Source organism: Veillonella parvula (assembly GCF_945949885.1).
GTDB lineage: Bacteria > Bacillota > Negativicutes > Veillonellales > Veillonellaceae > Veillonella > Veillonella parvula_B.
The window spans coordinates 1-57,671 of the sequence record NZ_CAMFFZ010000007.1 but is presented as its reverse complement, the minus strand read 5'-3'; the positions used below and the strand labels follow the sequence as shown (position 1 = coordinate 57,671).

Genomic DNA, 57,671 nt, shown 5'->3' with positions numbered 1-57,671 from the left:
GGGACCTAGCTGCGCAGTCACCTATATTACTAACATTAATTGCCGTATTTTCATGTACACCGTTTTATCTAGAGCAAGATTGGTTTGCCGATATAGACCTTTGGTTCTATGGGCTGTATTTCTTCATCGTCATACTACAATCATATATAACACGAGATCGAAAGTACTCCATAGTATATACATTATTAAGCATAGGCATCAGCGTTGGTCTATATACGATTCATGAAACGTACCATCACATACGAGGCATCGAGCTAGCCACAGAAAACATATCATACCTATGGCTGTACTCTATGATTGCGCTGTACTTTACGTCACCTGGTGAACACTACATCGGCGAAATCATCAACCGCATAAAACGGATTGGTATCACCATTGTTACATCAACACTGTACAATGTAGTCATAGTCATGACCTTATGGTTCTTCTTCATCATTTTGGACAAACCATTCACCTTTGAAGATCTAATCTTTAAAATTCTGGCGTCTATTAACATTTTTATCTGTATGTCTATGCTATGTACTTACAAAGAGGAGCCAGAGGGACCGCCAGAACCAAATACATTCTATAATGTTGTTTTTGGAATCATACTACCAAAGGCTTCCATCATTACAGGTATTCTAGCTAATATCTACTTGGTATTGATTCTCTTAGGCCTCCGCGAAGATGCGCGGTTCCTTTATACATATTATCCGTATGTAGCCACTTTCTATCTATTTTACTTGGCTAGTTTCAGATCTAGTGAAAGCAGCAAGACACAAAGGATCCTATGTTTCTTATTTATTACGATTACAATATTGTGCCTAATCCTGATTGGCAAACGCGTAATAAATGAGCCTGTACTCTGGCTCAATACGATTTACGTAGCCGCATTCAATCTAATCTTCTTAGCACATAACGTATATTCCTTTGTAAAACGTTTGACTCCATCGATCCATACAACGATTATGGCACTCGCCCTAGGTGCAGTCCTTTTAATGCCTTTTATCGGTTACACATCCCATCGAGAGTTTACAAACTATACAAAAATTGACGGTCAATGGCACGTATACTTGCCTATTACAGAAACATTTAACCCTGATTTTACAGACTATGGCAGGACGATTATACAGGGGGATTCTTCAAAACTAGGAGCAACGGAAATATATAAGGAACGAAATATTCAGTTTATCAGCTTTACGGCCGTTGAAGAACCTCATGTTATTTCGCTTGTAGGATATAATAAATTCATTTCTAACATCGAATTAGAAGTACGTGAGCCTGCTGATAGTACAGCTGACATACCAACAGCATCCTATGAATCTATCAACTTTAGATTCATCAATGAAGGTCTTGATTTAGAGGTATCTCTACCCAATGGCGTGACCGAGGTTCATCATATATATGAAAAATTTCTCACTGTTCCAAAAACGGCTTCAGATTCAGTCATTATAGAAGGCACGGGATACAAACTCTTAATCCACTCTTACTATGCATATCAAGACAGCGCACGAAGAATTATTTTTAGCGTATTATATAATTAATTATAAAATCCAGTAATTTCACGCATCTTTAACCATATCAACATTTTTTGCGAAACTATATTAAAAATTTTACAAATGTCAATATTGAATATATAGAATTTTTTCGCTATAATCGTAACATAATGTATAAGCTAGATAAGAAAACTACCATATATAGTAGTTTTCTTATTTTTCTGATTAGACTCAACTTAAAGATAATTTATATAATTCATTCTAATCTTATATATGCTTATACGACTAAATAACAGTTTTATGACTTTTAACTCTCAAGGGGAACAGTAATGGAGATTATGATCAAGAAACGGGATGGCCATTTCGAGCCGTTGTCCGTTGAAAAAACGAAACGAATGATAGCCTTCGCATGTTTGGGGTTAGATTCTTGTGATCCACTAGAATTGGAAATGGATGCGAAGTTGCAATTCGTTGATGGCATGACCACTAAAGAAATTCAAAAAACTTTAGTCCAAACAGCCATCGAAAAAGTTATATCTAAAAAAGACGACGGCTTCGGCAACCAAGTTAATAAAATGAACCAAGATTGGCAGTTCGTAGCAGCCCGCCTATTCTTGTTCGATCTCTATAAAGAAGCCGCTATTACTCGTCGTTACAAAGCATTTGGCTACGGCAACTTCCCAAATCTTGTAAACATGCTTGTAGAAGAGAAAAAATACGCAGACTTCTTCGTTACAGAATACACTGCTGACGAATTGCAAGAGTTAGGCGATTACATCAAACCTAAGCGCGACTATCTCTTCAACTATGAAGGTCTCAAATTATTGGCTGACCGTTACTTGGTAAAAGGTTTTAACAAAGAAATCTTTGAATTACCGCAAGAACGTTTCATGGCTATCGCAATGCATTTGGCTCTTGTAGAAGGGGAAAATAAAGTAAAATACGCTAAGAAATTCTACGATTTGATGAGCCAATTAAAAATGACGACAGCTACACCTACTTTGGCAAATGCTGGTACACCATTCCACCAATTATCCTCTTGCTTTATCTCTGGTGTAGACGACAACTTATGGTCTATCTACGACGTAAACAGCAAATTCTCTCGCGTATCTAAACACGGTGGTGCGCTTGGTATCTACCTTGGCAAAGTTCGTGCATTGAACTCCGATATCCGCGGTTTCAAAAACTCCTCTGGCGGCGTTATTCCTTGGATCCGCTTGTACAACGATACAGCCGTTGCGGTAGACCAATTGGGTAAACGTAAGGGCGGCGCTACAGTAACACTTGATATTTGGCACAAAGACTTCTACGAATTTGTAGAACTTCGTACAAATAACGGTGATGACCGCCGTAAAGCGCACGATATCTTCCCTGCTATCTCCGTTCCAAATATCTTCATGGAACGTATGTTAGCTCGTGAAAACTTCACCCTCTTCGACCCTCATGAAATCTTGGCTGTAAAAGGCTATTCCTTAGAGGATTACTTCGATACAGATGACGAAAAAGAGTTTACTAAACGCTATATCGAATGTGAACAAGATCCTAATTTACACGGCATCGAAGTTCCAGCATTAGACATGATGAAAAAAATCATGCGCTCCGCTGTTGAAACTGGTACGCCATTCATCTTCTTCCGCGATACTGTAAATGCTGCAAATCCTAACAAACATGCAGGTATGATTTACGCATCCAACTTGTGCCACGAAATCGCACAAAATGTTGGCTTCACTAATCTTGCTGAAGAAATCATCAACGAAGACGGTACAATTACTACAAAAACAAACACAGGCGACATGGTTACATGTAACTTAAACTCTATCAGTCTTGGCCGTATTACAGACGAAGAGTTGGAAGAAAACATTGCCCTTCAAATTCGCATGTTGGACAATGTTATTTCCATCAACCAAGCGCCGGTGCCAGAGTCTCGCATGACTTCTGATAAATACCGTGCAATCGGTCTTGGTACATCTGGTTATCACCACTACCTCGTAAATCATGATATTCAATGGGAATCCGATGAGCACATCGAAGTAGCGGACAAATTATTTGAAAATATCGCATTCTATGCGATTAAAGCTTCTATGGAATTGGCGAAAGAAAAAGGTGCGTACCCTGCATTCAAAGGTTCCGAATGGGAAACTGGTGAGTATTTCACTCGTCGTGGCTACACATCTGATCGTTGGAAACAATTGGCTGCGGACGTTGCAAAATACGGTATCCGCAATGGTTACTTAATGGCCGTGGCTCCTACAGGTTCTACATCCAACATCGCTAATACAACAGCTGGTATCGACCCTATCTTCAAAAAATTCTTCATCGAAGAGAAGAAAGGTTCTTTCACACCAAAAACGGCACCAGATTTGAACGACAAAACATTCTGGCTCTACAAAGAGGCACATACAATCGACCAACAATGGTCCATCAAAGCTTGTGGCGTGCGTCAACGTCATATTGACCAAGCACAATCTTTCAACTTGTACATCACGCCTCAAATGAAAGCGAAAGAAATTCTTGACCTTTACGTAGAAGCCTACAAACAAGGGATCAAAACAATCTACTATATCCGTAATCAATCCCTTGAAATGGATGAATGCACAAGCTGTTCCTCCTAATATAGGATAGATATACTCTACGTTATATAATGCAATTTAGGCTATGGTAAAAGTTAAAGATATCATTGCCATAGTTTACAAAAAACATACATTATAACTAGAGAGCACTAAACTCGGAAAAGATACTGTCACGAACAATGTAAATCTGATGACGACCTATAGAAGTATAGGTCGCATCATTGTATAAAGGAGTCCTACTATGGATAAAAAACTGATTTTCAATGAAAAAGGTGACCGTGGCACTCAATCTATGATTGGCGGTAATACCACGAACCTTCGCGAGTGGAATCGTATCAAGTACGACTGGGCAAACCAAATGTACCGTACGATGCTCAACAACTTCTGGATTCCAGAAGAGATTTCCTTAAACGAAGACGTTAAACAATTCCCATATTTAACAGATTATGAACGTCGTGCTTTCGATAAAATCATTGCGTTCTTGAACTTCCTTGATTCTATTCAATCCGAAAACTTACCTAACTTGAGCCGCTATATCACAGCCTCTGAAGTCGCATCCCTTTTGAATATTCAAACATTCCAAGAAGAAATTCACGCTCAAAGTTATTCCTACATTTTGGATACTGTAACAAATCCGATTACGCGTGACAAAATCTATGATGAATGGCGTACCGATAAAACATTACTTGAACGTAATCGTTTCATCGCCGATGCGTACCAACGTTTCAGCGACGATCCTAGCGAAGCCAATCTTATTCACACAATCATCGCTAACTATATCTTAGAAGGCATCTACTTCTACTCTGGCTTTAGCTTCTTCTACACATTGGCACGCCAAGGCAAGATGACTGCTACATCCACTATCTTCAAATATATTAACCGCGATGAAGTAACTCACCTTGTATTGTTCCAAAACATCATCCGCGAGTTACGCCGTGAACGTCCTGATTTGTTCACTCCAGAACTAGAAGCAAAAATCACGGACATGATTCGCCAAGGTACAGAAAACGAAATCGCTTGGGGCCAATACATCACTGACGATAAAATCCTCGGTCTTAACAACGTTCTTATCGAGCGCTACATCAAATACCTTGCAAACATCCGCTTAGAAGCAATTGGCTTGCCTCATTTGTATCCTGAAATTAAGGATAATCCAATGGAGTGGATCGAAAGCTTCTCCAACTTGAATAGCACAAAAACTGACTTCTTCGAAGCAAAAGTTACAAACTATACAAAAGCAGCAGCATTTGATTTTGATGACTTAGAATAATAACAAAAAAGATACCCAATCCAGAACTTTGGATTGGGTATCTTTTTATCGTTTATATTTAGGAATCTCTTGATATTGTAATACGTTACCTTCTGTATCGATACCAACAATAACACGGAAGCGATCAAAGTAGAGTTTTTTGATAGATTCCGTACCAAGTTCGCCATAGGCCATGATTTCAGCAGATTTAATACGTGCTGCATTGATAGCACTAGCACCACCAACGCCAAGTAGAGATACAGCACCATACTCTTTACATAAATCAGCTACATATGGTTCACGCACACCTTTACCAAGCATGGCAGTAGCACCAAGTTTAAGCATCATTTCTACATAGGGATCCATGCGAACGGCTGTAGTTGGACCATTGGAGTTGAATACCTTTCCTGGAGGTGCAGGACATGGGCCAGCATAATACACAAGTTGGTCTGTCCAATCTACTGGAGAGTCTTCACCGCGCTCTAAGGCCTCAGCAATGAGCTTATGCCCTGCATCACGACAAGTGTACACATAACCAGTTAAATATAATACGTCGCCTACTTTAAAGGTTTTAGCCATTTCTTTTGTGATTGGTAATTGAACTTCTATACTCATAGAATCCTCCTTATAGAATTGCTGTCGCTTGACGTGCTGCATTACATTGGAAATTAATTGCTACTGGCAACGCCGTAATATGAACACCATAGTAATCTACATGCACATCAAGAGCTGTACTACGACCACCATAACCAATAGGTCCGATACCGGTATTATTAATAGCCTCTAACAAATCTTCTTCTAATTTTGCGTAACGTGGATTTGGATTACGTTCGCCAATATCGCGAAGCAATGCTTTCTTAGCCATCCACGCACATTGGTCCATAGTACCACCAACGCCAATGCCTACAATATATGGAGGACAAGGGTTACCACCAGCACGTGCTACAGTTTCAAGAACAAACTCTTTGATACCTTCTTCACCAGCACCTGGCAACAATACTTTGAAAGCCCCCATATTTTCACTGCCGCCACCTTTCGGCATAACAGTAATTTTCACTTTATCACCAGGAACGATAGATGGATGGAATACAACAGGTGTATTATCATTTGTATTAACCCGTTCCAAAGGATCTGCCACAACGGATTTACGCAAGTAACCATTCTCATAGCCACGGCGAATACCTTCTTCTACTTGGTCGTATAGAGGTTTCCCTTCCCAAGATACTTCTTGACCGATTTCCATAACGACTACAGCCATACCAGTATCATGGCAACAAGGCATCATATTATCGCGAGCAAACTCACTATTTTCAATAATAATTTCTAAAGAATCTTTACCGATTGGAGACTCTTCCGTTTCTAATGCTTTTTTGAAAGCATCGATAACATTGTCACTTAAACAACAACATGCTTGAATAGCTAATTTTTCAATAATTGGTACGATTTCTTCTGTATTAATAACACGCATGGTCTATACCTCTTTCACTTGAATTCTTATTGCGAATTTATGCTCTCATTATAGCTATCAATTTACAGAAGGTGAAATATAGTATATTATATTTGTAATAAATTAAATTTATTACAAGCCCTAATGTAGATTGTAATAATCTTATTCTTTACAGTTACGATGATTTTGTTACTAAATTAAAGATAATCTTTTAAGTAAAAGCTATTACAAAGGGACGCATGATATGAAGTTAAAATACTTAGAGTATTTCTTAACCGTAGCAGAGTTAGGAAATATTACTCACGCCGCACAACAGCTCTATCTTTCTCAGCCAAACCTAACCGTTGCCATGAAACGGCTTGAAGAAGAGTTAGGTGTAACGCTATTAGAACGTCATAATAAATCCGTTACATTAACGGATGATGGTCAGTTTTTATATGACAAATTACGCCCTTTAGTGACAAATTTACACTCTGCTTTAAAAGAGGTAAGAGATCGAGGCCATAAAAAAGGAGGCATCCTAAAAATAGGAATACCTCCGATGATTGGGTCATTTATGATTAAACCGGTATTATCACACTTTAGTAGTGCTCATCCTAATTGGGAACTTAATATTGTTGAGGATGGGTCTATTGGTTTGCAGAATAAACTCGTCAATGGCGATCTAGATTTAGCTATTATCATTGCAGACACTCTACCAAAGGGACTCAAATCCAAACCAATTATGAATGTGGAGTACAAAGCCTGTGTACCTACAACGCATCCATTAATAGAAAAAGACTCTATCTCCTTTACAGAGTTAGAGTCTGAATCCCTAATCATGATGCAATTAGATTCATTCCATCGTCAATATATTTCTAAACAATTGGAACTACATCATATTACACCTCGTATAGCTATGTCATCGAATCATGTCGATCGAAATCTAGATGTGACGGTCCAAACTAATAGCATTTCATTCTTATTAACGCCATCACCAATCAAGCGAGATGATATTAAATTAATATCTATGAATCCACCAATCCTTGCAACCGTTGCAGTCGTTTATGCAAATAAAGCAGAGCAAAATAAAACTATACAAGCACTTATAGAGTATTTATGTAATATCTAGTACAATTCTTTCCGCATCATCACATGTGGGCAGCCTTCATCTAGGTATTCTTCTCCTTCAGCACGATATCCAAGGGATTCATAGAATGGTTTGGCCTGTACTTGCGCCGACAAGGAGCACGTCTTAAATCCGTCACGGCGAATAGCATTTTCAGCAGCCATCATAATCTTAGTACCTAAATGTTGTCCACGATACAACTTACGTACCGCCATGCGACCAATATGTGCATCTCCAGCTACATCACTGGGAAAATATCGACACGTACCAGCCGCTTTACCATCAATGGATAAGAGCACAAACTTTGCAGTCTCATCGATTTCATCAAACTCGTCTTCAAAACCCTGTTCTTTCATAAATACATCGATACGAATTTGTTTTATTTCCTCTGTTATATGATCTAAGATTTGAATAATCATGGGTGCCCTTTCTGATTATAAGTACATTTATAAGAATCGATTCATGTGTATTACGAAATCCCCTATAAACAATGAAAGCTTCTTATTTTTATTATATCAAAAATACGCTTAATTCCACAAAACTTCTCAGTTCCTATTAATTCCCGCATCAAAAATATTTTAAAACTTCCATGAAATTCATTTTTAGGTATTGCATAATTTTATCATTTGGGTTTATACTATACTCAACATTTTAGAAAGGAGCAACCAAAGATGACTAACCAAATTAGCCTCACAGCAAAGCAATACTTTTATTGGTTCTTTATCCAACGTACGGGTAAGGAACTATTTGTGATGCGCTAATTAAGGATTATTCAACATTAGTTGCTTAGAATAGTAAAAGGGCTACCCGTATTAGATTACGGGTAGCCCTTTTTGTTTGCTATCCGTATGGTCAGCCCTACTATTCACTGTAGTTACAAGGAGGAATTATCATGATTATTACATTGAAGCAAAACGCAGCTGCGGAAGAAGTATCCCGTTTACGCGGTGAATTAGAGGCTCAAGGATTCGTTATCCATCCAGTAGAAGGTACTCGATACAATATTCTAGGACTTATCGGTGATACTGCATCTCTTGATGCCCGTCAAATCGAGTCTCTAGATTTCGTAGATAAAGTAACTCGCATTCAAGAGCCATACAAAAAAGCAAACCGTAAATTCCATCCAGATGATTCTATAATCAATGTTGGTGGTGTCCTCATCGGTGGTGGTCACTTCGCAGTAATGGCCGGTCCTTGCTCTGTGGAAACACCTGAACAAGTATTAGCCACTGCTAAAGCATGTAAAGAAGCTGGTGCTACCATCCTTCGTGGCGGCGCTTTCAAACCTCGTACATCCCCATACTCCTTCCAAGGTATGGGCCCAGAAGGCTTAGAGTTATTAGAGCTTGCTAAAAAAGAAACAGGTCTTCCTATCGTTTCTGAGGTTATGGATATCTCTCAATTACAATACTTTGATAATGTAGATATGCTTCAAATCGGTGCTCGTAACATGCAAAACTTCACGCTTTTAAAAGAAGTGGGCAAATTAAATAAACCAGTTCTTTTAAAACGTGGTTTATCTGCAACATACGAAGAATGGTTGATGGCTGCTGAGTACATCATGTCCGAAGGCAATGAACAAATTGTATTATGCGAACGGGGTATCCGCACATTCGAAACTAAGACTCGCAATACCTTAGATGTAACAGCAATTTCTATGATGCATGAATTATCTCACTTGCCAATCATCATGGACCCTAGCCACGCAGCAGGTATGAGCCGCATGGTTCGTCCGCTTTCACTTGCATCCGTAGGCGGCGGTGCAGACGGCCTTATGATTGAAGTTCACAACGATCCAGCCAAAGCATTGTGCGACGGTCCGCAAGCATTGCGTCCAGACCAATTCACTAGCCTTATGAAAGAAATTAACGCGTTACGCCAAGCATTGGTAGAATGCACTAAATAATCTTACATATCACACAAATAAGCTAGTATCCGTTATAATAGATACTAGCTTATTCTTTTAAGAAAGGAACCGTTATGACTCGCATCCATATTAATGCATCTACACCGTATGATGTTGTCATCGAGGAAGACGCTTTACAACGCATCACCGATTATATTAAACCATTAAAATCAAATTGCCGTGTTATCATCGTCAGCGATAGCAACGTGGCGCCTCACTATTTGGACTCTGTGAAAGCTAATATGGAACATGCGGGTTATGCTGTTTGTGATTATGTTTTCCCTGCTGGTGAAAGCTCCAAAAATGCTCATCAACTCATCGATTTAGTAGAATACATGGCGGCCCAATCATTGACTCGCAAAGACTTGCTCATCGCCCTTGGCGGCGGTGTTGTAGGCGATATGGCAGGATTTGCGGCAGCGACCTATTTACGTGGTATCGACTATGTTCAAGTTCCTACATCCCTATTAGCCGCAGTAGACTCCTCTGTAGGTGGTAAAACAGCAGTCAATCTGGAAGCCGGCAAAAACCTATGGGGCGCTTTCAAACAACCTATCCTTGTCCTCTGTGATCCAGCTACACTCAATACATTACCTGAAATGGAATGGATTAATGGATGCGGTGAAATTATCAAATACGGTTTCCTCGACGTACCGGGTTTACTCACTCAACTCGAGAATAGACCACTAATTAAACATCGCAGTAGTGTAAGTGGCGTTATTGCGCGCTGCGTACAAGCAAAAGCGGATATCGTAGAACAAGACGAACGCGAGTCTGGCGTTCGTGCCCTTTTAAACCTCGGTCATACCTTTGGGCACAGCATCGAAAAAGCGAGCCACTTTGAAGTGCATCACGGCTATGCCGTTGCCATTGGTATGGTGCTCATGGCACAAGGTGCTGTCAAACATGGAGAATTAGATGCGAAGGCTTTAGAGAAATTAAAGGTCCTCATCAAAGCACACGATTTGCCAACAACAACAACAATAAGCAAAGAAGAGATTCTAGCTGCCGCTAAGCACGACAAAAAAAGCGAAGGAGCAACCATTAAAATCGTAGTACCTACTAGCTATGGTCACAGCGAACTCAAGGTAGTAACACACGAGGAACTTGCAACCTATTTAGACTGAGATATAAAGGAGATTTATATGCATTCCGTAACGAACGCCATCCCTACAGGGACTATTGCGTCCATCCCTGCAAAGGCTCATGCGCACCGTGCGCTGATTTGTGCCGCTCTCGCCAGCTCACCATCTACCATCCTACTGAGCCGCACCTCTAAAGACATCGATGCAACTATGGACTCCTTACGAGGCTTAGGAGCACACGTTATGTATGAAAATAAAGTTGTCACTGTTACACCCGGTCCTGCGCCCCAAAAAGGCAATGTTGTTCCCCATGAATCGGGTACCACATTGCGCCTCTTATTACCAGTGGCAGCCTCCATTTGTAATGAGGTAGATGTGGATGCAAAGGGGCGTTTACCAGATCGCCCTTTAGAACCCATGCTCGGTGAAATGAAAGCTCACGGCGTAACATTCTCCCAAGATAAACCACCATTCACTATGACAGGTCGTCTCCAAGGTGGAGAGTTCGGTATGGTTGGCGATGTGAGTAGCCAGTTTTTCTCTGGATTATTGTTAGCAGCTCCACAATGTGGAGGCACTACAATTACATCTACTACGCCACTTCAATCTAGCGACTATGTAACATTAACGACTACAACGATGGCAGACTTCGGCGTAACAGTCGATCATATACCTGCCTCTGACACAGTCCAAGAATCCTTTACGGTAGCGGCCAATGCTACTTTCAAAGGACAGAACGATTACCAAATCGAAGGGGATTGGTCTAACACGGCCATTTGGATGGTGGCCGCCGCTATGACAGGCAAACCTATTACCATTACGGGTATGAACAAGAATTCTGTACAAGCTGACCGCCGCATCATGCAAGTTATGATTGATGCCGGTTGTGATGTGGTATGGAATGGCATGAACGTAACCATTACAGGCCGTGCAGTAAAACCAATCCATGCCGACCTCGAACAAATGCCCGATATGTTGCCAGTTATGGCCGCCCTCGCTTGCTCTATCCAAGGTGAAAGCTCCTTTGTTAAGGGTGCGCGCCTACGCTTGAAAGAATCCGATCGCCTCGAAGCCGTTGCTAATCTCGTCAGAGATTTAGGAGGCACGATTCGCGAAGATGGTGATGACCTATATATCATCGGTAGTGGTATACTAAAAGGAGGACAAGGCGATTGTGTTAACGACCATCGCCTTGTTATGGCAGGTACATTGATGGCTCTCATTAGTGAAAATCCTGTGACATTAAAAGATAGCGAAGCTATCACAAAATCCTATCCAGACTTCTTTGAGGACTGGAACACACTAGGTGGCAATGCACAACCAATATAGCTGCCTAATCATAGCTAATGCGTTTCAATAGATAACAATACTAGTCATACATACTATAAGTAGGAGTAAATATAATGGCATCTAATTTCGGTAAAACCATACAAGTATCTACCTTTGGTGCGTCTCATGGGTACGCCATCGGTGGTATCGTGGAAGGCCTCCCTTGTGGACATACCATCGACATCGACGAGCTACAAGCCTTCTTAAAGCGCCGTGCGCCAGGTCAAAACCAATTACAAACGCAACGTAAAGAAGCCGATATACCTGAATTCTTATCAGGTATGGTAGATGGCATGCTCAGTGGATCTCCATTGGCGTTTATGATTCGCAATACATCGCAGCACTCCGGTGATTACAATAACTTGCGCGACATTCCTCGCCCATCTCATGCGGACTTTACGGCTCGCATGCGCTATGGTGACAAGGTAGATATGCGCGGTGGCGGCCACTTCTCGGCACGTCTTACAGCACCTCTTTGCGTAGCTGGTGGCATTGCACTACAGTTATTGCGTGAAAAAGGCATCGAAATTCACGGCCATTTAAAACAAGTGGGCACAATTCAAGATGCCCCTATCGATATGGTTCATCCAGATATGAAAGCACTCTGTGAAATTGCTACAGAACCAATTGCTATGCTCGATGCAGACAAGCGTTCTGAAGTAGAAAACTTGGTCATGAAACTAAAAAAAGACGGCGACTCTACCGGTGGTATTGTTGAGGTTGTGGCTACAGGTCTACCAATCGGACTTGGCAATCCAAACTTTGACGGCATCGAGAACCGATTAGCTCGCGTGATCTTTGGCGTACCTGCCATCAAAGGCGTATCCTTTGGCGGTGGTTTCGACATGTGTTCTGGACTTGGATCTGAAATGAACGATGCTTTCACCATGGACGGCGATATAATCACAACAACTACCAATAATAGCGGTGGCATTCAAGGAGGTATCACCAACGGCTTGCCCCTCATTATGCAAGTGGGCATCAAGCCTACTCCATCCATTTATAAGGAACAACATTCTGTGTCTCTTTCACAAAAAGAGGACACATTACTCACCATTAAAGGTCGTCACGACCCATGTATAGCACTTCGTGCTGTACCTGTTATCGAAGCCGTTACGGCCCTTGTCATTCTTGATTTCTTAGGAGATATTGACCATGAACTTAGATGAAGTACGCGTTAAGATTAACGACATAAACGACCAAATGCTCGCCCTCTTCAAAGAGCGCATGGAACTCTCCAAGGACGTAGCGGCTGCAAAAAAAGAAATGAATAAGGCCATTTACGATGCCAAACGAGAGCGCGACATTCTCGACAAGGTAACAAAAGATGCAGGTCCAGACCTCGATCTATATGCACGCCGCTTTTTTGAAGCATTATTTAGCTTGAGTCGTACCTACCAATCTGAGCAACTATTCCAAGACAATGAATTCACGTTGAAAATGAAAAAAGCCATCGAGCAATCTCCTACTTTACCACCTCAACGGGGCAGTGTAGCTTGCGCCGGCGTATTCGGCAGCAATGCACAAATGGCGTGTGATAAATTATTACCCCTCAGCCAAATCCATTATGTAACGGGTTTCCGTGCCGTATTCGATGCCGTAGAGTCGGGGGAATGTCAATTCGGTGTATTGCCTATTGAAAACAGCTCCAATGGTTCTGTAAAAGAAGTATATGACCTATTAGAAGAGCGCAAATGCTATATCGTTCGCGGTACGCGTCTTTGGATATCTCACGACTTGCTCGTGAAAAAAGGAACAAAACTAGAAGATATTCATACCATAATTTCCCACCCTCAAGCATTGGGCCAATGCAGTCACTTCCTAGATAAGTTGGAAGGCGTAGAATTACGCTCCTATGACAACACGGCTCGATCTGCACAGCTCGTAGCGGCTAGTGATGACCCAGGTGTGGCAGCTATCGCAGCACCTCAATGTGCAGACCTATATAATTTGTCTCCATTACTAAGAAACATCCAAAATAGCGACAACAACTATACGCGCTTTATCTGTATTAGTAAGGACTTCCACGTATACCCGGGAGCTAATAAAATCTCAGTAGTAACGACAGCAAGCCATGCTCCAGGGGGCCTTGGTACATTGCTCACCAAATTTGCTAACATCGGTGTGAACCTTACAAAACTTGAGTCCCGCCCTATCGTAGGACATAACTTTGAATTCTTGTTCTACCTCGATTTGGAAGCATCCTTAGCAGATCCAAAAGTACTCTCCGTATTGGCAGAGCTCCACGCATCGCAAGATAAATTCCGTTTGCTCGGTAATTATCCTGAAAATTAATATTTTCCTCTATGGTAGTGCTTATTAATGGCATATATAGTACAATGGATATAGTTTTAAAACTCCAATGGCTAATAGGTGACAGCCTATTAGCCATTTTGTGTATATTGACCTAGGAGGTCCTATGAAATTTGGTTTACTTGGCCGTACGTTGGGCCATAGCTTTTCCCCACGCATCCACAATGCTTTGGGAAATACTAATTATGAATTATTTGAACGAGAACCGAGCCAACTGCAAGAGTTCTTCGCAAATCCAGAATTACAAGGTATTAATATTACTTTCCCTTACAAGGTTAATGCCCTTGAGGCTTGCGATGTAGTTGACCCTCGCGCGGAACGCATTGGCTGTGTAAACACGATGGTCCGTAAAGACGGCAAATGGCATGGTTACAATACAGACTACGATGGATTTGTATTCACCCTAAAACACGCTAGTATCGATGTATCCGGTAAAGAATGCATCATCCTTGGCGATGGTGCCTCCTCGGCTACCGTTCACGTGGCTCTTGAAGATCTAGGTGCTAAGAGCATCACGCATCTATCCCGTAAAATAACTCCGCTCTATACCGATGCACCTAATTACTACGAAACAACGCAGATTATCATTAACTGCACTCCTATCGGGATGTATCCACATAATCCGGCTAGCCTGATAGATATTATGCAATTTTCCAAATTAGAAGGCGTTGTAGATCTCATCTACAATCCACGTCGTACAGTTTTACTTTTACAAGCAGAAATGATGGATATTCCACACTGTGATGGTCTACCTTTCCTCGTGGCACAAGGCGTTGAGGCAGCTAATCATTTCCAAGGTGAAAACTTTGACACCAAGGAAATCGAGCAAATCTTGCGAGATATGCGCCGTGAAAAGGAAAATATCATCCTCATCGGTATGCCTGGTGTTGGGAAAACAACAGTAGGCAGAGCAATCGCTGAAGAAACTGGTCGTACTTGGTTTGATGTGGATCAAGAGCTAGAAAAAGAAATCGGTAACATCTCCACATATATTACGGAACAAGGGGAAGCAGCATTCCGTGAAAAAGAAGCAGAAATGATTGCAAAATTAGGCACAGAAACTGGCCTTGTCATCTCCACTGGTGGCGGCTGTGTAACAGTACCTAAAAACTATGCACATCTACGTCAGAATGGTCGTATTTACCAATTAACGCAGCCTGTAGAAAAACTATCTACCTCTGGTCGTGTTCTCTCTAGTGGCGGTATAGAGCGCTTACGTGAACTCGAAGAAACTCGCACTCCAATGTATGAAAGCTTTGCACAATGCATCGTAGAACATAATCGCAATGCACCAAAAACAGTAGCGGCTATACTAGAAGACTTCGAAGCAAACTTATTGTAAGAGTTTATATAACGGTATTTATAAGATTGTTTTCTCTGTATAAGTAAGGACTTCTACATTTTTAGAAGTGAGAGCATTTACATCTGTATTCTTAGATAAAACTAAAACTCATATCATGACATCAATGATATAAACTGAAAAGCAGTAGCTATCCTCAGGGTAACTACTGCTTTTTTATGTCCCCTATGTATTATATATATTGGTATAAAATCACTTTCGCAATTACAATGTAATTACACAAAGAATTTAAAATAGCTTTCCCCATGGAACCCTCAAAATACAATGAACTAATTTCTATAAGCAATAGTCTTAACGTGACGACCATAAATAGGAGGCATTATGAAAACTGTAAATCTACAAGTTCGCATCAATGAGGACTTAAAACAAGAGGTATCTAGCATATTAAAAGCACAAGGTCTATCATACACCTCTATGCTAGATGCACTATTCCGCCAAATCATCAAAGAGCGTCGCATTCCGTTTGCCATTGCATTACCAACGGCACCTATAGATGAAACACCTACACCAAGCACACTCAACAACGGCACCTATGAACAACCACAAACTACATTAAAAGCCTCAGAAACTATCAATAGATATGGAAACTACGGAAATGTAACCCCAAATGAAGGAGAAGTAGCTTTCGATACAATTGATAAAACAGGAGTTCTTAACATCCGCATTAACCCTAAAGTAAAAACACTTACTACAGCAATCCTAAAAGAAATGGGATTAACCATGTCATTATTAGTTACGCTAATCTCCAAACAAATACAGTTTTTAAAAGCAATTCCTAGTTCCGTAAACAAGCCAATAGCTTGTGACTCTATGAATGCAGATTTTCTTACTAATGAAGAAATCGATCAGCTACTAGAATTGGCATATAAAGACATAGAGCAAGGTAACTTAACTCCTGCCGAAGATCTTTTTGAGCAACTAAAGAAAGAAGGTCTCCTTTCATGAGCTATAAAGTTTTCTTTAGTAAACTTGCTGAAAAAGAACTTAGAAATATCATTACAAATTTAAAAGATATCAGTCAAGACTCAAATCTGATTCTACGCCATCAAGCTGAAATTAAAAATGCAGTTTTTTCACTTGATATTTTTCCCGATAGATACCCAATATATAAATCTAGTAATAGTGTATGTTATTCTCGAAAAATGGTGACAAAACATTATATTATCTTATACTCCATAAAAGATAAAAGCGTAATAATCAATAAAATATTGGCACAGGGAATGAATATATAAAAAAGTCGGCTCTCGCCGACTTTTTAATGCACTTTTACGCGTTTATGTTGTTGTTCGTCAAATACACCATCTACATCGATGGTATCTAGAATTCGTTTTAAAGCATGTACATCGATTTGACCTGGCGCCGATGCTTTACCAGCAGAGGCAAAGGTCATGGCATTTCCAAATAGAGCACCTGCAGTGCGTGTAACAGCACCTAGTTCTCCCATTGCCATCGTAATAATTGGATCCGAAGGATATAAAGCTTTCACTTCAGCCGTTGCTTCAAGTAGCGTTAATACATCACCAGTTGTGTGAGGCATAACGGCAATCTTTGGCACATCGGCCAAGAACTCTTTCATTTGAATGAGTCGATTTACAATGACTTCACGGCTCGGCGTACAGTGGAAATCATGGTTGCTCATGATAATAGTGATTCCATGAACCTTAGCAAACTCTATCGTTTTAAGCATTCTATCTTGATCAAAAAACAGCTCAATATCAATAGCATCCACCAATCCTGTAGGAATCAAACGCTCTAGCATTGTAAAGTAATCTTGTGTAGAAATCGTTCTTTCCCCACCTTCACCTTTTGTGCGCCATGTAAAGAGCAACCCACGACCTTTCAGTTGTGGCTTGATAAGCATTAATAGTTCAATAATAGCATCAATGGAGTGGGCCCGCTCGAAATAGTCAATGCGTAGCTCCACTACGTGACACGGTGTATTACATGCTACCGCGGTGGCATCCAGAATCTCTTTCATTGTTGTGCCCACAATAGGCACGCATATTTTTGTACCCTTTTCTCCGAGTACAGTATGACCGATACGGACCATAATAACTCCTTTCTGTCCCACACGGTGAGACTAGTGACTTACCTTAAACTAACTATATACCAATATTTTTGTAAAAGCAATCAATCGGCCCATATTGGATTGCTATTCACTAAAAACGTATGAAAGCCTACTATTATGCACTAAAACAGTATTCTTAGATTAACGATTAACATCACTTTTTCTTATACCCTAGATTAAGACCTCTTACCAATAAACGGTCTGTATCTGAAAGCCTCGTATTATAAAAATAGCATAAAAAAGTAAAAGCTCCTTACCAATATATATTAGTAAGGAGCTTGTTAGACTCTAATTCATACACTATATTTATCATGTTGTACGGATAGTTTCCGTGATTGGAACCCCATATAGAGTAATAGCAAACCTGTAATGCTAAATACATAGGATATCCCAATATAGGTAGATACAATACTTGCAAACACTGGACCTACCATGGAACCAAATTGTTGAGCCGTCGTCGTCATACCAAACATGCGACCTCTAAAGCATGGTTCTGTATTAAGTGTTACAGCTGCACTCAAAGATGGGTTGATACCTACAATACAAGAGCCAATTAATACTTGTAGTACACCAAACCACCAGATACCTACTGGTAAGCTTTGAAGTAAAAGAACAACACCACTACCAAGCATACAGTAGGAAATTGTTCTAAAGTGCCCACGACGCTCACCGAGGCGTACCCATAGATTAGTCGTTAAAGAACCGGCTAAACCACCGATACTGAGGATTGTACCCGAGATGATGGCTGCCCCTTCCATAGTGCCTTGCATATCACCTACATAAAGCGCCAAAATAGGCTGTAGCATCATGATGACACATTGCATAAAGAAGTAAATCCATAAAAGTCTTACTAATACAGGTTGTTCTTGAACCGACTTAAAATCTTCTCGCAAGGATGTAGCTTTTACCGGCTGTTTGGACTGCTCCTTAGACGTTGTATTTTCAACTTCTAGTATTGGTTCTTTTACAAGAAACAATACTGCCAAGGTAGCAATGAATACGGCTATACCAGATATATAAAATACAGGGCGCATACCTACGACACTTTCAACGGCACCACCTAAAAATGGGCCGATGACATTGCCTAAAATCAGACCTGTTTGGAATATGCCGAGGGCACGGCCCACCTGTTTCTCATCAACGCTCAGGGAAACCATGGTCATCGCCGCAGGATAGAAACCGTTGGCAAAACCTACCAAGGCACGCCCCATCAACAATTGGTACTGATCCGTTACCATACCGATGAGGACATAACAAACGGCAATCGCGAAACCAGCTCGTAGAGCCATCCGTTTCTTGCCCTTGTTATCCGCAATTTTACCCCAAATTGGCGCCATAATGCCTGCGATAAGAAAGGTAATACCAAAGACGAGGCCTGACCAAAGTGCTACATCATCCTTAGGAACACCGAGTTCCAACAGATATATAGGGAGAAAAGGAATTATCATTGTGTAACATATGGCTAGCACAGTCATACTAGCCGTAATAATCCATACGTTTCGCATGCCACCGCGAGCATCATATACACTTGTACTCATAGTACCCTCCCTTCCACATAAAATCGTTTAGATAAACTAATATACACATAAATCACTTTTAATTACAGTTCCATTTAAATTACAGTCCTACTTAGATTTCAATCTATGTTACTATTCATAAAATGTTATTACATTTTAATTTCATATATAAAGAAGAGCCGCATACGAAACGCGACTCTTTCCATAAAAAATACCTAAAATATAGGTATACAATGTAGTAATCCTCAAAGATCATTCAAACTAAAGTTTTCGGACTATCAATTATTCCGTAGGAAATTTATGATCCATTACATCTTGCAAGGAAACATGTTCCATAACATGTCGGAACTCATCTTGTAAATACTGCCACAATGGAGCTGTCAAGCAGTCATTAAACATAGGACATGGTTCTACATCATCTTCTAAACAAGACACGAGAGCAATGGAGTCCTCTGCGGCATATAAAATTTCATATACATTGTATTCAGATGGATCCTTCACCAATCGATATCCACCGTATTTGCCACGTCCACTTTTAACGAGACCTGCGGAGGATAGACGAGAAACAATCCCCTCTAAGTATTTATCGGAAAATCCTTGGCGTTCTGCAATCTCACGAATCGATACATTTTTTTCTACCCCGTGTTCTGCAATATCCGCCAATATCCGTAAGGCATAACGCCCCTTTGTAGATATTTTCATAAGTTAACCTCTATATCATTCATAATATATTAATAGTATATCACAAATTCATACAAAAAATGGTGGGAAATATGATACACTATACATATATCGAAATATCTTTATTTAGGTATGATTTTAATTTCATATAGGGAGGATGTTATCTAATGTTAGATAAATTATTTCAACTCAGTGAGCGTGGTACAACCGTTAAAACAGAAATTTTAGCAGGTGTCACTACGTTTATCACGATGGCGTACATCCTATTCTTGGCGCCAAACATTCTTAGTCTTGCAGGTATGGATAAGGATGCGGTCCTCATTGCCACAGCCTTAGGTGGAGGTCTTGTGACGATTGCTATGGGTCTATTCGTAAACTACCCAATTGCTCTCGCTCCAGGAGTTGGCCTCTTGGCATTTTACTCCTTTACTGTAGTTCTCGGTATGGGCGTATCTTGGCAAACAGCATTAGGTGCGGTATTCATTTCAGGTCTCGTATTCCTCGTATTAACACTTACGTCGGTGCGACAAATGATTGTTGAAGGCATCCCTGCCTCCATGAAGATTGCTATTACCGTTGGTATCGGTCTCTTCATTTCTATCATTGGTTTGAAATTATCCGGCTTGATGGCCATCTCCATTAGTTTGTCTCCAAACTCCTTAGGTCAAGTCGTACAGACACATGGTAATTTAATACCTCCTGCATCCGAGACGCTCTTAACGCTTGGTAATTTGCACAGTGGCGAAACATTGTTAGCTCTATTCTGCCTCATCTTTACGGCTTTATTGATGGCTCGTAAAGTTCAAGGATCACTCTTGATTGGCGTTTTAGTGACAACTGTAATTTCCTATGCCACAGGCCTTTCCACAATGCCTGAGAACTTTACTGTATTGGCAGTACCTGATTTCTCTAAAGCGGCATTCCTTCAATTAGATATTCCTGGCGCTCTTCACATGGGCTTAATTACGATTATCTTCTCCTTCACCTTCGTAGAATTGTTCGACTCTATGGGTACTTTAATCGGTACTGCTACAGAGGCGAAAATTGCAGATCCTAAATCTGGTAAATTCCCAGGTCTTGGGAAAGCCATGACCGTAGATGCTCTTGGTGTAAGTGCTGGCGCCTTGCTCGGTACTTCTACGATTACTGCTTTCGTTGAAAGTGCGGCAGGTGTAGGTGCTGGTGGACGTACTGGTTTAACAGCTGTTACAACAGGCGTATTATTCTTAATCTGCCTATTCGTTGCTCCATTGGTAACGCTCGTACCAAATGCTGCAACCTCCCCAATCCTCGTAATCGTTGGGGCCCTCATGTTAGGTGCTATTCGCAATATTGACTTCGATGATTGGACAGAAGGCTTCCCTGCATTCCTCGTTATCGTATTGATGCCGTTCACATACAGCATCGCTAACGGTATCTCTGCAGGTCTCATTGCATACCCTCTACTCAAAATCATTGCAGGCCGTGCAAAAGAAGTTAACTGGATTATGTACGTATTGGCGGTTCTCGTTATTATTCGCTACGTATTCTTCTAATTAACGTATCCCCATAATGATGCTATTAGTGAAAGCTACTTTATATTCGATAGCTATAAAATCACTAATACCTAAAAGCAAAATATATGTAAATTACATACACTAAAAGAACCTATCTCCAAAGATATTACTCTAATATCTAGGAAATAGGTTCTTTTTATTATGTACTCTTTTACTAAACGCTAACGTCGTATGGCATCACCAAATCGTGCTATAGAGTCTTATTAGGCTTTAGTATTAACGAATTGTTTTTACACCGATTAAGTCTGTACGACTTGGATCAATATCTTTTAATGGTACTACATGATCTTTATAAAACTCTGCTTCAGATGCTTTCACTGGCACTTGGAAGAACAAGAAATATGCCATATTATCCTTGTACCAAGTAATACTGCGAACTAAGCCATTATTTACATCACCTGTATACTGCACATCACCTGTTGGGGTAGAGTCAATCCACTGTACGTCATGATATTCTGTTGGAACATATTCTTTAGGCCATACCGTATCCATAGAGTAGCTCATGCGAAAGACCATCGTATGATTTACCCAACGCCCGCTGCGTTCTTGATATTCTTGACCTTCCTTCCAATATACAGTTTCTAATACATCATTATCATAAAAATGTGTAGCATAGTATGTATAGCCAAGAGGCAAGTAACTTGGTACAGATACGTTATAGGACAGCTTACGAGATGCATCAATTACACCGCTAGGTAAGCCGATGGATTTACTCGTAAGTATAGGCCACTCAGAATTCGTATGTGTACGCAGTGGCAAACCAATAGTTTCAAAATGAGGTCTATCTTGTTCACCATTTTGTTTAACACTTTGCGCATTACTTCGTTTAACATTTTGCTTATCATTTCGGTCACCACGTAATCGAGTATTATCAGCGGCTACGTTAGTAAGAAGCCCTACAGAGTCTACAATTTTGCTTACAAAGTTTTGGTTTCTTGTAGAGGCAAAGTAGAGCATATATACTTTATTATCTTTTTCCCAGTAAGCAATTTGAACAGAGTCGTTGCTAGAGCCTAAAGTATGTACAGGGACTCCATTAGGGGTAGTAAAGCTAACGGCATCATCAACATCGTATTTTGTCTTTTCCAATATAGGCTTTACCACGGTATCGATAGCCCACCCCATACGATACACAATATCTGTATTAGAGAAGGTTAATTTCTGACCATATTCTCCATTATGGCCCGTTTCCGTATACACGATTTCTAATACGTCATGATCTCTTGACTTTACATCGCGTACTGCAATAATCTTCAGGCATGTAAGATGGAATTTGTAAATCATATCCAAAATAATTAGTAGTTGCCTCAATATTACGCTCTAGGATATCACCATTATCAAGTTGATCATACCACCGATAGCGATTCATTAGTTCTTTATTCTTTTCCACTGTATCAGTGGTAACTGTATGTCCATTTTCATCCACTAAAGGAGATAACGCACTAACTGATTGTACTCCAAAGCTGCCTATCACGGTAGCTAATATTCCCATGGCTAATAATGATTTGGTTATTTTTAATCTCATATTTTCTGCTCTCTCTAAAACACGCCAGTCTTAGCTTTCATAGGCACTACATGTTCCTCTTTTATTTCTTCAATTGTTTTAGGTGTTGTCGGATAGTTACCAACTAGTTCATAACGGGAGCTATCAATACTCTTCAACGGTACTACATGCTCTTTATAGAATTCCGCATCAGCCTCTTTCACCCGTTCTAAGAAGAATAGAGAATAAGCCATCCCATCCTTCGTCCACGAAATGCTGCGAACCATATGTGTTTCAGGATTACCTGTAAAATAAACATCACCAGAATCACCTGATTTAGACCATTCAATATCGCCGTACTCAGATGGAACATATGGTATATCTCTTACGGTATCTAAGGAATATCCCATTCTATATGCCATAATACTATCTATATATTTTTTCCCATCCCGATAGATAGTCACACCTTTTTTATAATATACAACCTCTAATACATCATTTTGATCTTGACGCGCTGTATAGAGCTGATAACCATAAGGTATATAGCTAGGCGCCTTGACCTCATACGGCAGTTGCTGTGCAGCTTCTACTATTCCTTTCCAATTACGAGCCCCTTCTTGCGTTTTCATAGGCCACTCTAATAAAGTCTTTCTTGGTAATGCTTTGATTGCTGAATCAGGATAAACTCTAGGCATATCAAATGTAACGGCAGCGGAAACGCCAACATTATCGGTAGATATTGAATCATTAACAACATCAGCTGAAACATATCCTGCACACAATAATCCTACAGCCATAGCAGATAAAACGGACTTAAATAGAAGCTTCTTCATAATCTCTCCTTTATAAAAACTTGATATATACTTTACACATATAATGATATATTTTCTTATTTATATCAAAAACATGCTGCCGATTCTGTTGCCCTAGCTACTTCATAAAACTTTTATCTTTCCTATTGTGAAAGTATAGTTATGAGCCATTAGCTGCTTTAATGCTTATTAGTTATACATAATAAAACATCCTACTAAACGCTATATTACAATAGAGTTCAATAGGATGTTTTGTCATTATTTAGTTAATAGAGGCATAATAATATCTTGTTCAAGCTGTCTTCGTCTTTTTGCAGTATAGTCTACAACTTTAATTTGAACGACGCCCACAGAGTTTACCATGGCATCGGTAAAGGTAAATTCTCGACCAGTCTGATGCTTCATCAACACTTGTAAACCATGAACTTTTTCATCAATATTCTCTAAATAAGCAGCCTCTCCTCGTCCCATTACACTGGAATAGACTGAACTATATTTACAAGGAATATCTCCACCTGAAACGAGAGCCTCATCATCACCATCAATTTCGATAAATACATGAGGATTCGCTTGAATCAAACTAAACTTCTTCCCCTCATGATAGCCATGTACATAGATGTAGAGTATATCATCTACAATTTCATAACCGAAATGTAAAGGTACCAAGGGTAATCACCATCTATCATGCCTAGGTGAATGATACGCGTGCTGTTTAAAATATCTTTAATTTCATCTATATTTGTAACCATACGATCTTGACGTCTCATAATAGCCTCCACGGTTATATTTTAATGATAGTTCATGTATTATTATAACAATTTTTCAGCTATATTTCTCACCAATCCTTTTGAAAGCTATAAGTAATCTATATTAATCAAGGTAGTTTACTAAATATACCTCTAAGATTTGTCCACTGAAAAAATACATTTGACTTTTTAGAATAGATACTGTATTATAAGAAAATAGTTTTATAGATTCTATAGATTATGAAAGTTATGGTTATCCATGGCTTTTTATGTTTATAGATAGTTTGTAGAAAAGAGGTCTTTATTATGTCTGATACTCATCAGTTAAAACGGGGCCTTAAGAACAGGCATGTACAGTTGCTCGCTATCGGCGGTGCTATTGGTACAGGTTTATTCTTAGGCTCCGGCCGCGCCATTCACTTGGCTGGTCCATCCATTATATTCGCCTACCTAATAACAGGTGTTATTTGCTTCTTTATTATGAGAGCACTAGGCGAATTACTGTTATCTAACCTAAACCACCACTCTTTTATCGACTTTGTAGAAGATTACTTAGGGGATCGAGCAGCATTTATCACGGGATGGACATACTGGTTCTGCTGGCTTTCACTAGCCATGGCAGACTTAACGGCCGTAGGCCTCTACATGCAGTACTGGATACCGTGGCTGCCCCAATGGATACCCGCCTTACTTGTTTTAATCGTCTTGTTGTTAATGAACTTGACAGCTGTAAAACATTTCGGCGAAATGGAATTCTGGTTTGCCTTGATTAAGGTAATCGCTATTATCTCTCTTATCATAATCGGTATCATCATGATTGTTACAGGTTTTACTACAGATGCTGGCGTCGCCGCCTTTAGCAATATGTGGAACTACGGAGGATGGTTCCCGAATGGAACGATGGGCTTTATTCTATCATTCCAAATGGTTGTATTTGCTTTCACAGGTATCGAACTCGTAGGTCTAACAGCTGGCGAAACGGAAAATCCTGAAAAGGTTATTCCAATGGCCATAAATAATATTCCATTACGTATTATTTTATTCTATGTGGGCTCTTTAGCCATCATCATGAGTATTTACCCTTGGACTGCCGTTAACCCTGCTGCAAGCCCATTTGTAGCCGTGTTTACAGCAGTTGGCATTACAGCCGCTGCAGGTATCGTAAACTTCGTTGTTCTTACTTCTGCAGCCTCTGCTACAAACTCCGGTATCTTCAGTACAGGTCGTATGATTTACGCCCTAGCAAAACGCGGTCACGCACCTAGTTCTATGCGTCGTTTGACTAACAGTAGCGTACCATACCAAGCAACGATTTTCTCGGCAGCCGTATTATTGATTACGGTTGTACTCAACTACGTAATGCCTGAAGCAGTATTCGTTATGATTACATCAATCTCCACATTCTGCTTCATCTTTATTTGGGCCATGATGGTTATTTGCCATCTCAAATATCGCAAGAAAAATCCTGAGGTAGCGGCACAGTCTAAATTTAAAATGCCTCTATACCCAGTAATGAATTACGTTATCCTCGCGTTCTTTGTTTTCGTTCTAGCAATTCTAGCCTTAAATGAAGATACTCGAATTGCCCTCTTGTTCACACCAATTTGGTTCATCATTCTTTGGGCCTTCTACTCCATGCTCAATACGGATGATGAAGATGCTCTTGGGGAAGAACTCATCGAAATGGCTGGTGTAAAAGAAATTTACAAAAAATCTAAAAAAGATGATTCCGATGATTACGTAATCTAACAAAAAGCCCGTGCATGCACGGGCTTTTCTATTACTTCATAGTCGGGAAGTTTTCTTGTTCATATTGTTGTTGATACGCTGGTAGATTACTTATATTTTCATTGTAATTAAAGATAGTCTTAATGCGATAGCCTTCTTGAGTGATGATGATATCAATAGAGGATGGTACTTCTTGACCATTCTGTTGCAAATGGTTAACTAATTCTTGCAATGCCTCAGTTTGACGTAAAGAACCTGTCATATATTTACCCTTGGATAGACCTGTATTTCTAATAACTTGGCCATTGTATACTTGACCTCTATTATCTTTGTAATAAAAGTGTACAGCATCCTTATCTCCCGTAGGAACTGCTTTAATATAAATGGTCTTCCAATTCTTTTTAATCATCACTTTTGTAGCTTCTGCTAAATTATTAGACAAACGTCGTGTTTCTTTATTTGTTGATTTAGACACACCATTAACCTGTTGAATTTCATCATTCATAGGCATATCAATAGGTGCCACTACTGGATCTTGTTCTACCTTTTTTGCATCTGCAGGCTGAACCGCGCACACACCAACAACCGCCATTACAGCTATTGCGATAAGAGCAATTTTTTTCATTCCATCTCTCCTTAGAGAATTTATCAACACAAATTACATTTTATACAATACATTATATTCATTCAACTATATATTATCAAGTTAATTTGATTTTTCAGTATTTACATTCTTAATTATTTGATTCCATTGTTCGAAAAGTTCAGTATTATAATTCATATCCATATATTTTATATTGAAAGAAGTTATAGATTTTAGATTATCATAACTTTCCATTCTATTAGTCTTAACATTCCAAAACAACATCATATTTTCATATATAGGAATACCATAATACTGTTCAGCTTTAAAAAAATCAAAAGGTAAATTCATATTTGGTTTCGCATATATAAGAGGAGTAACCGTGAGCAAATAAGTATCTCCTACCTTACCATTTATATATAATTCTCTAGGAATAAGAGAGTCTAATATTACTTTATCATTTTTAATACCATGTTTACTTTCTTTCTTTTGTTGAACCAAACGTGGATCTGTATCAACTATTTTAGTAGCAGATAAAGTAGCATCTAAAATATATTTTCCCTCCCTATTAGAGGCTATGATATTACCATCGATATAGTCTAATGAGGCAAAAAACTTATCAAAATCATATCCTATAATATTAGCAGTCAAAGATGTATCAGTGACCCTCAAAATCAAAAGCGGATACAAATTCATATTAGAAATAGTATCATTAGAGCGTGCAAGCAGATATAATTCATCATTAACGATAAGATAATCAAAAATATAACAGTTATATTCTTTCATAATAGGTAATACATCAATGGCATAAGATTCAGAGTAGTTACTTGCATTTATAACTGTTAAGATTGCATTTGAATTACGATTAATATCAACAGTAATATCCTTTTCTAAAATTATCCCTTGTTTGGGTAAAATACATTTCTCATTTCTCATACCACTGAGGTGTAAGGCACCCAAAACAAGAATAAGAAAAATAAAAAAACTTACAATATAATGTTTCTTTATCCATTGCGACATAGGACCACCTCTCTCTTACCTATAGTATAACTAAATCTCTAGACTAATAAAAGAAAAGGCTTCTACCAATACTTGACAAGATACGTTCCATCGATTATTGGTTAAAGCCTTTTTTATAATATTAGTTATGAAATTGTTTCATATAGTAAAGAGATATACTTAGAAGTTTCTATTCGCTTAGATAGCTAAAATCAATATTACTAAATTAATTACTAAAATCCGTATCCACAATAGCGAATTGGGTATATTCAGGGCAGCGTTTTTGCATTTCTGCCTTGATTTTTTCTAATGTACTATGTGGATCTTCTTCGTCAAAGTCAAAGATAATATCGTAGTAGATAACCTTCTTTTCTTCTTGTACGTAGAAGGCATGTACTTGTACTACATGTGTATATAAACTAATAACTTGATCAAGAGCTTTTCTAATTTCAAGTACTTCTACACTTGGTTTGTTTTCAGCATATACACCAACGGTCATATTGATGCCAAACTTTTTATAAAGATGAACCGCAATGCCCTTTGTTAGGGGATGAACTTCTGCCATTGTCATCGTATCTGGCACTGTAATGTGAACGGAACCAATTGTTTCGCCTGGACCATAGCTATTTAATACTAAATCATATACGCCCCCCACATTTGGATGTTGAGCGATAGTTTCTTTAATCTCACGGATTAAATTGTCATCTGCCCGAATACCAAGCAAATGATTATACATTTCGCGCAAAATATCATACGCTGCTTTCAAAATCAAAGCAGAGATAGCCGCACCCACATAACCTTGAATATCAAAGTTAAAGAAGTATACTAGGCCTGCAGATATCAATGTGGCAAAGGTAATTACCGCATCAAAAAGGGCATCTATACCAGATGCTACGAGCGCATCGGATTTATATTTTTCACCTTGTGTCTTGATATAACGGCCCATCACTACTTTCACCACGATGGCAACAGCGATGATGACAAGACCTGGAATATCAAAGGTAGATACCTCAGGGTGGATAATTTTTTCCACAGATTCCTTAAGAGATCCAATACCAGCACCAAGAATGATAAAAGCTATGGCCATGGTAGTCATATATTCTATACGACCATGCCCAAATGGATGCTCCTTGTCAGCCCCTTTGGCAGCTAATTTCGTGCCTACAATGGTCAATACAGAGGACAACACGTCGGTTAAATTATTTACCGCATCAAGGATGATGGCGATAGAATTAGACGCAAGGCCCACAATCATTTTAAAGATAACGAGAACTATATTGCCTATAATGCCTTTTATACTGGCAAGTGTAATCCCCCGATTACGTGCTGCACTATTTTCTTGTAAAATCATACTACACCTCTTACATTCTGATTTATAGTTCTTAAATTGAACTATATCGATTTACTCCTATTTATATTATAGCTTATCGATTATCATTTGTCATTATTTTTCTTGAAAAAATTTTTTAAACTTATTGGTTTTACTGAGTTATCAATAATTCTCATTTCTCAATTAGAATTTTTGATGTATTGTGACTTCACAATGTATAGTACAGACTTATGACTAACAAACTAGTATTTTGTATTACGTAACGAGTTAACCAGATCAGATTATGCCGTAACCGTAATACGCTCTCCTGTGCGAATGTGTGTAAATACTACCTTTTGAGCGCGTAATTGGAATGGCTGTCTCGTAGGTTGTGCACCGTATAATGTATCCCCTACAAGAGGGTGCCCTATATGGCTGAAAGCTACTCGAATTTGATGTGTTTTCCCTGTGTACAAACGAACTAAAACCTCAGTATATCCACATTTATTGGACTTATACACAGTTTTGTCCACATTTGGATTATTTTTATCCACATCTACTAATTCTATATCCACATTTTTTAGTCCTATATCCACAGAATTTTCAGACTTATTCACAGAGTTATCCACAGGCCGGGAAGAATGTCTACATAGGACGGAAAAATCTGTGCGAGTCTCTTTGCCCTTTGCATTTACTTCGTAATGAATACCATCAGCACTGCGTTCCATAGGGAATACTAAAGTATCCTCATCAGCTTCTACAATGCCTTCTACAGTAGCCATATACCACTTTTCAAAAGTATTATCATCCATTTGCTGTTGATAAAGACTTTGAGCTAGACCGCTTTTAGCAATGACAATACAGCCCGTCGTATCTCGATCTAGACGGTTCAAGAAACGTACCTTTCGCTTGATACCATGTTCTTTAAAATAGTGCGCCACCCCATTGGCAAGAGATAGTTGATCTTTAGAGTTCACCGTCACACCACTTGGCTTATCCACAATAAGGAGATCATCATCTTCATATAGAATGTGTAAGTCCATTTCGATAGGGTCGTGATCTATTTTTTCCTTTGCCATAGCAATCCAGATCTCATCGTCTACGGAAATTACATCCTTTGGTGCAGCCTTATGCCCATTAATATGGATTAATTTCTCTTCAAAGAGTTTAACTAAGGACTTTCGAGGATATTTAGTATCTAACACTTCGCCAAGTGAAATATCACATGCTTCGCCAGTATGTTCTAGATCACCACTTGACATGTCTTGATTGCTACTCGATATACCTCGACTGCTACTAAATACGTCTCGACCGTTATTAGACAGCTTTTGTTTTGCATATTTCTGACTAAGCACAGCGTCTATATCTACAGCGGTCACGGTCCACAGAATATCATCAGGACGATGTGTTTTTCGCGCCATCAGTATCTCCTTTCTACGAGTTCAGGATCTCGTGGCATATAGTTGAGTAGCGAGCTTGGTTGAACAGCTCGACCTCTTATATTCGTCTGTTCAAAGGTAATGGTCAATTCTTGTTTAGGTCGAGTGATGGCCACATAGAACAAGCGCTTTTCTTCATCATCACGACCTTCTGCAAGGGCAAAAGGACTTGGGAACGTACCTTCGTTGAGTCCTGCTAAAAATACGTAATCGAACTCACTGCCCTTTGCTTGGTGAATGGTAATGATAGGAATGCGGGCTTCGTTTCGCACCTGTTGTGCAGGCTCGCCCGCCGTGAGAGCTGCGAGCTGCAAGATTTGATTTAACCGCGCTAATCCTGCTGGCCCTTCATAAGCCGCATCTAATTTTTCCATGATACGATATAAATCGCGTATATGCTCTACTTTAGCCGCTTCTCCATGAGATTTGTAGTATTCTAGAACTCCCATTTGATTCATGATGTACGCCAATAATTTCGTTGGCATCTCCGTATAGGCTTTTCTACGCAACGTCGCCATTTGAGATGCGATATTGGTGAAAGCTGCCTTATATTTGTTAATAGCTACCATACGTCCCGTTGTAGTAGGCACGATATTTTCTTTCACCGCATAGATTAAAAGCTGTGCAGTGGCTAATATATCGTCCATCGCATTGTGCGTTGGCTCATGGTGGATAGGAAACTCAGACGCAAGGAAGCCCAATTTATGATTTGGTAAATTAGGATAGAAACGACGGTAGATATCGAGGGTATCGTAGATAGCCTTGAACTCGGGATTACCTAAGTTATGACGCGCCAATTCGTTCGTAAAAATGCTTACATCATAGTTTACATTGTGACCTACAATAATAGCATTCTTCGAGAATTCCTTAAAGGCTTGTAACACTATCGCTGGCTCTTCGCCGTGCTCTTGTAAATACGCATCGGAGAAGCCGTGTACCTCTTCGGATTGACCAACAGGTAAACCAGGATTGATAAAGCGTTCAAAGGCCTCTAAAACCTGTCCATTTTCATCGATGCGAATAGCTGCAATTTGAATGATGCGGTCTTGAGACGTATCCGTACCGGTGCTCTCCACGTCATAAACAACTACTTCGTGCTGCTCTAATCCACTGACAAGCTTTGCATAAGGCTCCGCCTCAAAGATAGGCATATCCATGAAATCCGTCAATTTTAAACCTACTTGACGCGTCTCAGGGCTTTCAATCGCAGCGATACGAGCGTCACCGATGCCAGCAACATAGCGTTTTATAATGCGCTTAGCGCTGACGGAGTCATTCGGGTTCATAAGCAGTTTAAAGTAAGCCATAACGTCTTTGATTTCTTGACGTCTAAAGAATTTGAACTCGTCGATAATCATAAATTGACGGCGTTCCTCTTCAGGACGCTCACCGTTAAGGCGTTCAAAGGAGTCACTCAATCGTTGAGCCTTTTTATTATCTCGCACGAGAACGCCGATATTAGCATCCTTTGGTAAGGCGTAGATAGCTTCGTAGATATATCGGCCCTCAAGGTAGCTATTTTTACAGCCTTTAATGAGAACTGGCTTACCCTTGCTTTCACTATTGGCACGAGGCAATTCAGTGTAGATAGACCCAACTAGATCGGGGAACATATTTTGCAAGGTCTTGAAAGCCATCGTAAAAAGCGTCCAGTTAGAGCGATAGTTTTCATAAAAGATGATTTTCAAGGGCTTGAAATCCGCATCAAATTGCTTAAGCAAGCGGAACGGATCGGAGCCACGCCATTCGTAAATCGTTTGGAAATAGTCGCCACATAGTAGCACGTGATTACCTTCCCACAGCATTTCTAGAACCTTGTACTCCAGTACGCCCGTATCTTGCATTTCATCTACAGAGATATAGCTGTAACGACTGCGCCAACGTTCACGAACTACAGGGTCTTGGAATAGACGATGAACACCGCAGATCAGATCCGTAAAATCTAGGCCATGCACGGAAGCTAGGCTTTCATCATACGCAGCAATCCATTCGTGACCATGGTTCAAGAAATCATTGAGTTCACTATAGAGGACATTGCCAAAGCTGGAGAATTGCTGCTCAATGGCTTCACGCTGCTCCTTCTGCAAGCGCTCAATAGTGCGTTTATAATCACCTACGAGGTCATCAGAATAAAATCCATATAAAGAGCGATATTCTTTCACCATAGCGATAACATTAGCAAAAGACATTTCTCGCAATTTACCAGGACGGTACGGTTCAGAAAGTTCCTTGCAGTCTTCTTCGTCAAAGATAGTCACGTCCGTGTACAAGCTTTCGTTGCGCTTTCCCTCTTGTTGGAGAATGAAAAAGCAAAAGCTGTGGAATGTACTAACCTCCACAGCCTTTGCAGGACTGCCTACGAGCGATTGAATGCGGTCTTTCATCTCATTTGCGGCCTTGTTCGTAAAGGTCATGCACAAGATATTTTCCGCCTTCGCATAGCCGCCCTCGATGAGGTGAGCCACTCGATAAGCAAGTGTATTCGTTTTTCCCGTCCCAGCGGACGCTAACAAGAGGATATTCTGTTCCACTTCATCAATAACGCGTTGTTGTTCACGATTGATAAGCATAAAGACCTCCTGTTATAAAATGCCGTAATATATAGCAGCTAAAACCATAGGAATAGGACCTAAAATTGCTGTTAATGCCCAAATACCAACTCCAATATCCATTGGAATCTCAAGTACATGAACACATACCCAGTAGGTTAAGCCACCAATCACAACATTCATAGCCACCCGTTTAATGGTGAAAAATGCTACCTTGAAAGCAATGTAGGCTACAGCAACGGAAATAACCGCCGATATAATCGGTGATGCTAATAAAGATTCCATATTATCCTTTCATTTCTTGACGGTTCACTACGGCACCGCCTAGCGTTAATTCATCGGCATATTCAATATCGCCACCCACAGGAACACCGCGGGCAATGCGCGTTACCTTAATGCCACTTGGACTTAATAAGCGCGCCAAATACAGAGCTGTTGCTTCTCCTTCGACATCTGGATCTGTCGCGAGGATAACCTCTTGTACAACACCATCGCGAAGGCGTGCAATCAATTCTTTTACGCGAATATCATCGGCACCGATGCCCTCCATAGGGGACAAGGCACCTTCCAATACATGATACAAGCCCTTATAATCACCACTGCGCTCGATAGCAATGACATCGCGAGATGTTTCAACAACCATAATCGTCGTATGATCACGGTTCGGATTGCTACAGAATTCGCAAGGATCTTGAGCTGATAAGTTAAAGCAAATAGAACAGTGACGCGTAGCCCCCTTCGCTTCTACGATGGTTTCCACGAGACGGTCTACCTCTTCCTTCGGCATTTCTACCAAATGATAGGCCAAGCGTCTAGCCGACTTGGAGCCGATGCCAGGCAAGCGACGCAACTGCTCTACGAGCCGTTCTAAAGCATTTATCATTTAAAATAAACCTGTTGGCAAGTTAAGACCACCAGTTACCTTGCCCATTTCTTGAGCCAAGAGGTCGTCCACTTTTTTGCTAGCTTCGTTTACCGCAGCCATTACTAGATCTTCTAACATTTCTACATCTTCAGGATCAACAGCTGTAGGGTTCAATTTCAAAGATTCGATGATTTTTTCACCGTTCATCACAACGGTTACAGCACCGCCACCTACGGAAGCTTCTACAGTACGAGTTTTTAACTCTTCTTGCATTTTCTTCATATCTGCTTGCATTTTTTGAACTTTTTTCATCATGCCAGTCATATTGCCCATACCTTTACCAAACATTGTATTTCCTCCTTTTAGGACATCGTCCTATACTAATATTCTAAGTCCATATCATTAATACTATATAACATAGGTCTATAACATATATGTCTCCTAATAGCCCTAAGGCCAAAGGTTATTATATAACGATTGCTTTTCATCTATTCTTCGATGACCTCGACGATGATGTCATGGTCTTCAGATAGTTTTTCTAATGTTTCTGCCAATAAAGGATTATTTCGTTCCTCTTCGGTCATTTTTGTTGGGTCCCATGCGTATTCACGAGCCACCGTAACACTATCGATAGCCTCTACTTCAATAGGTGCTGGCGAAAGCATACCATTTCCATCACTTTGATGCGGGGTTACCTCACGAGGTTCAACCCCATCAGACTTTGGGACAGCTTCCACCTCGATATGCGCACCGCTATCCATAGGACGCTCTAACACTTCTCCATTCTCACTGATAACAGTCACACTATCTAATGGATGTGGTGGCATATCATCTAAGGATGATACATAAGAACCCTCCATATCGTCTACAGGCACATCATCAAAGGAATGAACCGGAATATCATCCCCTTCAATAGAGCCTGCAAAAGACTCGATAGGAATCTCACCATCAGGAACCTGATTAGATGGACTGCCATCAAAAGATGTAATCGGCACATCTCCACCGGATGCTGGCTCTGTTTCTACGCCAGCTCCTAATGCAGTTTCTGATGCAGCTATTGTAGTTGTATTCGCACTATCACTAACTACTGTATTTGCAACAGCATCGCCGGTTTTCTTAGCTAAGAATGCCATCGCCGTAGCCTTAGCCGCGTCCACAGCCGCAGAATCAGGCTTACTCTCTTGCGAATCATTGGTCAAATCCATTTGTGTCGGTTCCGCACCGGAGGTCGTCTTTACATCAACCATCGGTTCTTGTGGCCGTTGGGATGCTTTTACTTGGCGTTGTGTGGTGCTACCAGCAGCCTTTTTATAGTCTTTATAAACTTGCGTGAGGGCATCCACGATTTCTACGTGTACCGCATAGCCCAGTGTATAGGTGAAAGCATCAGCTGCTTCAGCCAAGTTCACTTCATTAGTCATCACATTGAGATGCAATGTATTTTTAAAAGCCATGACCGCTTTGCTTTGGTCTACATATACAAGTTGACCTTGACCAATAACGGTAGACGTCATATTGCGATTGCTATCCTTCAAGTATTTAATCACATTGGATTGTACATTGCGATACTCTTGAGCAGACAAGATTTGTTCACTAATGATGGCCTGTGTACTAACACCTTTTTTAGCACGACCTTTAGCTTGGTTTCTTGTAGGTTTTTGGGAAGCCGTGTCCCCATTATTTGGCGGTGGCGCCATGCCAACCCCGCCCATCGGTGGCGGAGCCATGCCCACTCCATTCATCGGAGGAGGTGTACTACCTGGTGCTCCCATCGGTGGAGGCGTCATACCTACCCCATTCATAGGAGGCGGTGTCATCCCCACACCACTTGATGGTGGCACTGCATCAATAGTAGTATTTTGAGTGCTGCTCATTGGAGCATCCTGTGTAGTTACAGTAGTATCAACAGATACAAAACTATTCGCATAGCCACCTTGTGGTGGTACAAATGCATTAGCACCATATGTTGTTGGAGCTGCTACGGGGCCTCGTTGTTCCAATTGAGCCATGCGGTTCAATAAATCATTTCGTTCAGATCTCTCGGCACTTTCTAATGCATATACGCGATCTTCGATGCTTTCATCAACAGAACCTAATTTAGCACAAAGCACGAGTAGGCCCATTTCGATGATAGTTCGCGGATTGTCCACTTGTTTCGCATCATTCATGATGGATTGAGCACTGCGCACATATTGGTTAAGTTCATTAAAATCAACAGTATTGGCCTGAGCTAGGAACTCATCCTTAAAGGCATCGTATACCTTGAGCTCATCCGCATCAGGAGCCACCTTACCAACGAGTAAGGCGCGCACATGTTGAATGAGGGCTTCCATAATCTGCGTTGCATCGCGACCCTCTGCCAATGCATCGTGAATGTAGGATAATACTTTAGGGCCATCGCCGTTGCGCAAAGCATCTAGGAAGTGAATAATCCATTCTTTACTTACGAGACCAATTAACTCTTCCACCACTTGCGGTGTAATAGAGCCTGTTGCCATACCTGCACATTGGTCTAGAATACTCAAGGCATCACGCAAACCACCGTCTGCATGAACAGCGATAAGCTGAGCCGCCGCAGAATCAAGGCCAAAGCCTTCTTTTTCTGCTACGTAAGATAGACGTTGAGCTATGTCATCAGAGGTAATGCGTCTAAAGGTATAGCGCTGACAACGAGACACGATAGTAACAGGCAATTTTTCAATTTCTGTAGTAGCAAAGATAAACATCACATGAGCAGGCGGCTCTTCGATTGTTTTTAAAAGCGCATTCCATGCCTCTGTGGTAAGCATATGGGCTTCGTCGATAATGAAAACCTTTTTACGCCCCTCAACAGGCATAAATTTGACGCTTTCACGGAGAGCACGTACCTCATCGATACCGCGATTAGATGCGGCGTCGATTTCAAGGACATCCATGGACTGTCCACTCAAAATCGATTTACAAGCACTACACTCGTTACAGGGGTGATCCGTTGGACCATGCTCGCAGTTGATAGCACGCGCAAAAATCTTCGCCATACTCGTCTTACCAGTCCCCCGTGGACCGGCAAATAAATAGGCATGAGCTACCTTATCCTCGCGGATAGCGCGCATCAATGTATCAGACACCTGATGCTGACCGACTACATCGGTAAATGTCTGCGGACGATACTTACGATATAGCGCAATATATGCCATTGGAACACCCCCTTTTTCCGAAACTTACAATACTTTATTATACCATATTCAGGAAAATTAGACATAAAAAAAGCGACCCTATAGGCCGCCTTGCAATACTCGATCACGACAGCCCCCGGGTTCCCCGTGGCACATGAAGGTTGCCGCTTAGTGCTGCTACCTCTCAGTCCTGACACGATTCACAGGCCCCCATTGCACAGGCCCGAGAACTGCCATGATCCAATATTGCAATATAAATATTATACATGATGAATAAATAGAAGTCTAGACAGAAAAAAGACTATTCATCCTTCTACAGATATAGTTTAGAACCATACCTCTAGTTCGCGTAAGGATTAAATAGTCTTTCTTCTATGCCTATATGTTATTAAGATAGGTAACAAATAATTAGTTTTTAATTACATTAAAGTAAGTAAAACTTACCAAAGGCCTAATACTTTCCACCAAGCCAAGCCTACAACAAAATAAACAATCATTGAGTAGTATGCCACGATATGGCCTGTTAACCACCAACGTTGTTGAGAAACATACCCTGCACCAAACAACAATGGACCAACTGCATTACCATAATGAGTTAAAAGGCTAGCAATTTGAGCAGATGCTGCTACGAGTAAAAGAAGGGGAATCGCAGGTAAGTTAGCTACATGACCAAGAGTAAAGATAACTGGTACAAACGTTACTACATAAGCAATAGTGGATGCAAAGAAATAACGCACTATCATAGTAAGCAAGAGTAAAATCCCCATAGCTACAAGAGTATCAATACCATGCAATGCAAGATGATGTTTCAAATACTCACCAAGCCAAGTGAAGAAACCACCTTTAGTAAGTACTGCAGAAATGGACATAATACCAGAATACCATACAAATGTGCTCCAACCACTTTTAACATCCATAACTTCTTTCCAGTCGATAACGCGAGTAATAGTTGCGAGAGCCAAAAAGCCAATAGCAACAGCTGCAGTAGAAATTTTTGTAATTCCCCCTGTAAGCCAGCCTAAGATAGCGAGTACAAAGAGTGCTTCTAAGATCTTTTCTTTTGTAGACATAGGTCCTAATTCTTCAAGACCTTTTTTAGCCAACGCTTTATTATCTACCACTTTTAGTTCTGGTGTATTAATTCTGTACACCACATATGGGGTAATCAAAAGTAAGATGCCACCAGGGACTAACATCGCTTGTGCCCAACCTACCCAAGAAATATCAACACCCATGATATCGTTTGCAAACTTAATCATCATTGGCATGATGGCACCAGATGTAACAAACAATGTACCTGTGGTCAAGCTATTTTGATATAACAAGGTCATAAAGAATCGCCCAACGCGGTTAGGATTCTTATCTGGGTAGGAATCAAGTGTAGTTGCCAACGATTGGAAAATTGGAAACACCAAACCACCCGAACGAGCTGTGTTAGAGGGAATAGCAGGACTCAAAATAAAATCTGTTAATGTTGATACATAGCCAAGACGTAATGTAGTATGACCGAATTTATCAATCAACAAATACGCAATACGTTTGCCAAGACCAGTAATAACAAAACAATGACCAATAATAAATGCAGTTAAAATAAGCCAAGATGTAGAGCTAGAAAATTCAGCAAGAGCTGACTTTAAATCAAGATAACCTACAGATAAAATGGCCATACTAGAAATCAAAATAACTGGTTCTGGATAAGGACGCAAAATAACACCCAATACAGTACCTAAGTAAAGCCCTAAAATGTGCCAAGTGCTAGCTTGTAACCCTTCTGGCACAGGAATAAACCAGAACACAATAACTGGTATGATACATACTAAACTTTTTATGAGCTTCTCCATGAGAGCCTCCCTGTGCAAAACTAACTAGACTTCTTTTACATATGCAATACCATCCATAATAGGTCGCGCCGTACGCGCTACGCCTGCTTTAGCAACAGTGAGTGCATCTGTATCAATATCGATATTAAAGGTAAACGTACCTCCTGGATGACCAAGAGTTACTGTGTGATTTTCTTTGGATGCTGCGCTAACTACATCGTTAGCAACAGTGCCTGGAATTAAAGCTGCAGTCGCCGTGGAGATACCACCAGTTACAGCATAAGCTTTATGAATAACTGCTAGTGCTTTTGTACGGGCCACGATGTCGATACTGTTACCATCGATAGTACGTCCATCAATCGCAGTATATGTAATAGCCGGTGCTACCATACATACTTTTGGTACTGCCGGACTAGCACTTTCTTTTGTTTTAGCAAGCCCCATCATTACAGCTGCCGTCGTACGAATATCTTCCAATACATCCAGTAAATGGTTAGGATCGGCTTCTATTTCAGCTGGTAATTCAGTGCCTGTATAACCAAGATCAGAAGCTTTCACAAATACGCCTGGCGTAGCAGCGTCAACAAGACTTACCTCGATAGTTTTACCAGACACCAAGGTAATCACATCGCGCACATTGTCAGTAGGTAATAATTTTCCTGTCTTAGAGCCTGCAGGACTTTGAAAATAAAGCATAATTTTTGATGCTGTACCATGTACACCATCGATAGCAAAATCACCTGTTAATACAGGCATACCATCTTGTACAGGAATATGTGCTTCAATGATTTTATTAGTATTCGTATTATTAATACGCACTACTGTCATCGGTTCTACGGGTTCAATGAGACCTCGTAAAATAGCAAAGATGCCAACACCAGAGGAAATATTACCACAGTTGCCTTCGTAATCAACTACAGCATCTTTGATACCTACATAGCCAAAGGTATAGTCTACATCAGCACCCTCTACAGAACTAGGACCTACAAGAGCAACCTTGCTCGTCAATGGGTCCGCACCACCTACGCCATCAATCTGACGAGCATCAGGGCTACCATATAAAGATAAAATCATTTCATCTCGCTTATGAGGGTCAGCTGGCAAGTCTGGTGTATATAAATAAGCACCTTTACTTGTACCACCGCGCATATAGAGAACAGGAATGGTTGTATAGCCTTTCATAACAAACTCCTTGATTAGACTGAGACTTAAGATAATGTCTAGCATAGGCTCGTCTAGTGACAGAGCCCATGCGTATCATTAAGTCTTTAAAGAATTAAGATTATTGACCACCGTTACGGAAGTAGTTCAATTTACCACCTTCACGAACGATTACTAGTTGACGTTCATTTAATGGTGTTTTCAATGTATATGTTTTGCCTTGCGTTTTATTTTCAATAGTGAAAGTACCAGTTGCAAAGGCTTCATCATTAGCAGCATATACGAGTTCGTCACCTTCATTTAAGTTGTCATAATCAGCTTCATTTGCGAAGAATAAAGGCAGGATACCAAAGTTTACAAGGTTATCCATATGAATACGTTCGATGGATTTTGCAATAACAGCTTTAACACCAAGGTACATTGGGCAAAGAGCGGCATGTTCACGAGAAGAACCTTGACCATAACTTTCATGAGCCACAATAACATTGAAGAAACCATCTTCTACATTTTGTTTACATTCATCAGAGAATGTAGGTTTTACATTGCAGAAAGTATATTGGCTATACTTAGGTACATTAGAACGGAATTTAAGGTATGGGCCTGCAGGCATAATGTGGTCAGTAGTGATTTTATCCCCTACTTTAATAGCCACTTTAGCTTTGATTTCTTCTGGCATAGCGATATTGCTTGGAGGTTCACCGATATTAGGACCGCGCAAAATATTGTGATTAGGATCGCAGCTAGGTTCTACAATTAAAGAGTCATCAATTTCGTATATCTCTGGCAATGTAATTGTTGGAACTTCAAGCCCTAAATCACGAGGATCTGTGAATTTGCCTGTCAAAGCAGATGCTACCGCAGTTTCCGCAGATACTAAGTGTACTTGTGCATCTTTTGTACCACTGCGACCTTCATAGTTACGATTGTTAGTGCGTAAAGAAATGGATTTTGTACGAGGTGCTTGACCACAACCAACACAGAAGCCACATGTACTTTCAAGAATACGCGCACCAGAAGCTACAATATCTGCTAAGGCACCATTTTTAGCAATCATTTCCAATACTTGTTTAGAGCCTGGTGCTACACCAAAGCTTACATCTGAATGAATCTTTTTGCCTTTAAGCATTTTTGCGACCATCATAAGATCACGATAGCTAGAATTTGTACAACTACCAACCAATACTTGGTCAACAGCAATTTCATTCATTTCTTTTACAGTTTTAACATTATCTGGGGAATGAGGACACGCCACCATAGGAACTAGTTCATCAAGATTGATTTCGATAACATCATCATAATGTGCATCCGCATCAGGAGCTAATGGCACATACACATCTTCCCGAGCTTGCGCTTTCAAGAACTCACGAGTTTTTTCATCGGCTGGAAAAATAGATGTTGTTACACCCATTTCAGCACCCATATTTGTGATAGTGGCACGTTCTGGGACTGTTAATGCTTCTGCGCCTTCACCAGTATATTCAAGAGCTGTACCAACATTACCTTTAGTTGTTAAAATACTGAGTACTTTTAATACGATATCTTTTGCTGCACACCAAGGTTGAAGGTAACCAGTCAATTTAATATTGATAACTTTAGGGCAAATGAGGTGGAATGGTTTACCTGCCATAGATGCTGCAACGTCCATACCGCCTACGCCCATTGCGAACATCCCAAGAGAGCCAGATGTTGGTGTATGGCTGTCAGAACCTACTAAAGTTTGACCAGGACAAGCAAAACGTTCTACATGAACTTGGTGACAAATACCATTACCTGCTTTGGAGTAGTAAATACCATATTTGCTAGCTACATCTTGCAAATATTTATGGTCATCAGCATTTTCAAAGCCATCTTGCAATGTATTGTGATCAACATAGGATACGGATAAAGTTTTTACACGATCTAAACCAAGAGATTCAAATTCAAGATATGCCATTGTGCCAAGCGCATCTTGTGTTAATGTTTGGTCAATTTTGATACCGATATCTTGACCTGCGATAAGTTCGCCTTCCATTAAATGAGATTCAAGAATTTTGTAGATTAAACTTTTACCAGCCATGAGCTCCTCCTACTTAGAACTGCTATATAAGTGAAAGTAATTGACGATAATCTTTGTAAGTATTCTGTACTTCTTTAAGATGTTTTATTTGATGTATTCATCATAATTGAAATTAACAAATAAGAAAAATAGATAGATTCGATTAATTATGATAAAATATTTTTATCGATATAAAGCAAAAATTATTATATAAAAAACTGGGATATTACGTGCTATAACTGTAATATTACCCCATTACCATACAGGTCAAAAGGAGTACATCATGGACCATTTAGAAAAAGACTGGCATCTGTTTATAACCATTGCAGAAACAGGAAATCTTACAAAGGCTGCCAACCGACTATATGTATCACAACCAGCCCTCAGTTATCGCCTCACTCAGCTAGAAAAACAATTTGATGAGCCCCTCTTTATACGTATGCCACGTGGCCTAGCCTTAACCGAAACAGGTGAGCTATACTACAACTACGCTAAGGATATGCTAAAACGTAAAGAAGACTTTGAGAGTTCTTTAGAAAATAAAAAGAACACCATTTCTGGTGTTCTTTCATTAGGCTGTTCAAGTATTTTTGCCAATTACGAATTGCCCGATATTTTGGAAGGTTTTACAAAGGCCTATCCTGATGTGCGAATTCAATTAAAAACTGGTATTAGCTCCAAAATATCTGATTTCTACCAAGCAGGCGATGTTCATGTCGCAATTATTCGTGGTCCCGTCCCCGCAACAGGCGAAAAATATCTTATTAATCAAGATCCCATTTGCTTGGTAACAAATAACAAGTTACCGGCCCATGAATGGCCTAGACCTGATTTAATTACACTGCCTCTAATCAGATATGACACAGCTCGTGACCTATATACTTTACTAGATAATTGGTGGAAAGAACAATACGATGCTCCCCCTAATGACAGTATTCATGTAGATACGATGGCTACATGCCGCCAATTTATCCGCAAAAATCTAGGTTGGTCTATCCTACCTAAAACAGGTTTAGGCAGATTTGCTGATGAGTTTTATATGGAACCATTATATTGGGCTGATGGTACTCCAATTGTACGGGACACGCATATAGTATATAATGCAAGTACACTATTTAGAAAGCCAGTAAAAGCCTTTATAGAATATATACAAAATAATAAATAGACATACAAAAAAACGAGAGGAATGTCTTCTTTGTCTCCTTCAATTAGAGTACCAAGAAGCTTTCCTCTCGTTTTCGTTATCCCTATATATCTAGCATAAATATTTCAATTATAATGAACAATTATGACTAAATACGATACTAACTATTTTGCATATTTCTCTTTAAACGCAGCCAATTGTGCGTCTTCCAAGGACAAGCCTTGTTCTTTGAAGCGTTCAATAGCAGCTTGCATTTCCTCGTATGCTACAGGCACAACTTTTGTAAATCTGTTTACAAAGTTATTCCAGTTTTCAAGGATATGACGACCTTTAGCGGAGTTAGTGTGCAATACATGTTGTTCTACTAGTTCTTTAATGCGTTTAAGGTCATCATTATTGGCAGGACGTAGTTCTACGAGACCTGGATTTACATAGCGTTCATCGCAATCGAGGATGTACGCATAGCCACCGGACATACCTGCTCCGAAGTTACGGCCGATTTTACCGAGTACGAGTACTTCGCCACCAGTCATGTATTCACATCCATGGTCGCCGACGCCTTCCACAACGGCAGTGATGCCACTGTTACGAACGGCAAAACGTTCACCAGCTACACCGTTAATGTAGGATGTACCAGAGGTTGCACCATAGAAGGCAACATTACCGATAAGAATGTTTTCGTCAGCCTCAAAGATAGATGCTTTAGGCGGATATACAGTGATTGTACCACCGGATAAACCTTTACCAAGGTAATCATTCGCATCCCCTTCAAGTTCCAATGTCATACCTTTAGGGATGAAAGCACCGAAGGATTGACCCGCAGAGCCTTCGAAATTCAACTTGATTGTATTGTCTGGCAAGCCGCTTTCACCATAACGACGAGTCACCTCAGAGCCAACCAAGGTACCTACAACACGGTTGATGTTAGTGATAGCCAATTTAGCACGAATCGGTTTTTGGTCCTCAATAGCAGGACGGCACATACGCAAAAGCTTGGACATATCCAAGGTGCGTTCCAACTCGTGATCTTGGTCAATCGTGTGCATATGGCCTACAGAGGCATCGATGTACGGACGGAACAATATACGTTTAAGGTCAACACGGGACAATTTGAAGTTATCGTCTTGCGATTTTTGACGAACAAGGTCGATACGCCCAACGAGTTCTGCTACGGAGCGAATGCCTAGACGAGCCATGATTTCACGCAATTCACGTGCGATAAAGAGCATCAAGTTTTCAACATATTCAGGTTTACCTGTGAAACGAGCACGCAATTTTTCATCTTGTGTGGCTACGCCGTAAGGACATGTGTTGAGGTGACAGACACGAGCCATTTTACAACCTACCGCAACGAGTGGTAATGTACCAAAGCCGAATAGCTCAGCACCGAGCATAGCTGCTACAGCCACGTCGAAACCGGTCATCAATTTAGAGTCTACTTCTAATTGAACACGGTCACGCAATCTATTGAGCATCAATGTTTGATGAGTTTCAGACAAACCTAATTCCCAAGGCACACCAGCGTGTTTAACAGATGTACGACCTGCCGCACCAGTACCACCATCGTATCCGGAAATCAAGATATTATCCGCTTTCGCTTTCGCAACACCAGCAGCAATCGTGCCAACGCCTGCTTCAGATGTCAATTTAACGGAAATACGCGCATCTTTGTTGACGCATTTCAAATCGTAAATCAACTCAGCCAAGTCTTCGATGGAGTAAATATCGTGATGTGGTGGTGGAGATACGAGCTCAACGCCAGGAGTGGAGTGACGAGCTTTCGCGATTTCAGGATATACCTTTTTGCCTGGTAATTGACCACCTTCACCTGGTTTTGCGCCTTGAGCACATTTAATTTGCAACTCTTTTGCATTGATCAAATAATTCGCTGTTACCCCGAAACGACCAGATGCAATCTGTTTTACTTCGGAGTTCATGCTGTCGCCGTTTGGCAATGGTTTGAAACGAGCTACGTCTTCGCCGCCTTCACCAGAGTTGGATGTAGAGCCTAAACGATTCATAGCGATAGCGATCGCTTCATGCGCTTCTTTACTGATGGCACCATAACTCATAGCGCCCGCTTTAAAGCGTTTTACGATAGACTCTTCCGGTTCAACCTCTTCGATAGGAATACCACCGCCTACAGGATAATTCAATTCCATTAAAGAACGCAATGTAACATGGTAATCATTACGAATCGCTTTGGAGTATTCTTTATATTTTGCATAATCCTTTTCGATAAGGGATTCTTGTAACAGGTTGATAGTCTTAGGGTTGAATAGATGCTCTTCCCCATCTTTTACAGGACCATACCAACCGCCTGGTTCGAGTACAGTTTCATCGGATTTGAAAGCCCGTTCATAACGAGCCAAGGCTTCGTGTGCTACGCCGCCAAGGCCGATACCACCGATACGTGTTGGCGTATTTACAAAGAACTTATTAATGAAGTTAGTATTCAAGCCCAAAGCTTCAAAGATCTGTGCACCGTGGTAGGAACGAACTGTGGAAATACCCATTTTGGACATAACTTTCATGATGCCACCCACAGCGGCTTTAATATAGTTCTTTTCTGCTTCTTCTGGTGTAATATCTCCAAGGCGTTTACGAGCTTGCAAATCGCGAACTGTTTCAAGCGCCAAATATGGGTTGATAGCCGTTACGCCATAGCCAATTAATGTACAGAAGTGATGAACCTCACGTGGTTCACCAGACTCAAGAATGAGGCCGATTTCTGTACGCAACACTTTGTTGATTAAATGATTATGAACAGCTGCTACAGCTAATAATGCTGGAATTGGTGCATGATTTTCATCGACACCGCGGTCGGATAAGATTAACACATTTTGATCTGTACGAGCTGCTTCTTCTGCCTTTTCGCATAAATCATTTAGCGCATCGCGCAAGCCTTCAGCACCCTTAGTAGGATCGAAGAGAATTGGCAAGGTTACGGATTTCATGCGACGACAATCAAGAGCTTTGATGGACGCCAACTCTTGGTTCGTAAGGATTGGTGTGCGCATAGACAGCGCATAGGTTCCTGCTTTGTTAGGATCTGTTAGATTACCAGAGTTACCGAGCATAACCCGTGTAGATGTAACCATCTCCTCACGGATAGAGTCGATAGGAGGATTTGTTACTTGCGCAAACATTTGCTTGAAGTAGCTATATAGCAATTGTGGTTTATCGGACAAGATAGCTAAAGGCGCATCAGCACCCATGGCACCTACAGGGTCTTTACCATCTTTTGCCATAGGCACAATCATGCGAACAAGGTCTTCTTGAGTATAACCAAAGGCTTGTTGCTCCTTGAACAAATCCTCTACCTTTGGAATGGTGCTTTCATCGGCTTGCGTAATTTCAGATAAGTGAATCACGTGTTCTTTTACCCATTCATCGTACGGTAATTCAGTAGCAACGCGATGTTTGATTTCTTCATCAGAGATGATACGTTGCTCCTCTGTATCAATGAGTAGCATTTTACCTGGTTCCAAACGGCCTTTAGCGCGAATATTTTCGGCATTTTCGTTGACAACACCAACTTCAGAAGCCATGATAACGCGGTCATCTGTTGTCACATAGTAACGAGCGGGACGCAATCCATTACGGTCAAGCACACCGCCGATAACGGTACCATCGGTAAAACCCATAGCCGCAGGACCATCCCATGGTTCCATCATAAAGCTATTGAACTCATAGAAATCATGTTTTTCTCGGCTCATGAGATTATTGCGTTCCCAAGGCTCAGGGATCATCATCATAATCGCATGAGGCAAGGAACGACCTGTCATGTGCAAGAATTCCAATGTGTTATCAAACATAGCGGAGTCAGAACCGCTATCATCTACTACGGGGAATACTTTTTTGATATCTGGGAACAATGGAGATTCCGCTTTACCTTCACGAGCATTGATCCAGTTTACATTACCACGAATTGTATTAATTTCACCATTATGAACTAAGAAACGGTTAGGATGTGCCCGAGCCCAACTTGGAAATGTATTAGTACTGAAACGAGAGTGAACCATTGCCAACGCAGATGTAAAGTCAAGGTCACTCAAATCAAGGTAGAAGTCGCGCAACTGACCAGGTGTTAGCATCCCTTTATATACGATTGTTTTGGAGGACAAAGATGCGATATAGAAATCGCTAGATAATTCCTTGCTCAATGGAATGATGCGTTTTTCCGCCAATTTACGGATGATATATAGTTTACGTTCAAATTCCTTATTGTTAGTTACATCGGGGCCTTTACCGATGAGGATTTGAATCATCCAAGGACGAATCGCCGCAGCCTCTTTACCAACCTTTGTACCATCAACCGGTACTTCACGCCAGCCGAGAACAACTTGCCCCTCTTCGCGTACAACCTCTTCGAGAATTCGTTTTTGCTCATTACGGAGACTTTCATATTTATGGGCAAAGACCATACCTACGCCATATTCGCCAGCTGCAGGCAGATTAATGCCAAGCACTTCACACTCACGCTTGAAAAACTCGTGCGGAATTTGCACCAAAATACCGGCACCATCCCCTGTGTCCTTATCGGCACCGGCACCACCACGATGTTCAAGGCGCTCCAAAATGCGCAAACCATCGTCGATAATATCATGGGATTTTTTCCCCTTAATATTAACAACGAAGCCCATGCCACACGCATCCTTTTCAAATTGGCTGCTGTACATACCATTGGCTTCAAGTCTAGCTTGATCTAGACGTTGTTGCTCTATTGTGCTTTGCTTCATATCCATAACGTGCACTCCTTCATATCACTTGATCATTCCAAGCACTGCGGCATCGTTCCGTTCGGTCTTGGTAAAAGTATAACTAACAAACTATTTCTCTATAAAATTATCAATTTAACATTCTATAGAATTTCATGTCTATACACAGTATACTCCTGTCCACTGTGAATTGAAAATATAAAAAAAACATAGTCTATGCTTTTCATGCATAGACTATGAGTTTTTATCACTATTGTTTTTTGTATACAAGGATACAGGGATAATAAGCTTCTCATTCAATAAATACGATGGGTTTATTATTTAGAGTAGAAAAATCAACAGTTATTATTCTCGACCAAAATTATCCCCTACATCACAGGTAACCGTAATAGCTTCGTCCTTACCATACGGCACGAAAGTTAGCTCCGATGCATGTAAACATTGGCGTGTATAGGGCTTATTGCGCGTACCATACATAGCATCACCAACAATAGGATGTCCAATATGTTTCATGTGTACGCGAATTTGATGAGTTCTACCAGTCAACAACTTAAAACGTAACAGAGTATTGTCTCCCTCATGATCAAGAACAATATATTCTGTTTGAGCCGGCTGAGCCAATTCATCGATAACACGGCGATTATCAAATACTGGATCTACCCCAATATGCACATCTACCATGCCATCCGCATCAATATGACCTTCTACAAGGCCTATATAAATGCGGTCGATACGACCTGCTTGTAACTCATCCGTATAGTATTGTTGTGCTTCCTTTGTTTTACCAAATAGAATGCAACCCGATGTATCTCGGTCGAGGCGGTGCACAGGTCGAACCTTATGAACTACATTTTTCTTCGCATAATACCCTGCCACATAGTTACTCAATGTACAAGACTTCGTTTGCCCTGCAGGATGAACGAGCATAAAGGGATCCTTATTTACAACTAACGTATGCGCATCTTCATAGAGAACTGTAATCGGTCCCTTTTCTACATCAACCCCATAATCCTTATCTTGTGGTAATTCTAAGGTTAACACATCCCCTTTTTTGAGTGTCCGTTGTGAATGAGCCACACGGCTATTAACTTTTACCCGTTTCTTGCGAAACATCATTTGGATATCCCGAGAGGATAGGGAAAATCGTTCCTTTACATATTTAGAGACCGTCAACTCTGTCGGTTCTTTCACCGTATACGTTTTCCAGCTCATATTACCACCATTCGTTAATATATGTTTTTTGTTCAGGATAGAGAATATCGAAATAGTCTAACCATTCTTCGCTTACTGAAAGTTTCCCTTCAAAAACAAGGTCTCGAGCCGTAAGAGTGCCCATTAATAACTGGCTCAATGCACCGACCTCAACGGTAACATCAGCATCGCCCTCTAATATATCAGAAATCTTTTTAATGGATGGAGTTAATGCACCGCCATATTGCACTTCATAACGGCCTTCGTTCCAGCTGCAAAGCCCATCTTTTACTGCAAAGGTCATTGTTATAGGCATCATCAATGCCTCTGGATTTACAGGAATCGCTTCAAAAGCAGCTTTTACATCTACAATACGACTCATCATATACGGCATCGTAGCGTGACCAGTTCTGCCATCAGGATAGAAGCGATAGTATGTATCATGAAGACCTTCATTCCAACGAATAGAAGTGCCTTGAGAACGGTGATTATAGAAGTAGTTCAATAATGCACGTTGTGCACGGCGTGTCGTGTAAACCAATTCAGAAACAAGAATTTCAGGCTGACCTAAACGATACACTGCATAGCCTTCAATGACGTTATCATCGTTGCGCACTACAGCAATGTTTACGCCTTCTGCAAAGAAGCTGCCTAATAATCGTTTCCATTCCTTTTCACCGCGCTCTGCATAGCCGGAAAGACGAGCCGTATATGTTTTATATACTGGATCTAACAAAGTCCATTGATCTACGCTATTTAGCAAGCCAAAGCTCAACGTTTTATCTGTCATAGGGCGCAAGTCTTCTAGCGACATGGTGTTCACCCATTGATGAGCATAAAGTTCCCAACCATATTGTTGATAGAATGCCGCCTTGGATGGCATCAAAATCGTCATAGCTTGGCCCCGTTTACGAAGCTCATCTAGTGCAGAGGTCAATAATGCACCGCCTACTCCACCACGGCGAGCCGCAGGATGCGTTGCAACGCCTACCATATAACTCGTAGGTAATACAGCCCCGCGAACGTTAAGATTGTATTGACGCAAATGAACGGTACTCAACAATTGATCCTGTTCTAGGCCGACCATTGTATTCTCTGGTTCATAGCAATTTGTAAAATAATATTGGAAGAATGGATCTTCCTTTGGTTCAAAGCAGTACGCCCATAGATTCTCCACATGAGGCGTATCTTGAGCCATCGCAATTCTAAATTCCATGTTTATATCCTCGTTATATCATAAGAGCCACTATCTATCGCGTCACAGCGTATAATATCTAACCTGTCGCCATATCGCCATGATGATACGATAGTTACATTCAAATAGATAGGCTAACAATTCTATTATAACAAAATGAGCTATGGAGCACATCGGCTTCATAGCTCAAATTTTTATTTACCGCCTGTCGCATTATCAGCTTCGTTAGCATATACTGCGTCATATTTTTCAGCAAAATGATCTGGGTTATAAGATTCTTTTGCTTGACGAAGGCCAGGCAAACCCATATCTTCTTCGCGGTTGATAAATTCTACTTCGCTAAATTCATGACGAATGAATTCATTGTTAATAGCTTGATACAAACCACGAATATCTGGATTTGCTTTTTCAATGTGAATCAAAGCAATTCTGTCATTGAGTAGCTCACCAATACTAAAGGCTTCAACACGGCCGAATAATTTAATGGCACCGCCCTTAAGGCCCAAAACATCCCAGTTATCAAATAACAAATTGATGGCTACCAATTCATCTTCGATACCTTCTTCATGATGCGTTTCTACCCAAGATGCTGCCGTTTCACGACACAATGGGATGATATCTTCTGTAATTGGCACATATTCATAGTTAGAATATTGCATGCGGAATTGGTTTAAATGGTTTTTCTTTTGACGAAATTTCTTACCAGACAAGTTGATAAGATCTTCGGACTTGTAAATATATTCGTAGTTGTCTCGGTCAGGTGTAAATGCATAGCGACCAGGACATAGGTCTTCCATGCGTTCTTTTACAGCTTTGCTAACACCTTTAAAACGGAACGGCAATTTATTTTCTACGAACCATTCTTTAGCACGCAACAAGCCATCAAGGAACTTTGCATCTTTACCAGCAAATGGAGGTAAAAGGAATGGCTCACGCTTGCCACCACCTTGGATGTACAATACGCCATTTTCTTCAGCCCAGCGAATACCGTACGGATCTTGCCACATAAACAATGTAGTAAAGCAATTATCGGATGCTTCATAATGATGTTGTTCAAAATATTTGTCGATTAATGGTTTATCTCTCAATTCAAAACGTTTAAATTCTAAAATAATAATCCCTCCTATCAGATTCCTCTTTTGAGGTTACTTTCACAATCTGTGAAAGTTTTGATTCCATCACATTTAAATATAATCCTAACAATCTAGTATTAAAATCTTAGGTCTCATAATTACAATTTTACAGATTCACCTAACACAAAGGTGCCATCCGTCGTAATAACCTTATCACCTTCGTTTAAGCCAGAAATAATGGCTACGTCATCGCCTTCAGTGATGCCTACCTCAACAACACGTACATCAACTGTATTATTCTCAGTCAATACATATACATATTTCCCATCTTGATTTTCCCGAACCGCCTTAGTTGGAACGGTCAGCATCTTGGCTTTCACATTAGATTCAATAACGAGTGTATAGAATTCACCAGCCTTGATTAGGCCTTTCTCATTATTGAAAGTGGCTTTCACAAGAACACTTGGCACATTTTCAGGCTGAGTAATATCTACGTAAGTCAATTCACCTGGTAATTCTTGGTCACCTACCTTGAGAAGTACCTTCATGCCATTCTTCGCTTCAGGTGTACCTAATTTCATAGCCGCATCACGAGGAATGCTGAGGGATGCAACCATCGGCGTAGATTGCTGAATCATCATAAATGGACGGTCCGCAATCGCCATTTGACGGTCTTCGTTATAGATAGATGTTACAGTACCTGCTATAGGAGCCACGATTGTAGATGCCGCCATCTGAGCCGATACTTGTGCGATTTGTGCCTCAATGGCCGCCGTATTGATGCCTCCGCCACCACCGGTTGTAACTGTTGTAGTTTGTGGTTGAGATCGTTCCAAAATACGATCATATTCTTTTTGTGTAATCATGCCCGCTTCGCGCATACGTTGAGCCTGTTCCAGTTGAGCACTATCTATAGATGCTGCGGTCGTAGTCGTCACAGCTGAGGCATATGATTGTGATTGGGCTTGCGCTAATTGTCCTTGCAAGGATGCTAGCTGTTGTTGTAAAGCCGATGTATCTACAGTTGCCACAGTTTGACCTTGCTGTACTTGGTCGCCTACTTTCACGGCATACACGACCTGCCCCGTCAAGGTCGGCGTTATCGTCGCCTTATTAAGGGCCGTTACATTGGCATCATTATGAATCTGCAACGGCATATCCTTGTACGTTACCTCTGCGACGGATACGGTTTTCGTACCACATCCCGCAATAGCGAGTGTCATAATCATAACACCAAGGATAGCAATTACAGAGCAAAAACGATTTATTTGCATTCTGTCACTTCCTATCATATTGATTTTTATCAATACCTTAGTATATCATAAAATCAGTTAGAATTGTATGAAAGCTAATTCCTTTAATTTATGGATATAACGGAGGTTCTCATGGAAGAACGGATGGACTTTAGGATTTTAAATAATGGTAGCTTCATTCCCTCCATCGGTTATGGTACCTATAAAACAGGTACCGAAGGAGAGACTGAACAGGCCGTTGCCAATGCACTTGGCGTAGGCTATCGTTTACTCGATACGGCCGCCTATTATGGCAATGAAGAAGCCGTGGCTAAAGGAATCAGAGCATCTGGTATCAAACGAACAGATATAATCATCACTACTAAAATTTGGCACACTGATGCAGGCTACGATAATACGATCCGTGCTGTTGAAAGTTCCTTAAAGAAATTAGATACCAACTATATTGACATCATGCTGGTACATCAACCACTGGGTGATTACTACGGTTCTTGGCGCGCCATGGAAGAATTATATGATCAAAATGTACTTCGTGGGTTAGGCCTATCTAACTTCTACGAGGATCGCCTCATTGACTTGCTATACCACTGCAATGTAAAACCAGTGGTCAACCAAATCGAATGCCATCCGTTCAACCAACGTCAGACCCTCTTACAATTGATGAGAAAGCATCAAGTTGTAGGTATGGCATGGTCTCCATTTACCCGTGACCGCCAACCAATTTTTGACCATCCAATCATCAAAAGCTTGGCGGAAAAATACGGTGTATCAAAACACCAAATCATCTTGCGTTGGCACATCCAACGAGGTATCATTCCATTGCCAAAGGCAAATAACGTGAGCCATATGGAAGCTAACTTTGATGTATTCGATTTCAAATTAACTAACATCGACATGGACGTTATGGAATTATTAGACCAACAAGACTTCTTGGAAGACCATCATACTGCACCAGGTCTTGAAAGACTTTTACAACTAAAATAAAAAATAAAACCACGTATATCTAACCTTTCATAGGAATAGATATAGGTGGTTTATTTTATCTCGTCACATTAAATATGGCTTGTACAAGAATCATATACGCTACAGTTCCTGCCCCAATAGACATGAACATATTTCGCTTCCACATATGAAGCCCCACTGTAACTAAGAATGCAATTAATTCAGGAAGTCCGTAAGGATATGTTAGAACTACAGTATCTTTAAAAGTGTACACAACAAGCAGACCCATAACCGCTGCAGGTAGAGCCTTACCTAAGTACAGTACAAATTCTGGCGCCTTTTTACCGGGAGGGAAAATGAGAAAAGCCGCAAATCGTGTGAGCAATGTACCTGCTACTACAATAGCAACAGTAATGACCATTTCTAAACTAGTCAAGGCGTACACCTCCCCACTTATACGCAATATAAGATGCTACGAGCATACAACTCATAGAGGCAATCATAAAGATAGATTTTCCTACCAACAAAAGCATCGTCACCCCTATTATCGCACCAGCAATACCAAATAATCTTATATTATTATTCTTAGCATTCAACAGCATCTCTAAGAAAATAACAATAAATAAGCCGGGTAATACAAAGTCAATACCTCGTAAATCTACAGTGGCTAAAAGATTACCAAATAGACCACCTATAAAAGTACTAAATACCCAAAATACATAATTTAACCAAGTTACGTGGAAATAGAACGACTTTTCATCTACATCATCGGGCAACTGAGTACTTACATTGATAGCAAAGCTTTCATCACACATCCAAGCAATAGTGGGGAACCATTTCCAGCCCATATTTACATATCGTTGTAACATTGATAAACCATAGAAGAAATGACGACCATTAACGAATAAGGTCAAAATAAAGGCATTGAGAGGATCAAATCCAGCAAACATCAGTCCTATCGTTACAAACTCCATGGAGCCTGCAAAAATGGTAGCCGCCAAAGCTGGTGCGGTCCACCAAGGGAGTCCTTGGCTAGTAACATAAAGACCAAAACCTAAACCTAAGAAAAACAAACTGATCCCTATAGGTACCACCAAAGGGAGCGCAAAAGAAAAGGCACTTCGACGTTTTGTTTCACTCAAAAGATTTCCTCCTTTCAAAATCATAAATTGTATATCATATAAAATGTACCCAAGAGCTAAGCAAATTTAACCCCTCTATCCATTAACAAATAAACTTTAATAATAAAAGACACCATATGGTGTCTTTTATTTAAACCACTATATTATACATTCTGTGCGGTATCTGTCAAATTTTGATTATTCTCAACATAACGCTTTATAAAGCACGCGTTAAAATTTCGCGAGCTACTTCTGGTGTAACATCGCCTTTTTCTCCAAGTTTTACCATGCCATGGTCTTGCAATTGTTTCACAATTTTATCGACTGCTTCTGCACCGATACCATAGTCTTTCAAACGAGTGGCTACGCCAAGAGATTCAAAGAATTCACGAGTTTTAGCAATCGCTTTATCTGCTTTTTCTTCTGTTGTACCTTCAGTAATGTGCCATACGCGTGTAGCGTATTGTGCCAATTTTTCGAGTTTATCTGCTTTTTTTACTTCCAATAATGCAGGCAATACGATGGCTAATGTTATACCGTGATCAAGATGGTACGTAGCCGTCAATTCATGTCCGATAAGATGTGTAGCCCAGTCTTGTGGCACGCCAGCGCCAATCAGGCCATTCAAAGCTAATGTGGATGCCCATACGTGGTTAGCACGAATATCATAGTTTTCAGGCTCCTCTACAGTTACAGGACCAATCTCAATCATAGTTTTTAAAATACCTTCACAGAAACGATCTTGAATGCGTCCTTCTACCGGATATGTTAAATATTGCTCTGTCGTATGTACAAAGGTATCGATAACACCATTCTTAACCTGTTTTTCAGGCAACGTAAAGGTCAATGTTGGATCTAGCATAGAGAACTTAGGGAACACTAAGCTGCTGAATACAGGATACTTACCATTTCCATACGTAATAACAGCGCCATTGTTCATCTCAGAACCCGTTGCAGGTAGTGTCATAACTGTGCCAAACGGTAATGGATTTGGCACCATTTCAACGGGCACCTCTGGTACGCCAGCCTTCATAACATCAATAACAGGCCCATCATATGTAGCGCCCATAACGATGAGTTTCGTAGCATCCACAACGGAACCACCACCTACAGCAAGCACGAAATCTACGCCATGTTCTTTAATAAAAGCTACCGCACGTTCACAGGTTTCTAAAGATGGATTAGGTTCAATACCACCGAATTGTTCAATCTTACGACTCCCGAGAGCCTTTGCCACTCGGTCAATAAGGCCACTGCGTACGGCAGAGCCCCCACCATAGGTAATCAATACCTTTGCATCCTTTGGTACCAAAGTGTCTAATTCATCTAAACGATCTTTACCGAATACGATATGTGTAGGATTATAAAAATCAAAGTTAAACATGATAACCTCCTAAATGATTAAGTAATCAATGATAAGTATTAAGTTTTAAGTGTTAAATTTTAAGTATTACGTATTAAATATCAAGTATTAAATATTGACTATATCTTCTATTTCCATTGAATTTAATTGTATAAAACTTATTATATATTATATCATACTTTGATGTTCTTAATATGTAGAATCTGTATTTATCGGTATCTACTTCATCCATATTTATAAATATCTACTTAAATTTATTTGTAGATACGCACTAAGCCTCATAGTTTTAATCTATAGCCAACTGATATGTATTTATAATATGCAAAAGCCCATTCTCATGATAGGATATCTACATTACATATGTTGTAGAAAGGGATGTTATTATGAAATTCAAAAAGTTTATTGCTCCACTCCTCGTTGGTGTGCTTGCATTTGCTATCGCTGGTTGTGGTAATAGTACAAATCAAGCTGGTCAAACGCCAAAGGAAATCAAAATCGGTGCCACTGCTGGTCCTCATGCACAGATAGCAGAAGCAGTAGCTAAGGAAGCTAAAAAACAAGGTATCGAACTTAAGGTTGTAGAGTTCTCCGATTATGTAACACCAGATAAAGCTCTTGCTGACGGTGACATTCAATTGAACGCGTACCAACACGTACCATTCATGGAAAACTTCAACAAACAAAATGGATCCAAACTAGTAGCTATTGGTAAAACGATTTTAATGCCAATGGGCTTATACAGCAACTCTGTACGCAGTGCGGCTGATGTTCCAGAAGGCGCTATCGTTGCCATTCCAAACGATCCAACTAATGGCGGCCGTGGTCTAGCTTTATTAGCTAAAGCAGGCCTCATAACGTTAAAGGAAGGTGTAGGCTTTAAAGCAACTGTAGCAGATATTACATCTAACCCTAAAAATCTTCAAATTCAAGAGTTAGAAGCAGCTCAATTACCACGTAGCCTAGACGATATTGTAGTAGCCGCAATCCCTATGAACTACGTTCAAAGCGCGGGGCTCAACGTAGAAAAACAAGGTTTCTTCTTAGAACCTAAAGATGAACCTTTAGCCGTTATGATTCTTGCCGTTCGTGAACAAGATAAAGACAACGAAACATATAAAAAAATCGCGGACATCTACAAATCCGATGCCATCAAGCAATTCATTAATGATACTTTCAAAGGTACCATTACATCTGCAAACTAAATAAATTACAGGCCGACCTCTATAATCTAAGAGGCCGGTCTTTTTATTGATAGAAGTCTTATTTTATATGATGAATTGTAAAATATATTGCGACAAATAAAAAGACTCATATTGGAGA

The 57,671-nt window shown here is 40.4% G+C and carries 44 protein-coding genes, 1 other RNA gene and 2 pseudogenes (1 of these 47 running past the window's edge); 17 read left to right on the top strand and 30 right to left on the bottom strand.

Features of this window, described 5'->3' with window-relative positions:
- The 3 genes from Q7O55_RS03625 to Q7O55_RS03615 all read left to right on the top strand — a co-directional run.
- Positions 1-1,523: the 3' portion of a hypothetical protein gene (locus tag Q7O55_RS03625; RefSeq protein WP_303928400.1), read on the top strand. 37 nt of this gene lie to the left of the window's left edge; only the last 1,523 of its 1,560 coding nucleotides appear in the window; the start codon falls outside the window, past its left edge; the stop codon is at positions 1,521-1,523.
- 281 nt (positions 1,524-1,804) lie between these two features.
- Positions 1,805-4,087, top strand: coding sequence for a ribonucleoside-diphosphate reductase subunit alpha (locus Q7O55_RS03620; protein ID WP_303928397.1), 2,283 nt, complete (start codon positions 1,805-1,807; stop codon positions 4,085-4,087).
- A gap of 199 nt (positions 4,088-4,286) precedes the next feature.
- Positions 4,287-5,315, top strand: a complete 1,029-nt coding sequence (locus Q7O55_RS03615) for a ribonucleotide-diphosphate reductase subunit beta (RefSeq protein WP_060919066.1) — start codon at positions 4,287-4,289, stop codon at positions 5,313-5,315.
- Between the two features lie 45 nt (positions 5,316-5,360).
- Here Q7O55_RS03615 and Q7O55_RS03610 read toward each other — a convergent pair whose 3' ends face one another.
- Complete coding sequence (locus tag Q7O55_RS03610) at positions 5,361-5,909, bottom strand: fumarate hydratase C-terminal domain-containing protein (RefSeq protein ID WP_303928394.1); 549 nt, start codon at positions 5,907-5,909, stop codon at positions 5,361-5,363.
- 10 nt (positions 5,910-5,919) lie between these two features.
- A complete protein-coding gene (locus tag Q7O55_RS03605; RefSeq protein WP_303928391.1) occupies positions 5,920-6,762 on the bottom strand; it encodes a fumarate hydratase in 843 nt (280 codons plus the stop codon).
- Between the two features lie 223 nt (positions 6,763-6,985).
- On the opposite strand from Q7O55_RS03605, the gene Q7O55_RS03600 reads away from it, so the two are divergent.
- Complete coding sequence (locus Q7O55_RS03600; protein ID WP_303928389.1) at positions 6,986-7,852, top strand: LysR family transcriptional regulator; 867 nt, start codon at positions 6,986-6,988, stop codon at positions 7,850-7,852.
- On the opposite strand, the gene Q7O55_RS03595 is transcribed toward Q7O55_RS03600, so the two are convergent.
- Entirely contained in the window at positions 7,849-8,268 is a 420-nt protein-coding gene (locus Q7O55_RS03595) for a GNAT family N-acetyltransferase (protein WP_303928386.1), read from the bottom strand. The two genes, Q7O55_RS03600 and Q7O55_RS03595, sit on opposite strands and share 4 nt — an antisense overlap.
- Before the next feature lie 473 nt (positions 8,269-8,741).
- On the opposite strand from Q7O55_RS03595, the gene aroF reads away from it, so the two are divergent.
- From aroF to Q7O55_RS03555, 8 genes are all read left to right on the top strand, one after another.
- Positions 8,742-9,755 (top strand): 3-deoxy-7-phosphoheptulonate synthase, encoded by a 1,014-nt coding sequence (gene aroF / locus Q7O55_RS03590; protein ID WP_303928383.1) that lies wholly within the window; start codon positions 8,742-8,744, stop codon positions 9,753-9,755.
- A gap of 74 nt (positions 9,756-9,829) precedes the next feature.
- Positions 9,830-10,882 (top strand): 3-dehydroquinate synthase, encoded by a 1,053-nt coding sequence (aroB, locus tag Q7O55_RS03585; protein ID WP_303928380.1) that lies wholly within the window; start codon positions 9,830-9,832, stop codon positions 10,880-10,882.
- Positions 10,883-10,900: 18 nt separating this feature from the next.
- Positions 10,901-12,169 carry a 3-phosphoshikimate 1-carboxyvinyltransferase gene (gene aroA, locus Q7O55_RS03580; RefSeq protein WP_303928377.1) on the top strand — a complete coding sequence of 423 codons (1,269 nt, stop codon included), beginning with the start codon at positions 10,901-10,903 and terminating at the stop codon, positions 12,167-12,169.
- 74 nt (positions 12,170-12,243) lie between these two features.
- On the top strand, positions 12,244-13,338 hold the full coding sequence (gene aroC, locus Q7O55_RS03575) for a chorismate synthase (RefSeq protein ID WP_303928374.1): 1,095 nt from the start codon (positions 12,244-12,246) through the stop codon (positions 13,336-13,338).
- Positions 13,325-14,464 carry a bifunctional chorismate mutase/prephenate dehydratase gene (locus tag Q7O55_RS03570; RefSeq protein WP_303928371.1) on the top strand — a complete coding sequence of 380 codons (1,140 nt, stop codon included), beginning with the start codon at positions 13,325-13,327 and terminating at the stop codon, positions 14,462-14,464. Before aroC ends, Q7O55_RS03570 begins: the two co-directional genes overlap by 14 nt.
- Before the next feature lie 124 nt (positions 14,465-14,588).
- Positions 14,589-15,824: a shikimate kinase gene (locus tag Q7O55_RS03565; RefSeq protein ID WP_303928368.1), complete on the top strand. Its 1,236-nt coding sequence runs from the start codon at positions 14,589-14,591 to the stop codon at positions 15,822-15,824.
- A 339-nt stretch (positions 15,825-16,163) separates the two neighbouring features.
- Positions 16,164-16,787, top strand: a complete 624-nt coding sequence (locus Q7O55_RS03560) for a type II toxin-antitoxin system RelB/DinJ family antitoxin (protein ID WP_303928365.1) — start codon at positions 16,164-16,166, stop codon at positions 16,785-16,787.
- Entirely contained in the window at positions 16,784-17,074 is a 291-nt protein-coding gene (locus Q7O55_RS03555; RefSeq protein WP_303928362.1) for a type II toxin-antitoxin system RelE/ParE family toxin, read from the top strand. The genes Q7O55_RS03560 and Q7O55_RS03555 overlap by 4 nt, the downstream gene beginning before the upstream one ends.
- Before the next feature lie 23 nt (positions 17,075-17,097).
- Here Q7O55_RS03555 and aroD read toward each other — a convergent pair whose 3' ends face one another.
- From aroD to Q7O55_RS03540, 3 genes are all read right to left on the bottom strand, one after another.
- The gene (aroD, locus tag Q7O55_RS03550) at positions 17,098-17,892 is read right to left on the bottom strand and encodes a type I 3-dehydroquinate dehydratase (protein ID WP_008602292.1); all 795 of its coding nucleotides are present in this window, start codon (positions 17,890-17,892) and stop codon (positions 17,098-17,100) included.
- 311 nt (positions 17,893-18,203) lie between these two features.
- Positions 18,204-19,448 (bottom strand): MFS transporter, encoded by a 1,245-nt coding sequence (locus Q7O55_RS03545; protein WP_303928357.1) that lies wholly within the window; start codon positions 19,446-19,448, stop codon positions 18,204-18,206.
- Positions 19,449-19,709: 261 nt separating this feature from the next.
- On the bottom strand, positions 19,710-20,129 hold the full coding sequence (locus tag Q7O55_RS03540) for an Rrf2 family transcriptional regulator (RefSeq protein ID WP_303928354.1): 420 nt from the start codon (positions 20,127-20,129) through the stop codon (positions 19,710-19,712).
- Between the two features lie 146 nt (positions 20,130-20,275).
- Here Q7O55_RS03540 and Q7O55_RS03535 point away from each other — a divergent pair, with 146 nt between their 5' ends.
- Positions 20,276-21,643 carry an NCS2 family permease gene (locus tag Q7O55_RS03535; RefSeq protein WP_303928352.1) on the top strand — a complete coding sequence of 456 codons (1,368 nt, stop codon included), beginning with the start codon at positions 20,276-20,278 and terminating at the stop codon, positions 21,641-21,643.
- Between the two features lie 237 nt (positions 21,644-21,880).
- On the opposite strand, the pseudogene Q7O55_RS03530 reads toward Q7O55_RS03535, so the two are convergent.
- From Q7O55_RS03530 to Q7O55_RS03515, 3 genes and pseudogenes are all read right to left on the bottom strand, one after another.
- A pseudogene (locus Q7O55_RS03530) lies at positions 21,881-23,189 on the bottom strand (hypothetical protein).
- A 14-nt stretch (positions 23,190-23,203) separates the two neighbouring features.
- Complete coding sequence (locus tag Q7O55_RS03520; RefSeq protein WP_303928346.1) at positions 23,204-23,980, bottom strand: hypothetical protein; 777 nt, start codon at positions 23,978-23,980, stop codon at positions 23,204-23,206.
- Between the two features lie 237 nt (positions 23,981-24,217).
- Positions 24,218-24,726, bottom strand: a pseudogene (locus tag Q7O55_RS03515) (pyridoxamine 5'-phosphate oxidase family protein).
- A gap of 285 nt (positions 24,727-25,011) precedes the next feature.
- Here Q7O55_RS03515 and Q7O55_RS03505 point away from each other — a divergent pair.
- Positions 25,012-26,454 carry an amino acid permease gene (locus Q7O55_RS03505; protein WP_303928339.1) on the top strand — a complete coding sequence of 481 codons (1,443 nt, stop codon included), beginning with the start codon at positions 25,012-25,014 and terminating at the stop codon, positions 26,452-26,454.
- A 31-nt stretch (positions 26,455-26,485) separates the two neighbouring features.
- Here Q7O55_RS03505 and Q7O55_RS03500 read toward each other — a convergent pair whose 3' ends face one another.
- The 13 genes from Q7O55_RS03500 to Q7O55_RS03440 form a co-directional block, all read right to left on the bottom strand.
- Positions 26,486-27,058 carry an immunity protein YezG family protein gene (locus Q7O55_RS03500; protein ID WP_303928337.1) on the bottom strand — a complete coding sequence of 191 codons (573 nt, stop codon included), beginning with the start codon at positions 27,056-27,058 and terminating at the stop codon, positions 26,486-26,488.
- An 81-nt stretch (positions 27,059-27,139) separates the two neighbouring features.
- On the bottom strand, positions 27,140-28,036 hold the full coding sequence (locus Q7O55_RS03495; RefSeq protein WP_303928335.1) for a hypothetical protein: 897 nt from the start codon (positions 28,034-28,036) through the stop codon (positions 27,140-27,142).
- Between the two features lie 205 nt (positions 28,037-28,241).
- The gene (locus Q7O55_RS03490) at positions 28,242-29,366 is read right to left on the bottom strand and encodes a cation diffusion facilitator family transporter (RefSeq protein WP_303928333.1); all 1,125 of its coding nucleotides are present in this window, start codon (positions 29,364-29,366) and stop codon (positions 28,242-28,244) included.
- 260 nt (positions 29,367-29,626) lie between these two features.
- Complete coding sequence (locus tag Q7O55_RS03485) at positions 29,627-30,745, bottom strand: RluA family pseudouridine synthase (RefSeq protein WP_303928330.1); 1,119 nt, start codon at positions 30,743-30,745, stop codon at positions 29,627-29,629.
- Positions 30,745-33,333, bottom strand: coding sequence for a 3'-5' exonuclease (locus tag Q7O55_RS03480; protein ID WP_303928327.1), 2,589 nt, complete (start codon positions 33,331-33,333; stop codon positions 30,745-30,747). Before Q7O55_RS03480 ends, Q7O55_RS03485 begins: the two co-directional genes overlap by 1 nt.
- Before the next feature lie 12 nt (positions 33,334-33,345).
- The gene (locus Q7O55_RS03475) at positions 33,346-33,597 is read right to left on the bottom strand and encodes a hypothetical protein (RefSeq protein ID WP_303928324.1); all 252 of its coding nucleotides are present in this window, start codon (positions 33,595-33,597) and stop codon (positions 33,346-33,348) included.
- Position 33,598: 1 nt separating this feature from the next.
- Positions 33,599-34,195 (bottom strand): recombination mediator RecR, encoded by a 597-nt coding sequence (gene recR / locus Q7O55_RS03470; RefSeq protein ID WP_303928322.1) that lies wholly within the window; start codon positions 34,193-34,195, stop codon positions 33,599-33,601.
- Positions 34,196-34,525, bottom strand: a complete 330-nt coding sequence (locus tag Q7O55_RS03465) for a YbaB/EbfC family nucleoid-associated protein (protein ID WP_008714816.1) — start codon at positions 34,523-34,525, stop codon at positions 34,196-34,198.
- A gap of 140 nt (positions 34,526-34,665) precedes the next feature.
- Positions 34,666-37,353 (bottom strand): DNA polymerase III subunit gamma/tau, encoded by a 2,688-nt coding sequence (gene dnaX, locus Q7O55_RS03460; protein WP_303928317.1) that lies wholly within the window; start codon positions 37,351-37,353, stop codon positions 34,666-34,668.
- A 109-nt stretch (positions 37,354-37,462) separates the two neighbouring features.
- Positions 37,463-37,562: signal recognition particle sRNA small type (gene ffs / locus Q7O55_RS03455), an RNA gene on the bottom strand.
- Between the two features lie 210 nt (positions 37,563-37,772).
- Positions 37,773-39,173, bottom strand: a complete 1,401-nt coding sequence (locus Q7O55_RS03450) for a DASS family sodium-coupled anion symporter (RefSeq protein ID WP_303928314.1) — start codon at positions 39,171-39,173, stop codon at positions 37,773-37,775.
- A gap of 24 nt (positions 39,174-39,197) precedes the next feature.
- The gene (locus Q7O55_RS03445; protein ID WP_303928311.1) at positions 39,198-40,334 is read right to left on the bottom strand and encodes a 2-methylaconitate cis-trans isomerase PrpF family protein; all 1,137 of its coding nucleotides are present in this window, start codon (positions 40,332-40,334) and stop codon (positions 39,198-39,200) included.
- 100 nt (positions 40,335-40,434) lie between these two features.
- A complete protein-coding gene (locus Q7O55_RS03440; RefSeq protein WP_303928308.1) occupies positions 40,435-42,369 on the bottom strand; it encodes an aconitate hydratase in 1,935 nt (644 codons plus the stop codon).
- Between the two features lie 262 nt (positions 42,370-42,631).
- Between Q7O55_RS03440 and Q7O55_RS03435 the strand changes: the two genes are divergently transcribed.
- On the top strand, positions 42,632-43,513 hold the full coding sequence (locus Q7O55_RS03435; protein ID WP_303928305.1) for a LysR family transcriptional regulator: 882 nt from the start codon (positions 42,632-42,634) through the stop codon (positions 43,511-43,513).
- 143 nt (positions 43,514-43,656) lie between these two features.
- On the opposite strand, the gene gltB is transcribed toward Q7O55_RS03435, so the two are convergent.
- From gltB to Q7O55_RS03410, 5 genes are all read right to left on the bottom strand, one after another.
- A complete protein-coding gene (gene gltB / locus Q7O55_RS03430) occupies positions 43,657-48,240 on the bottom strand; it encodes a glutamate synthase large subunit (RefSeq protein ID WP_303928302.1) in 4,584 nt (1,527 codons plus the stop codon).
- A 318-nt stretch (positions 48,241-48,558) separates the two neighbouring features.
- Positions 48,559-49,425 (bottom strand): RluA family pseudouridine synthase, encoded by an 867-nt coding sequence (locus Q7O55_RS03425; protein WP_303928299.1) that lies wholly within the window; start codon positions 49,423-49,425, stop codon positions 48,559-48,561.
- A 1-nt stretch (position 49,426) separates the two neighbouring features.
- Complete coding sequence (gene eis / locus Q7O55_RS03420; RefSeq protein WP_303928297.1) at positions 49,427-50,620, bottom strand: enhanced intracellular survival protein Eis; 1,194 nt, start codon at positions 50,618-50,620, stop codon at positions 49,427-49,429.
- A gap of 173 nt (positions 50,621-50,793) precedes the next feature.
- Positions 50,794-51,729 carry a phosphatidylglycerol lysyltransferase domain-containing protein gene (locus Q7O55_RS03415; protein ID WP_338323809.1) on the bottom strand — a complete coding sequence of 312 codons (936 nt, stop codon included), beginning with the start codon at positions 51,727-51,729 and terminating at the stop codon, positions 50,794-50,796.
- Between the two features lie 101 nt (positions 51,730-51,830).
- A complete protein-coding gene (locus tag Q7O55_RS03410) occupies positions 51,831-52,946 on the bottom strand; it encodes an efflux RND transporter periplasmic adaptor subunit (RefSeq protein WP_303928289.1) in 1,116 nt (371 codons plus the stop codon).
- Positions 52,947-53,057: 111 nt separating this feature from the next.
- Between Q7O55_RS03410 and Q7O55_RS03405 the strand changes: the two genes are divergently transcribed.
- Positions 53,058-53,909, top strand: a complete 852-nt coding sequence (locus Q7O55_RS03405) for an aldo/keto reductase (protein ID WP_303928285.1) — start codon at positions 53,058-53,060, stop codon at positions 53,907-53,909.
- A gap of 55 nt (positions 53,910-53,964) precedes the next feature.
- Here Q7O55_RS03405 and Q7O55_RS03400 read toward each other — a convergent pair whose 3' ends face one another.
- The 3 genes from Q7O55_RS03400 to Q7O55_RS03390 all read right to left on the bottom strand — a co-directional run bounded on the left by Q7O55_RS03400 (position 53,965) and on the right by Q7O55_RS03390 (position 56,372).
- Entirely contained in the window at positions 53,965-54,303 is a 339-nt protein-coding gene (locus tag Q7O55_RS03400; protein ID WP_303928283.1) for a branched-chain amino acid transporter permease, read from the bottom strand.
- Positions 54,296-54,961 (bottom strand): AzlC family ABC transporter permease, encoded by a 666-nt coding sequence (locus tag Q7O55_RS03395; RefSeq protein ID WP_303928446.1) that lies wholly within the window; start codon positions 54,959-54,961, stop codon positions 54,296-54,298. Before Q7O55_RS03395 ends, Q7O55_RS03400 begins: the two co-directional genes overlap by 8 nt.
- Before the next feature lie 244 nt (positions 54,962-55,205).
- Positions 55,206-56,372: an iron-containing alcohol dehydrogenase gene (locus Q7O55_RS03390; RefSeq protein ID WP_303928281.1), complete on the bottom strand. Its 1,167-nt coding sequence runs from the start codon at positions 56,370-56,372 to the stop codon at positions 55,206-55,208.
- A gap of 362 nt (positions 56,373-56,734) precedes the next feature.
- On the opposite strand from Q7O55_RS03390, the gene Q7O55_RS03385 reads away from it, so the two are divergent.
- On the top strand, positions 56,735-57,553 hold the full coding sequence (locus Q7O55_RS03385; RefSeq protein WP_303928278.1) for a MetQ/NlpA family ABC transporter substrate-binding protein: 819 nt from the start codon (positions 56,735-56,737) through the stop codon (positions 57,551-57,553).
- Positions 57,554-57,671: the final 118 nt, after the last annotated feature.

What these genes read in the sequence shown, in the direction of transcription:
- Q7O55_RS03620 (WP_303928397.1), top strand. Translation starts at nt 1,805, where the DNA reads ATGGAGATTATGATCAAGAAACGGGATGGCCATTTCGAGCCGTTGTCC.
- Q7O55_RS03615 (WP_060919066.1), top strand. Translation starts at nt 4,287, where the DNA reads ATGGATAAAAAACTGATTTTCAATGAAAAAGGTGACCGTGGCACTCAA.
- Q7O55_RS03610 (WP_303928394.1), bottom strand. Translation starts at nt 5,909, where the DNA reads ATGAGTATAGAAGTTCAATTACCAATCACAAAAGAAATGGCTAAAACC.
- Q7O55_RS03605 (WP_303928391.1), bottom strand. Translation starts at nt 6,762, where the DNA reads ATGCGTGTTATTAATACAGAAGAAATCGTACCAATTATTGAAAAATTA.
- Q7O55_RS03600 (WP_303928389.1), top strand. Translation starts at nt 6,986, where the DNA reads ATGAAGTTAAAATACTTAGAGTATTTCTTAACCGTAGCAGAGTTAGGA.
- Q7O55_RS03595 (WP_303928386.1), bottom strand. Translation starts at nt 8,268, where the DNA reads ATGATTATTCAAATCTTAGATCATATAACAGAGGAAATAAAACAAATT.
- aroF (WP_303928383.1), top strand. Translation starts at nt 8,742, where the DNA reads ATGATTATTACATTGAAGCAAAACGCAGCTGCGGAAGAAGTATCCCGT.
- aroB (WP_303928380.1), top strand. Translation starts at nt 9,830, where the DNA reads ATGACTCGCATCCATATTAATGCATCTACACCGTATGATGTTGTCATC.
- aroA (WP_303928377.1), top strand. Translation starts at nt 10,901, where the DNA reads ATGCATTCCGTAACGAACGCCATCCCTACAGGGACTATTGCGTCCATC.
- aroC (WP_303928374.1), top strand. Translation starts at nt 12,244, where the DNA reads ATGGCATCTAATTTCGGTAAAACCATACAAGTATCTACCTTTGGTGCG.
- Q7O55_RS03570 (WP_303928371.1), top strand. Translation starts at nt 13,325, where the DNA reads ATGAACTTAGATGAAGTACGCGTTAAGATTAACGACATAAACGACCAA.
- Q7O55_RS03565 (WP_303928368.1), top strand. Translation starts at nt 14,589, where the DNA reads ATGAAATTTGGTTTACTTGGCCGTACGTTGGGCCATAGCTTTTCCCCA.
- Q7O55_RS03560 (WP_303928365.1), top strand. Translation starts at nt 16,164, where the DNA reads ATGAAAACTGTAAATCTACAAGTTCGCATCAATGAGGACTTAAAACAA.
- Q7O55_RS03555 (WP_303928362.1), top strand. Translation starts at nt 16,784, where the DNA reads ATGAGCTATAAAGTTTTCTTTAGTAAACTTGCTGAAAAAGAACTTAGA.
- aroD (WP_008602292.1), bottom strand. Translation starts at nt 17,892, where the DNA reads ATGGTCCGTATCGGTCATACTGTACTCGGAGAAAAGGGTACAAAAATA.
- Q7O55_RS03545 (WP_303928357.1), bottom strand. Translation starts at nt 19,448, where the DNA reads ATGAGTACAAGTGTATATGATGCTCGCGGTGGCATGCGAAACGTATGG.
- Q7O55_RS03540 (WP_303928354.1), bottom strand. Translation starts at nt 20,129, where the DNA reads ATGAAAATATCTACAAAGGGGCGTTATGCCTTACGGATATTGGCGGAT.
- Q7O55_RS03535 (WP_303928352.1), top strand. Translation starts at nt 20,276, where the DNA reads ATGTTAGATAAATTATTTCAACTCAGTGAGCGTGGTACAACCGTTAAA.
- Q7O55_RS03520 (WP_303928346.1), bottom strand. Translation starts at nt 23,980, where the DNA reads ATGAAGAAGCTTCTATTTAAGTCCGTTTTATCTGCTATGGCTGTAGGA.
- Q7O55_RS03505 (WP_303928339.1), top strand. Translation starts at nt 25,012, where the DNA reads ATGTCTGATACTCATCAGTTAAAACGGGGCCTTAAGAACAGGCATGTA.
- Q7O55_RS03500 (WP_303928337.1), bottom strand. Translation starts at nt 27,058, where the DNA reads ATGAAAAAAATTGCTCTTATCGCAATAGCTGTAATGGCGGTTGTTGGT.
- Q7O55_RS03495 (WP_303928335.1), bottom strand. Translation starts at nt 28,036, where the DNA reads ATGTCGCAATGGATAAAGAAACATTATATTGTAAGTTTTTTTATTTTT.
- Q7O55_RS03490 (WP_303928333.1), bottom strand. Translation starts at nt 29,366, where the DNA reads ATGATTTTACAAGAAAATAGTGCAGCACGTAATCGGGGGATTACACTT.
- Q7O55_RS03485 (WP_303928330.1), bottom strand. Translation starts at nt 30,745, where the DNA reads ATGGCGCGAAAAACACATCGTCCTGATGATATTCTGTGGACCGTGACC.
- Q7O55_RS03480 (WP_303928327.1), bottom strand. Translation starts at nt 33,333, where the DNA reads ATGCTTATCAATCGTGAACAACAACGCGTTATTGATGAAGTGGAACAG.
- Q7O55_RS03475 (WP_303928324.1), bottom strand. Translation starts at nt 33,597, where the DNA reads ATGGAATCTTTATTAGCATCACCGATTATATCGGCGGTTATTTCCGTT.
- recR (WP_303928322.1), bottom strand. Translation starts at nt 34,195, where the DNA reads ATGATAAATGCTTTAGAACGGCTCGTAGAGCAGTTGCGTCGCTTGCCT.
- Q7O55_RS03465 (WP_008714816.1), bottom strand. Translation starts at nt 34,525, where the DNA reads ATGTTTGGTAAAGGTATGGGCAATATGACTGGCATGATGAAAAAAGTT.
- dnaX (WP_303928317.1), bottom strand. Translation starts at nt 37,353, where the DNA reads ATGGCATATATTGCGCTATATCGTAAGTATCGTCCGCAGACATTTACC.
- Q7O55_RS03450 (WP_303928314.1), bottom strand. Translation starts at nt 39,173, where the DNA reads ATGGAGAAGCTCATAAAAAGTTTAGTATGTATCATACCAGTTATTGTG.
- Q7O55_RS03445 (WP_303928311.1), bottom strand. Translation starts at nt 40,334, where the DNA reads ATGAAAGGCTATACAACCATTCCTGTTCTCTATATGCGCGGTGGTACA.
- Q7O55_RS03440 (WP_303928308.1), bottom strand. Translation starts at nt 42,369, where the DNA reads ATGGCTGGTAAAAGTTTAATCTACAAAATTCTTGAATCTCATTTAATG.
- Q7O55_RS03435 (WP_303928305.1), top strand. Translation starts at nt 42,632, where the DNA reads ATGGACCATTTAGAAAAAGACTGGCATCTGTTTATAACCATTGCAGAA.
- gltB (WP_303928302.1), bottom strand. Translation starts at nt 48,240, where the DNA reads ATGGATATGAAGCAAAGCACAATAGAGCAACAACGTCTAGATCAAGCT.
- Q7O55_RS03425 (WP_303928299.1), bottom strand. Translation starts at nt 49,425, where the DNA reads ATGAGCTGGAAAACGTATACGGTGAAAGAACCGACAGAGTTGACGGTC.
- eis (WP_303928297.1), bottom strand. Translation starts at nt 50,620, where the DNA reads ATGGAATTTAGAATTGCGATGGCTCAAGATACGCCTCATGTGGAGAAT.
- Q7O55_RS03410 (WP_303928289.1), bottom strand. Translation starts at nt 52,946, where the DNA reads ATGCAAATAAATCGTTTTTGCTCTGTAATTGCTATCCTTGGTGTTATG.
- Q7O55_RS03405 (WP_303928285.1), top strand. Translation starts at nt 53,058, where the DNA reads ATGGAAGAACGGATGGACTTTAGGATTTTAAATAATGGTAGCTTCATT.
- Q7O55_RS03390 (WP_303928281.1), bottom strand. Translation starts at nt 56,372, where the DNA reads ATGTTTAACTTTGATTTTTATAATCCTACACATATCGTATTCGGTAAA.
- Q7O55_RS03385 (WP_303928278.1), top strand. Translation starts at nt 56,735, where the DNA reads ATGAAATTCAAAAAGTTTATTGCTCCACTCCTCGTTGGTGTGCTTGCA.